Annotated in this window: 53 protein-coding genes, 1 rRNA gene and 2 pseudogenes (1 of these 56 running past the window's edge); 29 read left to right on the top strand and 27 right to left on the bottom strand. The window is 64.0% G+C overall.

All coding sequences use genetic code 11. The features are described from left to right. The 5 genes and pseudogenes from menB to PG892_RS08235 all read left to right on the top strand — a co-directional run. Positions 1-626 carry the 3' portion of a 1,4-dihydroxy-2-naphthoyl-CoA synthase gene (menB, locus tag PG892_RS08255; RefSeq protein ID WP_039039779.1) on the top strand. 235 nt of this gene lie to the left of the window's left edge, so the window shows 626 of its 861 coding nt (coding positions 236-861); its start codon lies beyond the left edge, outside the window; the stop codon is at positions 624-626. Next, positions 626-1,555 carry an o-succinylbenzoate synthase gene (gene menC / locus PG892_RS08250; RefSeq protein WP_223933268.1) on the top strand — a complete coding sequence of 310 codons (930 nt, stop codon included), beginning with the start codon at positions 626-628 and terminating at the stop codon, positions 1,553-1,555. The genes menB and menC overlap by 1 nt, the downstream gene beginning before the upstream one ends. 3 nt (positions 1,556-1,558) lie before the next feature. Next, positions 1,559-2,959, top strand: coding sequence for an o-succinylbenzoate--CoA ligase (gene menE / locus PG892_RS08245; RefSeq protein WP_223933270.1), 1,401 nt, complete (start codon positions 1,559-1,561; stop codon positions 2,957-2,959). A gap of 176 nt (positions 2,960-3,135) precedes the next feature. Next, positions 3,136-5,852, top strand: a pseudogene (locus PG892_RS08240) (collagenase). 156 nt (positions 5,853-6,008) lie between these two features. Continuing rightward, complete coding sequence (locus PG892_RS08235; protein WP_223933272.1) at positions 6,009-6,947, top strand: SanA/YdcF family protein; 939 nt, start codon at positions 6,009-6,011, stop codon at positions 6,945-6,947. Between the two features lie 53 nt (positions 6,948-7,000). On the opposite strand, the gene PG892_RS08230 is transcribed toward PG892_RS08235, so the two are convergent. After that, on the bottom strand, positions 7,001-7,615 hold the full coding sequence (locus PG892_RS08230) for a superoxide dismutase (RefSeq protein ID WP_223933274.1): 615 nt from the start codon (positions 7,613-7,615) through the stop codon (positions 7,001-7,003). A 21-nt stretch (positions 7,616-7,636) separates the two neighbouring features. Then, complete coding sequence (locus PG892_RS08225) at positions 7,637-8,062, bottom strand: hypothetical protein (RefSeq protein WP_223933292.1); 426 nt, start codon at positions 8,060-8,062, stop codon at positions 7,637-7,639. A gap of 306 nt (positions 8,063-8,368) precedes the next feature. Between PG892_RS08225 and PG892_RS08220 the strand changes: the two genes are divergently transcribed. Both PG892_RS08220 and PG892_RS08215 read left to right on the top strand, forming a co-directional pair. After that, complete coding sequence (locus PG892_RS08220; RefSeq protein ID WP_223933276.1) at positions 8,369-9,280, top strand: esterase/lipase family protein; 912 nt, start codon at positions 8,369-8,371, stop codon at positions 9,278-9,280. Then, complete coding sequence (locus PG892_RS08215; protein ID WP_223915356.1) at positions 9,277-10,017, top strand: lipase secretion chaperone; 741 nt, start codon at positions 9,277-9,279, stop codon at positions 10,015-10,017. The genes PG892_RS08220 and PG892_RS08215 overlap by 4 nt, the downstream gene beginning before the upstream one ends. 54 nt (positions 10,018-10,071) lie before the next feature. Here the strand turns inward: PG892_RS08215 and PG892_RS08210 are convergent, their stop codons facing one another. Genes PG892_RS08210 through sgrR form a run of 3 tightly spaced genes read right to left on the bottom strand, consistent with a single transcriptional unit; the run spans position 10,072 to position 13,001 of the window. Then, positions 10,072-10,785 (bottom strand): hypothetical protein, encoded by a 714-nt coding sequence (locus PG892_RS08210; protein WP_010672732.1) that lies wholly within the window; start codon positions 10,783-10,785, stop codon positions 10,072-10,074. A 30-nt stretch (positions 10,786-10,815) separates the two neighbouring features. After that, complete coding sequence (locus tag PG892_RS08205; protein ID WP_010672731.1) at positions 10,816-11,211, bottom strand: acyl-CoA thioesterase; 396 nt, start codon at positions 11,209-11,211, stop codon at positions 10,816-10,818. A gap of 35 nt (positions 11,212-11,246) precedes the next feature. Further along, positions 11,247-13,001: an HTH-type transcriptional regulator SgrR gene (gene sgrR / locus PG892_RS08200; protein WP_223915357.1), complete on the bottom strand. Its 1,755-nt coding sequence runs from the start codon at positions 12,999-13,001 to the stop codon at positions 11,247-11,249. Positions 13,002-13,101: 100 nt separating this feature from the next. On the opposite strand from sgrR, the gene PG892_RS08195 reads away from it, so the two are divergent. From PG892_RS08195 to PG892_RS08185, 3 genes are all read left to right on the top strand, one after another. Then, entirely contained in the window at positions 13,102-13,278 is a 177-nt protein-coding gene (locus PG892_RS08195) for a hypothetical protein (protein WP_080767934.1), read from the top strand. Positions 13,279-13,417: 139 nt separating this feature from the next. Continuing rightward, positions 13,418-14,686 carry an O-acetylhomoserine aminocarboxypropyltransferase/cysteine synthase family protein gene (locus tag PG892_RS08190; protein WP_223915358.1) on the top strand — a complete coding sequence of 423 codons (1,269 nt, stop codon included), beginning with the start codon at positions 13,418-13,420 and terminating at the stop codon, positions 14,684-14,686. A 108-nt stretch (positions 14,687-14,794) separates the two neighbouring features. Next, complete coding sequence (locus PG892_RS08185; protein ID WP_223915359.1) at positions 14,795-15,424, top strand: glutathione S-transferase family protein; 630 nt, start codon at positions 14,795-14,797, stop codon at positions 15,422-15,424. Positions 15,425-15,547: 123 nt separating this feature from the next. Here PG892_RS08185 and PG892_RS08180 read toward each other — a convergent pair whose 3' ends face one another. Beyond that, on the bottom strand, positions 15,548-16,723 hold the full coding sequence (locus PG892_RS08180) for an iron-containing alcohol dehydrogenase (RefSeq protein WP_160836807.1): 1,176 nt from the start codon (positions 16,721-16,723) through the stop codon (positions 15,548-15,550). Positions 16,724-16,908: 185 nt separating this feature from the next. Here PG892_RS08180 and PG892_RS08175 point away from each other — a divergent pair, with 185 nt between their 5' ends. Continuing rightward, positions 16,909-17,493: a hypothetical protein gene (locus PG892_RS08175; protein ID WP_041212267.1), complete on the top strand. Its 585-nt coding sequence runs from the start codon at positions 16,909-16,911 to the stop codon at positions 17,491-17,493. A gap of 100 nt (positions 17,494-17,593) precedes the next feature. On the opposite strand, the gene PG892_RS08170 is transcribed toward PG892_RS08175, so the two are convergent. The 4 genes from PG892_RS08170 to PG892_RS08155 all read right to left on the bottom strand — a co-directional run bounded on the left by PG892_RS08170 (position 17,594) and on the right by PG892_RS08155 (position 19,739). Then, entirely contained in the window at positions 17,594-18,019 is a 426-nt protein-coding gene (locus PG892_RS08170) for a hypothetical protein (protein WP_109112403.1), read from the bottom strand. Positions 18,020-18,243: 224 nt separating this feature from the next. Then, complete coding sequence (locus PG892_RS08165) at positions 18,244-18,990, bottom strand: SDR family oxidoreductase (RefSeq protein WP_042864524.1); 747 nt, start codon at positions 18,988-18,990, stop codon at positions 18,244-18,246. Positions 18,991-19,032: 42 nt separating this feature from the next. After that, positions 19,033-19,269 carry a DUF3624 domain-containing protein gene (locus PG892_RS08160; RefSeq protein WP_223915360.1) on the bottom strand — a complete coding sequence of 79 codons (237 nt, stop codon included), beginning with the start codon at positions 19,267-19,269 and terminating at the stop codon, positions 19,033-19,035. Next, on the bottom strand, positions 19,266-19,739 hold the full coding sequence (locus PG892_RS08155) for a GNAT family N-acetyltransferase (RefSeq protein WP_103259406.1): 474 nt from the start codon (positions 19,737-19,739) through the stop codon (positions 19,266-19,268). The genes PG892_RS08160 and PG892_RS08155 overlap by 4 nt, the downstream gene beginning before the upstream one ends. A 187-nt stretch (positions 19,740-19,926) precedes the next feature. Between PG892_RS08155 and PG892_RS08150 the strand changes: the two genes are divergently transcribed. Further along, positions 19,927-21,369, top strand: coding sequence for a RimK family alpha-L-glutamate ligase (locus PG892_RS08150; protein ID WP_010672720.1), 1,443 nt, complete (start codon positions 19,927-19,929; stop codon positions 21,367-21,369). 24 nt (positions 21,370-21,393) lie between these two features. Then, positions 21,394-21,924: an MgtC/SapB family protein gene (locus PG892_RS08145; RefSeq protein ID WP_039039793.1), complete on the top strand. Its 531-nt coding sequence runs from the start codon at positions 21,394-21,396 to the stop codon at positions 21,922-21,924. Positions 21,925-21,979: 55 nt separating this feature from the next. Here PG892_RS08145 and PG892_RS08140 read toward each other — a convergent pair whose 3' ends face one another. Together PG892_RS08140 and PG892_RS08135 are read right to left on the bottom strand one after the other, a co-directional pair. After that, the gene (locus PG892_RS08140; RefSeq protein ID WP_223915363.1) at positions 21,980-23,596 is read right to left on the bottom strand and encodes an alpha-amylase family protein; all 1,617 of its coding nucleotides are present in this window, start codon (positions 23,594-23,596) and stop codon (positions 21,980-21,982) included. A 117-nt stretch (positions 23,597-23,713) separates the two neighbouring features. Continuing rightward, positions 23,714-23,992 carry a DUF2442 domain-containing protein gene (locus PG892_RS08135; RefSeq protein WP_039039795.1) on the bottom strand — a complete coding sequence of 93 codons (279 nt, stop codon included), beginning with the start codon at positions 23,990-23,992 and terminating at the stop codon, positions 23,714-23,716. A 257-nt stretch (positions 23,993-24,249) separates the two neighbouring features. On the opposite strand from PG892_RS08135, the gene PG892_RS08130 reads away from it, so the two are divergent. Beyond that, a complete protein-coding gene (locus tag PG892_RS08130) occupies positions 24,250-26,214 on the top strand; it encodes an LTA synthase family protein (protein ID WP_223915366.1) in 1,965 nt (654 codons plus the stop codon). Between the two features lie 55 nt (positions 26,215-26,269). On the opposite strand, the gene PG892_RS08125 is transcribed toward PG892_RS08130, so the two are convergent. Beyond that, positions 26,270-26,740 carry an Lrp/AsnC family transcriptional regulator gene (locus tag PG892_RS08125; protein WP_010672715.1) on the bottom strand — a complete coding sequence of 157 codons (471 nt, stop codon included), beginning with the start codon at positions 26,738-26,740 and terminating at the stop codon, positions 26,270-26,272. A gap of 149 nt (positions 26,741-26,889) precedes the next feature. Here PG892_RS08125 and PG892_RS08120 point away from each other — a divergent pair, with 149 nt between their 5' ends. Further along, positions 26,890-27,408, top strand: a complete 519-nt coding sequence (locus PG892_RS08120) for a phosphatase domain-containing protein (protein ID WP_223915369.1) — start codon at positions 26,890-26,892, stop codon at positions 27,406-27,408. A 6-nt stretch (positions 27,409-27,414) separates the two neighbouring features. Here the strand turns inward: PG892_RS08120 and metA are convergent, their stop codons facing one another. Further along, positions 27,415-28,362, bottom strand: a complete 948-nt coding sequence (gene metA, locus PG892_RS08115) for a homoserine O-acetyltransferase MetA (protein WP_010672713.1) — start codon at positions 28,360-28,362, stop codon at positions 27,415-27,417. 144 nt (positions 28,363-28,506) lie between these two features. On the opposite strand from metA, the gene PG892_RS08110 reads away from it, so the two are divergent. Continuing rightward, entirely contained in the window at positions 28,507-29,751 is a 1,245-nt protein-coding gene (locus tag PG892_RS08110) for an HD-GYP domain-containing protein (RefSeq protein WP_223915372.1), read from the top strand. A gap of 28 nt (positions 29,752-29,779) precedes the next feature. Next, a complete protein-coding gene (locus PG892_RS08105; RefSeq protein WP_270825313.1) occupies positions 29,780-30,955 on the top strand; it encodes a competence/damage-inducible protein A in 1,176 nt (391 codons plus the stop codon). On the opposite strand, the gene PG892_RS08100 is transcribed toward PG892_RS08105, so the two are convergent. Beyond that, positions 30,952-31,467 (bottom strand): metal-dependent hydrolase, encoded by a 516-nt coding sequence (locus tag PG892_RS08100; protein WP_270825312.1) that lies wholly within the window; start codon positions 31,465-31,467, stop codon positions 30,952-30,954. The two genes, PG892_RS08105 and PG892_RS08100, sit on opposite strands and share 4 nt — an antisense overlap. 394 nt (positions 31,468-31,861) lie before the next feature. On the opposite strand from PG892_RS08100, the gene PG892_RS08095 reads away from it, so the two are divergent. The 3 genes from PG892_RS08095 to PG892_RS08085 all read left to right on the top strand — a co-directional run bounded on the left by PG892_RS08095 (position 31,862) and on the right by PG892_RS08085 (position 35,583). Next, on the top strand, positions 31,862-33,526 hold the full coding sequence (locus PG892_RS08095; RefSeq protein WP_323580637.1) for a DUF342 domain-containing protein: 1,665 nt from the start codon (positions 31,862-31,864) through the stop codon (positions 33,524-33,526). 113 nt (positions 33,527-33,639) lie between these two features. Then, complete coding sequence (gene yidA, locus PG892_RS08090) at positions 33,640-34,449, top strand: sugar-phosphatase (protein ID WP_041214347.1); 810 nt, start codon at positions 33,640-33,642, stop codon at positions 34,447-34,449. A 363-nt stretch (positions 34,450-34,812) separates the two neighbouring features. Continuing rightward, entirely contained in the window at positions 34,813-35,583 is a 771-nt protein-coding gene (locus PG892_RS08085; protein WP_043154048.1) for a gamma-glutamyl-gamma-aminobutyrate hydrolase family protein, read from the top strand. Positions 35,584-35,620: 37 nt separating this feature from the next. Here PG892_RS08085 and PG892_RS08080 read toward each other — a convergent pair whose 3' ends face one another. From PG892_RS08080 to lptM, 7 genes are all read right to left on the bottom strand, one after another. Further along, on the bottom strand, positions 35,621-36,025 hold the full coding sequence (locus tag PG892_RS08080) for a hypothetical protein (protein WP_010672705.1): 405 nt from the start codon (positions 36,023-36,025) through the stop codon (positions 35,621-35,623). A gap of 71 nt (positions 36,026-36,096) precedes the next feature. Then, complete coding sequence (locus PG892_RS08075) at positions 36,097-36,807, bottom strand: HAD-IA family hydrolase (protein WP_069652018.1); 711 nt, start codon at positions 36,805-36,807, stop codon at positions 36,097-36,099. 95 nt (positions 36,808-36,902) lie between these two features. Next, the gene (xerC, locus tag PG892_RS08070) at positions 36,903-37,880 is read right to left on the bottom strand and encodes a tyrosine recombinase XerC (protein WP_270825310.1); all 978 of its coding nucleotides are present in this window, start codon (positions 37,878-37,880) and stop codon (positions 36,903-36,905) included. After that, the gene (locus tag PG892_RS08065; RefSeq protein ID WP_010672702.1) at positions 37,873-38,553 is read right to left on the bottom strand and encodes a DUF484 family protein; all 681 of its coding nucleotides are present in this window, start codon (positions 38,551-38,553) and stop codon (positions 37,873-37,875) included. The genes xerC and PG892_RS08065 overlap by 8 nt, the downstream gene beginning before the upstream one ends. A gap of 79 nt (positions 38,554-38,632) precedes the next feature. Continuing rightward, positions 38,633-39,463, bottom strand: a complete 831-nt coding sequence (gene dapF, locus PG892_RS08060) for a diaminopimelate epimerase (RefSeq protein WP_029313578.1) — start codon at positions 39,461-39,463, stop codon at positions 38,633-38,635. A gap of 62 nt (positions 39,464-39,525) precedes the next feature. Then, positions 39,526-40,776, bottom strand: coding sequence for a diaminopimelate decarboxylase (lysA, locus tag PG892_RS08055; RefSeq protein WP_039039806.1), 1,251 nt, complete (start codon positions 40,774-40,776; stop codon positions 39,526-39,528). Positions 40,777-40,796: 20 nt separating this feature from the next. Beyond that, positions 40,797-40,997, bottom strand: coding sequence for an LPS translocon maturation chaperone LptM (lptM, locus tag PG892_RS08050; protein ID WP_082180910.1), 201 nt, complete (start codon positions 40,995-40,997; stop codon positions 40,797-40,799). Positions 40,998-41,070: 73 nt separating this feature from the next. Here lptM and cyaY point away from each other — a divergent pair, with 73 nt between their 5' ends. Together cyaY and PG892_RS08040 are read left to right on the top strand one after the other, a co-directional pair. Further along, positions 41,071-41,385, top strand: coding sequence for an iron donor protein CyaY (gene cyaY / locus PG892_RS08045; RefSeq protein WP_010672698.1), 315 nt, complete (start codon positions 41,071-41,073; stop codon positions 41,383-41,385). Beyond that, the gene (locus PG892_RS08040; protein ID WP_270825309.1) at positions 41,382-42,035 is read left to right on the top strand and encodes an alpha/beta hydrolase; all 654 of its coding nucleotides are present in this window, start codon (positions 41,382-41,384) and stop codon (positions 42,033-42,035) included. The genes cyaY and PG892_RS08040 overlap by 4 nt, the downstream gene beginning before the upstream one ends. Positions 42,036-42,222: 187 nt before the next feature. Here PG892_RS08040 and PG892_RS08035 read toward each other — a convergent pair whose 3' ends face one another. After that, positions 42,223-44,742, bottom strand: coding sequence for a class I adenylate cyclase (locus PG892_RS08035; protein ID WP_042879398.1), 2,520 nt, complete (start codon positions 44,740-44,742; stop codon positions 42,223-42,225). A 322-nt stretch (positions 44,743-45,064) separates the two neighbouring features. Between PG892_RS08035 and hemC the strand changes: the two genes are divergently transcribed. From hemC to PG892_RS08005, 6 genes and pseudogenes are all read left to right on the top strand, one after another. Beyond that, a complete protein-coding gene (gene hemC, locus PG892_RS08030) occupies positions 45,065-45,994 on the top strand; it encodes a hydroxymethylbilane synthase (RefSeq protein WP_270825315.1) in 930 nt (309 codons plus the stop codon). Positions 45,995-46,040: 46 nt separating this feature from the next. Next, entirely contained in the window at positions 46,041-46,775 is a 735-nt protein-coding gene (locus PG892_RS08025; protein ID WP_257707174.1) for a uroporphyrinogen-III synthase, read from the top strand. Next, positions 46,772-47,848: a uroporphyrinogen-III C-methyltransferase gene (locus PG892_RS08020; RefSeq protein ID WP_039039811.1), complete on the top strand. Its 1,077-nt coding sequence runs from the start codon at positions 46,772-46,774 to the stop codon at positions 47,846-47,848. Before PG892_RS08025 ends, PG892_RS08020 begins: the two co-directional genes overlap by 4 nt. Before the next feature lie 10 nt (positions 47,849-47,858). Beyond that, positions 47,859-49,022 (top strand): heme biosynthesis HemY N-terminal domain-containing protein, encoded by a 1,164-nt coding sequence (locus PG892_RS08015; protein WP_257707173.1) that lies wholly within the window; start codon positions 47,859-47,861, stop codon positions 49,020-49,022. A gap of 58 nt (positions 49,023-49,080) precedes the next feature. After that, positions 49,081-49,215, top strand: a complete 135-nt coding sequence (locus tag PG892_RS08010) for a hypothetical protein (RefSeq protein WP_010672691.1) — start codon at positions 49,081-49,083, stop codon at positions 49,213-49,215. Next, positions 49,197-49,591: pseudogene (locus PG892_RS08005) on the top strand (integrase core domain-containing protein); the annotation flags it as partial. The gene PG892_RS08010 and the pseudogene PG892_RS08005, both read left to right, overlap by 19 nt. Before the next feature lie 74 nt (positions 49,592-49,665). Here the strand turns inward: PG892_RS08005 and pmbA are convergent. Continuing rightward, positions 49,666-51,009 (bottom strand): metalloprotease PmbA, encoded by a 1,344-nt coding sequence (gene pmbA, locus PG892_RS08000; RefSeq protein ID WP_223915388.1) that lies wholly within the window; start codon positions 51,007-51,009, stop codon positions 49,666-49,668. A gap of 114 nt (positions 51,010-51,123) precedes the next feature. Here pmbA and yjgA point away from each other — a divergent pair, with 114 nt between their 5' ends. Next, positions 51,124-51,648, top strand: a complete 525-nt coding sequence (yjgA, locus tag PG892_RS07995) for a ribosome biogenesis factor YjgA (protein WP_010672689.1) — start codon at positions 51,124-51,126, stop codon at positions 51,646-51,648. 86 nt (positions 51,649-51,734) lie between these two features. Here yjgA and PG892_RS07990 read toward each other — a convergent pair whose 3' ends face one another. From PG892_RS07990 to rrf, 3 genes are all read right to left on the bottom strand, one after another. Next, positions 51,735-54,818 carry a transglycosylase domain-containing protein gene (locus PG892_RS07990; protein ID WP_223915389.1) on the bottom strand — a complete coding sequence of 1,028 codons (3,084 nt, stop codon included), beginning with the start codon at positions 54,816-54,818 and terminating at the stop codon, positions 51,735-51,737. Between the two features lie 213 nt (positions 54,819-55,031). Next, positions 55,032-55,349 (bottom strand): PTS system regulator TmaR, encoded by a 318-nt coding sequence (gene tmaR / locus PG892_RS07985; protein WP_010672687.1) that lies wholly within the window; start codon positions 55,347-55,349, stop codon positions 55,032-55,034. Positions 55,350-55,726: 377 nt separating this feature from the next. Continuing rightward, a 5S ribosomal RNA gene (gene rrf, locus PG892_RS07980) occupies positions 55,727-55,841 on the bottom strand. Positions 55,842-55,982: the final 141 nt, after the last annotated feature.

The raw sequence follows: 55,982 nt of genomic DNA, 5'->3' as shown, positions 1-55,982 counted from the left end.
GCGAGAAGGCCTTCTGCGCCGGCGGCGACCAGAAGATCCGCGGCGACTACGGTGGTTACAAGGACGATGAAGGCACCCATCACCTCAACGTGCTCGACTTCCAGCGTGACATCCGTACCTGCCCCAAACCCGTGGTGGCCATGGTGGCTGGCTACGCCGTCGGTGGCGGCCACGTGCTGCACATGATGTGCGACCTGACCATCGCCGCCGACAACGCCCAGTTCGGCCAGACCGGCCCCAAGGTGGGCTCCTTCGACGGCGGCTGGGGCGCCTCCTACATGGCCCGCATCGTCGGCCAGAAGAAGGCTCGGGAGATCTGGTTCCTCTGCCGCCTCTACGACGCCAAACAGGCCCTCGACATGGGGCTGGTCAACACCGTCGTGCCCCTGGCCGAGCTGGAGCGTGAAACCGTGCGCTGGTGCCGCGAGATGCTGCAACACAGCCCCATGGCCCTGCGCTGCCTGAAGGCGGCCCTCAACGCCGACTGCGACGGCCAGGCCGGTTTGCAGGAGCTGGCAGGCAATGCCACCATGCTGTTCTACATGACCGAAGAGGGTCAGGAAGGGCGCAACGCATTCAACGAGAAACGCCGTCCCGACTTCTCCAAATACAAGCGGAACCCCTGATGACACTCGCCCTCTACCGCTACCAACTGCCCTTTACCCAGCCCCTGGCCTTTCACGGTCAGTTGCAGGTAGCGCGCGAGGGCCTGCTGGTACGCATCGACGATGGCTGGGGGGAGATAGCCCCCCTGCCAGGATTTTCCAAAGAGACCCTGGCCGACGCCCAGGACGAGGCCCTCGACTGTCTGGCGCAGCTGGCGCGGGGACAGACCCCGACGCCACAGCTGCCCTCGGTGCAGTTCGGGCTCGACTGCGCCCGTCGTAGCTGGCCCGAGCAGGGTGCCCCCCTGCCCGAGCCCTATCCGCTGATCCAGGGCTCCCCCCAGGAGCTGCTCAAGAACTGGAAGCAGTGGCTGCACGAGACACCCCTCAAGGCCAAGCTGAAGGTAGCCCGCTACCCCATGCGCGACGAGCTGGCGCTGATCCGGCTGCTGCTCGATCGGCGCCCCAACCTCAAGCTGGTCCTGGACGCCAACCAGGGCTGGACCCGCGAGGAGGCCTGGGCCTTCTGCGGCCACCTGGATCCTAATCGCATCGAATACCTCGAAGATCTGTGCGCCGACTTCGAGGACATCGCCTTCGTCGCCAGCCACACCGGCATGCCGGTGGCGCTGGACGAACTGCTGGCTCAGGGCAAGCCCTGGGAGCCCATCCCGCAACTGCGCGCCCTGGTGCTCAAGCCGACCCTGCTCGGCGCCCTGGCCAACAGCGAGGCCCTGGTAGCCCGCGCTCGCGAACTGAAGCTCAAGGTGATCGTCTCTTCCTGTTTCGAGTCCGGTCTCGGCCTCGGCCAGCTCGCCCGCCTCGCAGGGGAGTGGGCGCCGGATCAGGCCCCTGGCCTCGATACCCGCCGCTGGCTGGCCAGGGATCTGCTGGACAAGCAAGGGCAACCCGATCCGGGCAGGATGGACCCCCTGTTTCACCGTGACTGACCCATGGTGACCCGTCAGATCCCACGGCAGGAAACCTGCCCGGTACGACGCTGGGCGACACTGGCCCCTCATCGCATTGCCATCCACAGCGGGGAGCCTCTTAGCTACCAGCGCCTCGACCTGCGCCTCAACAACCTGTGCAATCAGCTCGCCCGGGCCGGGCTGGAACGGGGAGATCATCTCGCCGCCGTGGTGCGCGGCGCCCTGGAGGATGTGTTGCTGGCCTGGGCCTGCGTGCGCAGCGGCATCGTCTTCTGCCCCCTCAATCCCGCCTTTCCGGCAACCAGACACAGCGAACTGGCGAGCCAGCTCGAGGCCCGGGCATTCTGGTCGGCAGGCGAGATCCCGGCGGGCGACTGGCAAGCCCTCAGCCTCGACTTCACGGGCGAGCTGGCCGCAGATGGGGAGTCCCCGCTGGTACCCGACCAGCCTAACAACATGATCCTCACCTCGGGATCCAGCGGTACCCCCAAGGCGGTGGTCCACCGCCTCGCCAACCACCTCGCCTCGGCCCGGGGTTCCGCCACCCTGATCCCCCTGGACGAAGCCTGTGGCTGGCTGCTCTCCCTGCCACTGTTTCACGTCGGCGGTTACGCTATCCTGTTTCGGGTCTTCCTGGCGGGAGCCGCCCTGATGCTGGACGATCGCACCCGGCCCCTCAAGGCGCGGCTCGAGGATCAGCCCATCACCCACCTCTCGCTGGTGCCGACCCAGCTCTGGCGCCTGCTGGCACAGGGGTTCGACCCATCCCGCACCCGAGTGCGAGAGCTGCTGCTCGGTGGCGCCGCCATCCCGGCGCCCCTGGTCAACCGGCTGACCGCTCTGGGGCTGGAGCCCAAGGTGAGCTATGGCCTCTCCGAGATGGGCAGCCAGGTCTGCACCGGGCAACCCTGCGCCGCCGGCGTGGTGGGTCGCCCGCTGCCGGGGCGGGAGGTCTGCATCCGCCAGGGGGAGATCTGCGTGCGCGGTGAGACCCTGTTTGCCGGCTATTTCAGGGAGGGCGAGCTGGTCCGCCCCCTCGATGAAGAGGGTTGGTTCCACACCCGGGACAAGGGCCGCCTCACTCCGGGGGGCGATCTGGTGGTGGAGGGGCGGCTCGACAACCTCTTCATCTCGGGAGGGGAGAACATCCAGCCCGAGACCATAGAGCAGCGGCTGGTGGATCACCCCGCCGTGGCCCAGGCCCTGGTGGTGCCGGTGCCGAGCGACGAGTGGGGGCATAGGCCCGCCGCCTTCATCGACTGGCATGGCGAACCGGCCTCCCCTGCCGAACTGGCCGCCTGGATCAGGGTGTCGTTACCCGGCTTCATGGTGCCGGACCAGTGGCATCCCTGGCCGGATCTCGGCGGCAATCTGAAACCCTCCCGCACCCTGCTCGCCCGCAGCTTGCGACAAGAGGAGTGACGCCTCCCCCATATGGGGCGGAGTCCTTGCTATCAACACAGCCCCTTTTGGGGCTGTTTTTGTGTTGTTTGCTCCCGAATGCATCATTCCGCTGCGCCATCTGGCCAATTGATATTCCTTTGGAGCCTAATACCCTCTCTGGTCCCCACGCCTCTCCATCCACCAAAGGGATCATGATGAAGCACCTCTCTCCCCGGCTGCTGCTCCTGGCAGCCCCAGGCCTGCTCGCCACCTCGGCGCTGGCTAACTACTCCCCCTCCGACTGGCAACAGTATCAACTCAAAGGCGAATCCAGCCGTCAGCTGGGGGATCGTCTCACCGAAGTGACCTTTGAACTGAGCGCCCGCAGCGGCGACGCCCCTTATCAGCAGTTGAGGGTGTATCGCCGCTTCGACTGGCGCGATGCCAACCTGGTGCGCTGGCAGAGCAGCAGTGCGGCGAGCCGCAACTCAAGATCGAGCAGGGCTGGCAGATCCGCTACCTCAGCTGTGAAGAGGTGGTACCGGCCGGCAAGACCATCCCGGCCAGCAGCTATGACTATGGTTACGGCATGAAGCAGGGCCGCTGGGAGCCGCTGGCGGGCACCCCGACCGCGCCGCGTCAGGATCGTCTGCCGCTGGCTGAGCGGGTCATTCTGGGTCACAGCGAGCAGGAGCTGGATCGCTGTGAGCTCAACGCCGAAGGTCGCTGCGCCGAGCAGGCATGGCAGTACCAGCCGCAAAACTGGCAGCAATTGAAGGTGCTGGAAGAGACCCCCAACGAACGGGATGGTCGCCTCGAGCAGATCTTCTTCCGCCTGCAGCCCATCGCGGGCAGCCAGGCCGCCAAACAGGTGAGCGAGCTGCACGTCTGGCGCCAGTACACCTGGCTGCTGGACGAGATCAAGGCCCAGCAGGGGTGCGATGAACCCCAGACCCGTCAGGAAGGGGACAAGACCATCAGCTACCGGGTATGCCGTCAGACCCTGCCTGCGGGCAGCGAAGTGCAGGTGGTCTTGAAGGACACCGGCTATCAATACCCGGTGGGGGGCAGCGAATGGCAGACCCTGCCGGAAACAACCGAGTGGCAGGAGAGCCGGGTGCTCAACCGCCCCATCGTGCTGGCCAGCAAGGAAGAGCAGCTCGACTGTCGCCGTGCCGACGGCCGCGCCTGCTCCGAGCCGGATCTGCCGGGCACCGAACTGCTGGACGCCGAAGCGGCCAAGATAGTGCAGGATGCCAGTGGCCAGCCCGCCCCGGTCTGGCAGGAGAACTATGGTCACGATGACACCAAGCTGCTGGCGGCCAATCAGCCGGCCCATCCGGCCATGAAGCTGCTGCTGGAATACGTGCGAGCCCACAACTACCACAACTACGGCAAGCACAAGGAAGACGGCCCGGCCGCCGCCGAGGCACTGGCCGAGGCGTTGACCGCGCTCGGCGCCCATCCGCTGCTCTACCCGGAGCAGGCCAGCGACGAGGTTGGTGCCATCATGGGCGCCTGGAGCATCGCCCTGCACGGCCAGTTCAAGAGCCCGGCAGTACAGAGCCGCTTTGGTACCATGCTCGGCGAGTTCAACCAGATGCTGGCCTACGCCACCCGCCATGCCAGCGAGATCAACGGCCAGCACGCCTGGGCGACAGGCCTGTTCGATCTGCTCAACTTCCTCGACTTCGCCAGCGACTACAGCGATCCCTTCGCCAACGACTTCCGCCAGCAGGATGGCGAGCTGCGCAAGCAGCTGCACGCCCTCGGCATGAGCGAACTCGCGTTGTGGAAAGGGCGGGATGGCGCCGATCTGTTCTTGCTCAACAACGTGCTGGATGCCTACACCCGCCTCTACCGGGTCGCCCGCTATACCCGCCCGGACGAGCTCGACGGCTACCGCAAGCTGCTGGATGACTCCGTCATCGCCCTTGTTCGCCACCACGACCTGATCCCCGGTGGCCAGCAGAGTCAGGACCTGCTGGAAGACATGTCGCTGACCCTCTCCACCTACTACCTGACCTACACGGACCGCACCAGCGAAGCCTGCATCAGCGGCGACTTCGCCGGGCTCTGCACCCCTGTCCGGGTGGAGGACGTGCTGCCGTTCGAGCACACCTGCTCGCCGACCCTGCGCCTGCGAGCCCAGGATCTGACCATGAGCCAGGCCGAGGGGATCTGCCGTGAACTGGGCGCCGAAGAGCAGCAGTTCCACCAGCAGATGGAAACTGGCTGGCAGCCGGTGGCGGACGATCACAACGAGGCGCTGGAACTGGTGCTCTTCAACTCCTCTGCCGACTGGAAACGCTACGGCAGTGCTCTGTTTGGCGGCGTCTCCACCGACAACGGCGGCATCTACCTCGAAGGGGATCCGGCTCGCCCCAGCAACCAGGCCCGCTTCTTCGCCTATGAGGCGGAGTGGAAGCGCCCTGCATTCCAGGTGTGGAACCTGCGCCACGAGTATGTGCACTACCTGGACGGCCGCTTCAACCAGTACGGCAGCTTCGGCCACTACCCGCTCAACCGCACCACCTGGTGGTCGGAAGGGCTGGCGGAGTTCGTCGCCCACGGCCAGTGCTTCGCCCGCGGTCTGGACAACGTCGCCGGCCGCCCGGCCAGCGATCGTCCGACCCTGGCCGACATCCTGCATCTGGATTACGACAAGGGCGGCGAGATGGTCTACTCCTGGTCCTACACGGTGCACCGCTTCCTGAACGAGACCGGTCGCGGCGCCAGCTGGCTGGCCATGGCCCAGGCCCTGCGAGGCCCGGATCGAGAGCAGGCCATGAGCGCCTTCGAAGCCGAGCTGGACCAGCTGATTGCCAATGGCAGCGAGGCCTACCAGCAGTGGCTCGGCCGCGAGCTGCTGCCCTGGTGGGAAGCCAACAAGGACTCCGACGAGTGCAAGGCCAACGACTCCTCCCACTGAGGACGAGACGACGATGACAAGGGGCGGCCATGGCCGCCCCTTGTTTATGGCGCCGTTTGATAAGCCCGGGATCCTGGCGCGCGCTGCGACAACCTCTGCCCGAGTGAGACCCTGCGCCGCCATCAAACCTGACGCGCCACAACAACTTGTAATAGAATGGCCCCCTGTCTTCTCTTACTTCAGACCCGAACCGCACTGCGCATGAAGAAGTTTGCCAAGATCCTGCTCGCCTGCCTCTGCCTGTTGCTGGCCTCCATCGCCGCCCTGCTTGGCTACAGCGAGTGGACCGTCTCGGACGCCCGTCACTACACCTACGACGACGTCAACGCGGTGCCCTATAACCGGGTCGCCCTGGTGCTCGGCACCTCCAAATACCTGATTGGCGGCAGCCCGAACCACTACTTCAAGTACCGGATCAAGGCCGCCGCCGAGCTCTACAACAACGGCAAGGTGGACTACATCCTGGTCTCCGGCGACAACGCCACCGTGCAGTACAACGAACCGCGCCAGATGCGGCGGGCCCTGATCCAGGCCGGCATTCCGGCCAGCGCCATCTACAGCGACTACGCCGGGTTTCGGACTCTGGACTCCATCGTGCGTGCCAAGGAGGTGTTCGGTCAGGCCCACTTCACCGTGGTCTCCCAGGCCTTTCACAACGAGCGTGCCATCTTCATCGCCCGCCATTTCGGCATCGAGGCGGTCGGCTTCAACGCCGTGGATCCCAGCGCCTATCAGGGCATCAAGACCCGGGTGCGCGAGGTGTTCGCCCGCCTGATGGGGCTGCTGGACCTCTACGTGCTGGACAAGGGTCCCAAGTTCCTCGGAGAGCCCATCGTCATCGGCGGCCCGGTCCCCTGCCAGGCGTTGAGCACCATAGGCGCGAGCCAGCCCTGCCTGCCCATTGCACCACCCCCTCATCAGCCGAAGGCCAAATCGGCAGCGGCAGTGAGCGCTGCAACAGCCACCCGTGCGGCGGCCGCAGCCAGCGGTGCACCAGCCACCAGCGCAGCCGTGCCGAGCGAAGCTACGCCCGTGGATAATCCGGCTGCCGCCAGCGCGGCGCCGGCCACTGGCAGCGCGCCGACCCCTCAATAGCAGAGACCCGCCAACAGGCGGGTCTCTTTTATTGGGCTCGGTATTTCCGGCGATCAGGCCCTTGCCGCCACGTAACGCCGTGCCACCTCATCCCAGTCGATCACGTTGTAAAACGCGGCTATGTAGTCGGGACGCTTGTTCTGGTACTTGAGGTAGTAGGCATGCTCCCACACATCCAGCCCGAGTATGGGGGTGAGCCCCTCCATCAGGGGGCTGTCCTGGTTCGCGCTGCTCACCACCTGCAACTTGCCGCGCCCATCGACCACCAGCCAGGCCCAGCCGCTGCCAAAACGGCTCAACGCCGCCTGGGTAAAGGCCTGCTTGAAGGCCTCCAGCCCACCCAGATCCCGCTCCATCACCGCGGCCAGCTCGCCGTCCGGCTCGCCGCCGCCCTGCGGACTCATCACCTGCCAGAACAGGCTGTGGTTGGCGTGGCCGCCGCCGTGATTGCGCACCGCCCCCAGAACCTGAGCCGGCAGGCTGTCGAAGCGGGTAAGCAGCTCCTCCACCGGCAGCACCGCCAGCTCGGGGAGATCGGCCAGGGCGGCATTGAGGTTGTTGATGTAGGCCTGATGGTGACGGCTGTGATGGATCTCCATGGTCAGCGCATCGATGTGGGGTTCCAGCGCGTCATAGGCATAGGCAAGGGCTGGCAGGGTATGGCTCATGGTCACCTCTGTTTATTGTGATTAATGCAGTTGGCGAGCGGACTCGGTCTGGCACAGGCACTGACCGAGGCAGCGGCGGATGCCGTCGTGGTTGCCGTGTTTGCCCAGAAAGGCGAGCAGCTCGGTACGGGTGCTGCGGGCGTGGCGAACAGCCGCCTCCCGCAGGGCAGCGGAACTGGTGGGGGACTGGCTGGTGGCCAGAAGGCAATCATGGATGTGACACAGCAGGTCGGCGGCCCGATCCGGCAGGGTCATGGCCACCAGCAGATCCGCCAGGTTGTGATGGGCCACCACCAGGGCCGCCACCGCTTCGTCGGCATCGTGCCAGTCGGCAAACTGCTGGCGGGCAAGCCACAGCGCCTGCTGATAGCAGTCGAGCGCCCTGGCGTACTCCCCCGCATCGAAATGGCGGTTGCCACTCAGGGTCTGCGCCTTCCAGTGCGCCATGCTGCTGTCCGCTCCGGTGGTACCGACCCACCCCTTCACCCAGGTTCCCGTCATGACTCGACCACTCAAATGATAACAATTATCATTTAACTTATTTGATGAGCAGACACAAGGAATAGTTGGTGCCGCCTTTTTTGCCCATATGGGTAGGGTTTTTCTGCAATCCCCGGTTTAGTGATCCCATCCACAGATACATTTGAGTTCAGCCACCATGCTGCCGGTACTGGCATGAGGCCAGTGGCTGCCCCGGTGACGACCTCCGGTGACGACCAGAATGCAGCCGGTTTTTTCGCAAGGACGGTGAAGATGAAAAGATGGCTATTGATGCTGTTGTGCGCCCTGCCCATGCTGGGTCAGGGGGCCGGTTATACCCAGACCCGCTACCCCATAGTGCTGGTGCACGGTCTGTTCGGTTTCGACAAGCTGCTCGGGGTCGATTACTTCTACGGCATCCCCCAGGCCCTGACCCGGGATGGCGCCAAGGTTTACGTGGCCCAGGTCTCCGCCACCCAGAGCTCGGAGCTGCGCGGTGAACAGCTGCTCAAGCAGGTGCAGCAGGTGCTCGCCATCACGGGGGCGGAGAAGGTGAACCTCATCGGCCACTCTCACGGTGGCCCCACCATTCGCTACGTCGCTTCGGTCGCCCCCGAGCTGGTCGCTTCCGCCACCAGCGTGGGCGGGGTCAACCATGGCTCTGAGATCGCCGACCTGGTGCGGGCCAAGGTGACGCCGGGCTCAGCGGCCGAAGGTCTGGCGGTGGCCGCCGCCTCGGCCCTGTCCGGGGTCATCTCGCTGCTCTCCGGGGGCAGCCAGCTGCCGCAGGATCCCCTCGCCGCCCTCGACGCCCTCACCAGCACCGGCGCCCAGCGCTTCAACCAGCGCTATCCGGAAGGGCTGCCGAGCCAGCATTGCGGCGAGGGGCCGCTCCTGGCCGACAACGGCGTCTACTACTTCTCCTGGAGCGGGCGCGGCAACATGACCAACATCCTGGATCCGGTGGATCCGGCGCTGGCGCTGACCGGCAGCTTCTTCAAGGAGCCCAGTGACGGCCTGGTCGGGGTGTGCAGCAGCCACCTCGGCAAGGTGATCGGCACCCACTACCGCATGAACCATCTGGACGAGGTGAACCAGTCGTTCGGCATTCGCCACCTGTTCGAGACAGACCCGGTCAACCTCTATCGCCAGCACGCCAACCGCCTGCAGAGGCTGGGACTATGAACAGGGCATGGCTGATGGCTGCTCCGCTGGCGGCGGCCCTGCTGCTGGGGGGCTGGCAGTATTGGCCCTCCGCTGACGCAACCGCCCCTTCGCCGCAACATGCCGGGCCCGCTTCCCCTCTGGTCAGGCAGGTCGCACCGCCGTCGGATAAGTCCTCGCTGCAGGCCCGCCATGAAGCCTTTCTCGCGGCTGAGGGCAGCCTGACGGTGCCGGCGGATCCGGGCCTCGCCAGCTTGCAGAAGCTGTTCGACGAGCGCGAGCAGTTGCGCAGGCAACGTTTCTCCCCGGCCGAGCAGGAGCAGCTGTTTGCCGAGGACAGGCTGATGGAGCAGTGGACCCTGCGCCGCAAGGCGCTGGTGGAGTCCAGCGATACCGACAAGCCGCTGCTGGCGAGTGAGCTGGAGCTCTGGCTGGCGGAGCAGCCCCAGTGGTTTCGGGAGGCGGAGGCCAACAGCCGCCTGCTCGGCGATCTGCAGGCTCTGGAACAACTCCCCGCAGCCGGGCGTGACGCCGCACTGCGCGAACAGTTGGGACCGGAGGCGGCAGACCGGTTGCTCCAGCTGGCAGAGAGCCAGCAGGGGTTCGAGCAGCAGCTGGCCGGCTATCTGGCCGAGATCAGGCCCCTGCCTGCCGAGGCCCGGGTCAGCCAGCAGCCAGAGATCCTGGCACGCTGGTTCGAGCCCGGTCAGTGGCGACGGGTGGAGGCCCTCACCCGGCTCACCCTGGGCGAGCAGTAACCGGCATGAAAAAGGGGCCCGCAAGTGGGCCCCCATTCTTTGACGCTGCCGCCCTTACTGCGGCTTGTTGGCACCCGGCAGCGGCTGCCAGGTGAGGCGAGTCACCCGGTTGCCCTGCACCTCGCAGGTGAGGCAGAGATCCTGCCACCCCTTCTCCTGGCGCAGGGAAACTTCTCCCTTGATGCCCTCTGCACTCCTCTTGAGTTTGGCCGGCTCGAAGGTCACCTTGTCACCTCCGGCAAGCGCCATCAGCTTGCCATTGCAGAGCCACTGGGCGAGCTCGGCCCCCTTGAGCTTGACGCCCCCCTTGTCAGCCTTCTCCTCGGCGGTGCTCGGCGCAAACAACCCGCCCAGCTCGGCCGCCCGTCTGGTCAGCCAGGCTTCCCGCTGCTGCATGCTCATCTTGCTGACAAACTCCGCAGGCTGCCCCTTGTCGTCCAGCCACTGGGTCAGCTTGCCACTGTCATCGAAGGCGAACTGGGCGGCGGGCTCCTTCACCCCGAACAGCTTGCCGCCCTTGAAGTAGTAACGGCTCTCCCCTTCCTGTTTGCCCTGCTCGTTCAGGATGGGCACGGCGATGATGACGGGCGTGCCGTCGACCCAGGCCTTGATGTCAACGCCATCGTGGCTGAACAAGCGGGTATCGAGGGCGCTGTCGGCCCCCTTCTCCATCAGGGTGAACTGCTCGGCCAGGGAGGCGGCGAATGAAGGCAGGGAGCAGAGTCCCAGTCCCAAGCCGAGGCTCAGGGCGATCGCGGTTGTGCGCATAAGTGTCCTGTGGTGGGCCCGAAGGCCGGATTAACTCTCTACCAGCCAGACCCTCAGTCCCTCCCGGTGAGCCTCGCTCAAAGGGATGGACTGCCGGGTCCGGTAGTCAAAATGGATCAGGGTCGTCTCGGCGGTCACCGCCAGCTCGCCGCCCTGCCAGGCTTCCTGCCAGAGCGTGAAGGAGCTGGTACCGATACGCCGCACGCCGGTCTTGATCGACACCATCTGGCCATAGAACAGCTCCCGTTTGAATTGCACCGTGTAGCCCGCGATGATCAGATGCCAGTCATGCACATCCAGCTCGGGCGAGAAGAGGCGAAACAGGGGATCACGGGCCGATTCAAACCAGACCGCCGGCACCGTGTTGTTGATGTGGCCGAGGGCGTCCGTCTCTTGAAAACGGGGTTGGATCTGCATTTCCAGCATGGAAGTCGACTCCTTGTCGTAGGACCGCGCACAGGCTAGCGCGCCAACCCGTCCGACTCAAGCGTCCCTGCCTGGGGGTGAGAGCCACCGCCGGTTTCCGGCCCCTGCGCCACCTGTTCGGGCTTTAACCAGGCGCTGCGAAAATCGAACCAGCCAAGGGCCGTCATGCGCACACCGTGCACGCCGACCCGGCTCTCCAGCTCCAGCCAGTGGTGAAACAGCGGCACGAACCAGCTCTGGCGCTGCACCTCGGCCAGCAGGGCGCGGGGGCCGGGCTCTTCACCATGGGCGCGCCACTGCGTCAATCCCTGCCACAGGGCCTGCTGGCCGCCCCACACCCGGCGCAGCAAGGGGGTGCCCTGAAGCCAGGCGTAAGGGGCGAAGGCGTGCTCATGCTCCAGGTTGAGGGTGCCGAACCAGAGATCCACATCTTCATCCTCCCCGCTCACCCAGCGGCCGTAGTCCAGGGTACGCACCTCGAGCTGGATCCCCTGCTCTGCCAGCAGGCTGCTCATGGCGCTGGCGCACTCGTTGAACTCCAGATGCTGGTTGAAGCAGGCCAGTACCAGCCGCGCTGGCAGGCTGACCGGGCCGGACTCGGGAAGAGGCAGGCTCTCGCGCCAGTGGGGCAGGAGACCCAGAGCGCTGGTCCAGCCCCGCTGCAGCTCGGGCGCCACCCGGGCCATCAGGGCGATGGGGTTGAGCAGCCGGGTCAGCCACTGGCGCAGGGCCGGGTCCTGCAGGGGGGCCGATCTGTCGTCCTGCAGCAGGAAGTAGCAGCCCGACTCGAGTTCGGACTCCCCGCGCATGGAACCAAGCTCCGGGGTGTCGCTGCCCAGCCTGACGTGGCTCTCCAGCCGTTCCGCCAGCTCCGGCAGCATCCAGATGTCGATCTCGTCGAGCAGGGCCCGCAGCCCGAAATAGTCGTCAAATGCTTCGAGGCACAGGTGCAGCGGGTCGTTGGTGCTCACCCGATAGGGGCCGGTGCCCACCGGCTGCAGGGCGAAATTCGCCTCCCCCTTGAGCTCCCGCGGCAGGATGGCCGCCACCGGCTCGGCCAGCAGGTGCGGCAGCAGAGGATCCGGGCTGTCGAGATGGATATCCAGGGTGCGCGGCCAGCGGCTCTCCAGCCGTGCCAGATGGGCGAACAGCGGGCGATCCCGCAAGGCCTGCAGGCTCTCCATCACATCCTCCACCACCAGTTCGCGGCCATGGTGAAAACGCACCACGGGGCGCAGATAGAAGCGCCAGTGACAGGGGGCCAGATACTCCCAGTAGTGGGCGAGATCCCCCTCGATTTCCCCATTTTCCTCGTTTCGCCGGGTCAGACCGTTGAAGATCTGGCGGCTCAGGTGAATTTCGGAGCGGCGCAAGGGCGCGGTGGGCAGCAGGCGCGGCAGCGGCCGGTAGTAGGGCACCCGCAGGATCTGGCGCCCCTCCCGGGTGGCCTGGCCGAGCTGCTCGATCAGCAGCGGAGTGAGCAGATCGAGGCGATCTTCGGCCAGCCGCACCGCCTGCGCCAGCTGGCCCTGACTCAGCAGATCCCGCAATCGGCGCCGGGTCAGGCTCTCCTGGTTGTCGAGCAGGGTGAGGCGGGAGCGCCGCCCCCGCCCTGCCTCCGCCGTCCAGCACAGCCAGCCCTGCCCTTCCATGCGGCGCAACAGCAGGCGGGCATTGCGGGGGGTGCAGCAGAGCAAGTCCGCCACCTCGGCGAGGCTGATTTCCCGCTCGTCGCAGCCAAGCTGCTGGGTGAGCCGTTGAAATTGCTGATAAAGGCGGCTGGTAGGCATAAAAGAGGAAATCCTGTCTCTGAAAGTCATCAGTTTTTACTTCCGCATTTTAGCTCAATACTGCTGGCGAACGTGAGAACCACAGCACAGGAGCACCATCATGAGCCATGCCACCCCCCTCAAACCGAACCGGATCCAGCAAACCCTCCGTCGCTACTTCCTGAGGATCCTGCCCCGCCCCCTGACGCTGGTCGAAGATCCCATGGTGCAGCTCAACCGCCTGATGCAGTGGGATATGCACCAGATAGACGACAGGGAGTATCGCCGCCGTCTCTGAGGTCGCCGTCACAGGCGCCATCCGGTCACCGCCATCCCCCGGCATTGCTTTGCCGGAATGGGTGGTTTACATCGGCGCCAGGACTGCTAGATTGGACGTCTATCCATCCATAATGGTGACATCCAACAAGGAGTGTGTGATGAAAGATGCGACCCTGGCCCTGCACCACGGCTTTTCCAGCGATCCCGCCACCAAGGCGGTGGCCGTGCCCATCTACCAGACGGTGGCCTACGAGTTCGAGAGCGCCCAGCACGGGGCGGATCTGTTCAATCTGGCGGTACCGGGGAACATCTACACCCGCATCATGAACCCCACCAACGATGTGCTGGAACAACGGATGGCCGCCCTTGAAGGGGGGATCGCCGGCTTGGTGGTCTCGGCGGGTTCCGCCTCCATCACCTACGCCATCCAGGCGCTGACCGCCGCCGGTGACAACATCGTCTCCACCCCCCAGCTCTATGGTGGCACCTACACCCTGTTCGCCCACATGCTGCCGAGCTTCGGGGTCGAGGTGCGCTTCGCCAAGGATGACAGCGCCGAGGCCATCGCCGCCCTCATCGACGACAAGACCAAGGCGGTCTATTGCGAGAGCATCGGCAACCCGGCGGGCAACATCGTCGACATCGCCGCCCTGGCCAAGGCCGCCCACGCCCGCGGCGTGCCGCTCATCGTCGACAACACGGTCGCCACTCCGGTCTTGTGCAAACCCATCGAACACGGCGCCGACATCGTGGTGCACAGCCTGACCAAATATGTCGGCGGCCACGGCAACTCCCTGGGGGGCGTCATCGTCGACTCGGGCAAGTTCCCCTGGGCGGATCACGCCGAGCGCTTCCCCCAACTGACCCAACCCGAGCCTTCTTATCACGGGGTGGTCTACACCGAGGCCTTCGGCCCGGCGGCCTTCATCGGCCGGGTGCGCACCGTGCCGCTGCGCAACACGGGCGCGGCCCTGGCTCCCATGAACGCCTTCCTGCTGCTGCAGGGGCTGGAGACCCTGAGCCTGCGCATGGAGCGCCACGTGGACAACGCCCTGCGGGTCGCCCATCACCTCAGGCATCACCCCAAGGTGGCCTGGGTCAGCTACGCCGGTCTGCCGGGTCACCCCCACTACCCGCTGGCGGAGAAGTACATGGCCGGTCGCCCCTCGGCCATCCTCTCCTTCGGCCTGAAGGGGGGCTACGAGGCGGGCGTGCGCTTCTACGATACCCTCAAGATCTTCAAGCGGCTGGTCAACATCGGCGACGCCAAGTCCCTGGCCTGCCACCCCGCCTCTACCACCCATCGCCAGTTGAGCGAAGAGGAGCAGGCCAAGGCTGGAGTGAAGCCTGAGATGATCCGGCTGTCAGTGGGAATCGAAGCCATCGAGGACATACTGGCGGATCTGGATCAGGCGCTAGAGGCCTGAGTCAATCGACGAAGGAGCGGGCACCACGCCCGCTCTTTTTCATCCATAAGTGAACCTGCTGCCGGGGCGCTGCGTATCACCGCCTTCCGTCACTGCGTCGAGGTTTCCATGATAGTCCTGCACCACCTGAACAAATCCCGCTCCCAGCGCATCATCTGGCTGCTTGAAGAGCTGGGCCTGCCCTATGAGATCAAGGCCTACCAGCGCGATGCCGCCACCTTCCTGGCGCCGCCCGAGCTCAAGGCCGTCCACCCCCTCGGCAAGTCGCCGGTCATCGAGTTTGACGGCCGGGTGCTGGCGGAATCCGGTGCCATCACCGAATACCTGATCGCCCGCCACGCTCCGGAACGGCTGGCACCGGCCACTGACAGCCCGGAGTATCCCGAATACCTGCAGTGGCTCCACTTCGCCGAGAGCTCCGGTATTCTGCCGCTGCTGCTCGATATGTTCGTGCGCAAGGATGGCAGCCCGATGCGCTTCCTGCCGGACTACGCCAAAGCCGAGTGTACCAAGGTGCTGGGCTACCTCGATGAGGTGCTGGCAAGCCGCCACTACCTGGTGGCCGATCGCCTCACCGGCGCCGACATCCTGAACTCCTTCCTGGTGGATCTGCTGGCCCAGAGCGGCCAGCTGGCCCAGTTCCCGCATCTGCAAGCCTACTGGCAGCGCCTCAATACCCATCCGGCCCGCCAGAAGGCGGCGGCGCTGGAGCGCGAGCTGGACCGCAGCGCCGAATAAACGGCAGTGCCCGGCGACACCACGCAAAACGCCCCGATGATCGGGGCGCTTTCTTTTCCGTTGGCCAGCCGGTGATCAGAGGGCGAGGGAAAGGATCCGCGCCACTATGGTTGCCAGGATGACTTACAGCGCGTGGGACAGGATCCTGGCTACCTTGTCGGGATCGATGTCCTGCTGCTCCCCGAGGGCGGTCAGCCCGAAACGCTTGAGGTTGGAGCAGATACCGGGGATGCAGCTCTCGCTCAGCCCGTAGTCGGCAAGCCGGGTACCCACCCCCATCTGCTGGAAGAACTGCTCGGTGCGGATGATGGCCTCCTCGATGCGCAGCGCCTTGTCCTCGCGGCTGGAGTGCCACACCCGCTCGGCGAACTGGGCCAGCTTCTCCTGCTTCTGGGCCGATTGCTCCCGCAGCAGGGAGGGCAACACCACAGCCAGGCTCTGGGCATGATCCAGCCCGTGCAGGGCGGTGAGCTGGTGACCGATGGCGTGGGTGGACCAGTCCTGGGGCACGCCGCGACCGATGAGGCCGTTGAGCGCCAGGCTGGCCGCCCACATCAGGTTGGCGCGCACCTGGTAGTTGGTGGGCTCCGCCAGCGCTCGCGGACCGTTGTCCACCAGCACCTGCAGCAGCCCCTCCGCCAGCCGGTCCTGCACCTCGCCCCCCACCGGGAAGGTGAGGTACTGCTCGAGGATGTGGACGAAGGCATCCACCACGCCATTGCCCACCTGGCGCGGCGGAAGGCTGTAGGTAGTGGCGGGATCCAGCACCGCAAACACCGGTTGCACCAGCGGATTGTAGAAGGAGAGCTTGGCCTCCCCCCGGCTCACCACGGCGGCGGGGTTGCTCTCCGAACCGGTGGCCGGCAGGGTCAGCACACAGCCGAGCGGCAGCGCCCCCTTGATGGAGGCCTTGTCCCGCAGGATCTCCCAGGGGTCGTCCCCCTCGAAGCAGGCCGCGGCGGCCACGAACTTGGTGCCATCCACCACGGAACCGCCACCCATCGCCAGCAGGAAGTCGATGCGCTCGCGCTTGACCAGGGCCACCGCCTCCATCAGCTGATCGTACTGGGGGTTGGCGCCGATGCCGGGAAACTCCAGCCACTCCCGGCCCGCCAGCGCCTGGGTCAACTGCTCATAGACCCCGTTCTGCTTGATGCTGCCACCCCCGTAGAGCACCAGCAGACGGCTGCCGGCCGGGATCAGCTCGGGCAGCCTGGCGATCTGGCCTTCACCAAAACAGATGCGGGTGGGATTGGCATATTGGAAGTTGTACACGGCAGAGCCCTCGGTTGATTGCATGCCGGGGAATTGTGCGCCTGCCGAGCCATCAGGTCAAAAACGGGAGCCTGTCGTCAAAAATACGATGCCAGCCTGCCGATGCCGGGCGCTCCTGCCCGGCTTTGCTATGGTGATAGCGGGAAGACGAGTTCGTCGCCCCCTCAAGCCCCTCCCGGGGTCCCTTTCCCACTCACAGGGTCTCTATCATGAAACTGAAGCACGCCTGGATTGCGGGTGCCCTCACCCTCTGTGCCCCTCCCCTGCTCTATGCCGCCGAGGTCACCACCCATGTGGCCGTGGCCCCCGGACAAGCCAGCCTGGCCGAAGAACTGACCGCCAGGGCAACCGTCACCGCCATCGACCTGGCCACCCGCAAGGTCAGCCTGAAAAATGCCGAAGGGCAGACCCTGGATCTGATCGCCGGGGAGGAGGTGACCAACCTTCCCCAGCTCAAGGTGGGAGATGTCGTGGCCCTGAGATATCTGCAACTGCTGGACCTGACCCTGCTCAAGGGCACCGCCGGGGTGAGAAAACGGGTGGTGGAAGTGGAAGGGGGCAAGGCGGCCGCCGGGGAGAAACCTGCTGCCGGCGCCGGCATGCAGGTAACCATCTATGCCGACGTCATCGACGTGGACAAGGCGCACCAGACCATCCGGGTCAAGGGGGTTGACCATACCCTGACCCTCAAGGTGCAGGATCCGGCCCAGTTCGCCCTCATCGCCAAGGGGGACCAGATCAAGGCCGTGCAGACCACCGCCATCGCCATCGGGATCGCCCCCCAGAGTCCCTGAGCCCTGACCACGGCAGGCCGTGCCTCCCACTGCCTGCCGGCCCCGTGGCAAGGGGGCAACCCCTTGCCTTTAACGCCCAAAGATTGCCGTTTGAATCACATCATGCCTGGGAGGCGGATTTGCCGGTGAGGCGATCCATGGCCTCCTTGAGCATGGCATCGCGCTGCGCGGACAGGTCCTTGCTCTGCGTTTCGCGCTCCTCGGCAGAGAGCGTCTTGTCATCCGCTATCCCCTTGAGCTGACGCTCGAGATCGTCAAATTTTTTGCGATCAAAGCCCAGGGCCTTGTCCACCATCTGCTGCACCCGCGCATCCTTGACGCCACCGGTCAGGACTGTGTTCTTGCCGTTTCTGGCCAGATGCTCGTAGGTCAGCGCCTGCTGCGCCTTGCCGGTCAGCACCTGACTGGAGAGGCTGACCTGCTGAGACCAGCCGCTCTGCTTGTCGTCGCTGTCGCTGAGGGTCGCCAGGGCACGGTTCTGGGACGCGCTCTGGGCGAGTTGATGACCATAGGGTTTGATATCCATGAAGGCTCCACGCTCACTGCCGGCCTCGCCAGCTCCGGGGATGGGTTCCCCGCCATGGGCCTAAGACAGCAAAATGCAGGCCAACTTGAGTACCCCACTCTTTCGACGGCTGAGCACGGGTCACAGCACGCCTCATTCTGCATTCCATGACGAGTGCGACCAGACCCATCAAAAAAAGGCGCCCGAAGGCGCCTCTTGTGGACAGAAGTCGGCTCGTCATGACATCAGCGACGGCTGATGTGGAGCGGACCGAAGGTCTGGGCCACCGGCATGATCTCGATGCTGTTGATGTTGACGTGGGCAGGCTGCTCGCTGATCCAGAGTACGGTATTGGCGATGTCTTCCGGCAGGATGGCCTGCACCCCCTGATAGACGGTGGCCGCCTTGGCGTCGTCGCCGTGGAAGCGCACGTTGGAGAACTCGGTGCCGCCACACAGGCCGGGCTCCACGTTGGTGACACGCACCGCCGTGCCCGCCAGATCGGCACGCAGGTTGAGGCTGAACTGCTTCACGAACGCCTTGGTCGCGCCGTAGACGTTGCCGCCCGGATAGGGATAGGTCCCTGCGATGGAGCCGATGTTGATGACGTGGCCGCGGTTGCGCGCCACCATGCCCGGCAGCAGCAACCGGGTGATCAGGGTCAAGCCGCTGATGTTGGTGGCGATCATCTGCTCCCAGTCCTCAAGGTCTGCCTTGTGGGCAGGCTCCAGCCCCAGTGCCAGGCCGGCGTTGTTGACCAGCAGGTCCACCTGTTGCCATTCGGTCGGCAGCCCCTCGATGGCGGCGCGGGTGGCAGCCTTGTCCTGGACGTCGAACACCAGGGGCAGGAACTGCTCGCCCAGCTCCTCGGCCAGGGCGGCCAGCCGTTCGGCGCGGCGCCCGGTGCCGATCACCCGGTGGCCAGCGCTCACCAGCAGGCGGCTGATGGCCTCACCAAAGCCGGACGAGGCGCCCGTTACCATTGCAATCATGTGAACCTCCATTGTTATTTGTCTTCTTGAAAAATCAGCACGTTATATGTCGCGTTTGCCCAGCTTTCGCCATGCGAACACCGCCAGATGCAGCAGGAAGAGACCCGAGCCCCCCAGCGCAAACAGCAGGCAGGTCAGGGCGTTGACCGAGGTATCGGCGCCGCACCACCACCAGACCAGCCAGCCGACGACCCCGATGAGAAAGGTCTGGGCGGCGCAGACCGGGCAGCGCCCAAGCTTGGCCCTGATGGCCGTGGCCAGGCAATCCTCGCAACTCATGATGGCGCCTGCCGCTCATCCCCCAGCGCCAGCACCAGGCGGTGGGCATGCTGGCCGGGCCCGTAATAATCGGGCAGCCGTACCCCGGGGCGAAACCCCAGCCCCTGATAGAGGGTCCTGGCTTCTGGGTTGGCGTCGGCGACCTCGAGGCGAATAGCCCCCCAGCCGGCCTCGCGCCCTTCCCGGATCACCTGCTCCAGCAGGCGGCGTGCCCACCCCTGACGGCGGACGGTCCAGCGGATGGCGAGGGTCTGGATGATGAGACGATCCCAGCCTTTGTGCTCCAGCACGCTCAAATAGCCCATCACCTGCGCCTTCTCGTCTTGCAGCAGCAGGGTGCGCCCCTTGGCCTGATTGAGCAGATAGTGCCAGCGGCTGCGGCCGAAGGCGACCTCGGGGGGAAAACAGTAGCGTTCCAGCTTCACGATGGCGCCCAAATCATCGGCTCGGGCGGCGCGCACGGTCAACACGGGGAGTCCTTGTTCGGTTATTTATCCTCAGCACCAGAAATGCGACTTGTATCACAAGTTACCAAGGCAGAATATTAGGCACTGTAACCTCTTGTTTCCCCTCGCGCCATTGTCGTGCTTGTCGGTGCATCGAAGCCCACTGGGGATCCTGCCGTTTCTGGCAGTCCTTTCTGTGGAGCCTGAAAATATGAGTACCTATGTCATCGTCGAGGAGCCGGGCGACTGGCCCTGCCATGCCGACTATCTGCTGACCGCCCGCACCTACCTGCAACACGGTCTGCCCACCACAGGGGGGCGTCCGCGCATCATCAACCTCTGCCGCAGCCTGGAACACCTGGGGGCCGGTTATTACTGCTCCCTGCTGGCCCAGGCCCGCGGCCACCACTGCCTGCCGGGATTGCAGGCCATCAGCCGGCTGCAACCCCAGCAGCCTCCCGCCAAGCTGTGGCGCAAATTGCAGGGCTGGCTGGCCCAGCAGAGCGAAGACAGGATCCGGGTGCGCGCCATCTTCGGCCAGTGCGAACAGAGCGAGCTGGCGGGGCTCGCCCGCTATTACTACGGCCTGAGCCAGTTGCCGCTGCAGGAGCTGACCCTCAAGCGCGGTCGCCACGGCTGGTCGGTGCGTCAGCAGGAGAGCCTGTCACCGCTGGCACTGAGCCCGAGCGAGAAGGCGCTGATGGTGCAGCACGCCCAGGCGCTGGTGGGCACGGGGGACGAGGAGCAGACGGCGCCACGCTACCAGCTCGCCATCCTGGTCGACCCCAACGACGGCCGCGCCAGCAGCGATGCCCTGGCGCTGGAGCGTTTCATCAAGGCGGCCGCTGCCCAGGGGATCCAGGCCGAGATCCTGCCTCCCTCGGCCATTGAGCGGTTGCCGGAGTTCGACACCCTCTGGCTGCGCGCCGAGACCGCGGTCGGCCACTACACCTTCGAATTTGCCCGCCGTGCCGAGCAGCTCAAGATGCCGGTCATCGACAGCTCCCGTGCCATCCTCGCCTGCAGCAACAAGCTCTATCTCTACGAGCTGATGGTGCGCAGCGGCGTGCCCATGCCCCCCACCACCGTCGTGACCCGCCGCGGCCGCCAGCATGTGGACGAACTGGTGCAGCGCCTCGGTCTGCCACTGATGGTGAAGATCCCCGACGGCGCCCAGGGGCGCGACCTCGCCATGGCCAGCGATGACATCCAGCTCGCCCGCCTGCTGGACGAGGGGCTGGCCCGCTCCGCCCTGCTGCTGGTCCAGAGCCGGATCCCTGCCGAGTTCGACTGGCGCATCGGCTTTCTCGACGGCTCGCCGCTGTTCGCCTGCCGCCGCTACCGACCCGAACCCGGCAACCGCATCCGTCGCCGCAAACACCCCCTCGACATGAGCCGCATCGAGGCGCTGCCCCTCAGCGACGTGCCGGAGCGGGTGCTGCAAACCGCCCGCCGCGCCGTGCACCAGCTCGGCAACGGCCTGTTCGGGGTGGATCTGCGCCAGCAGGGTCAGGGCTGCGTGTTGCTGGAAATCATCGACAACCCCTGGATACGTGGCGATATTGAAGACAGGGAGGCAAAGGACCTCTACGAGCGCCTCGCCCGGGCCTTCCGCCAGCGGCTGGAGAACCGGGGGCAGAGCGCGACAGGATAACAAGCATCGCGAACAGAGGTGGATATGATGACAATGCAGTGGTGGGACATCGCGCCCCTTGGCTGGGAGAACATCCTGGTCTGTCTGGTGTGTGGCACCCTGGTGGGGCTGGAGCGGCAGCTTCGCGGCAAACCGGTGGGGATCCGCACCTCTTCCCTCATCGTGCTCGGCACCTACTGTTTTCTCGCCATCGGCGCCGCCGTCAGTCCTCAGGGCGCCGATCAGGCGCGGGTGCTGGGTCAGCTCATCACCGGGGTCGGCTTTCTCGGGGCCGGGGTCATGATGACCCGGGATGGTCAGGTGCTGGGGGTGACCTCCGCCGCCGCCATCTGGATGCTGGCCGCCCTCGGCGCCCTCATCGGCATGGACATGCTGCATCAGGCGCTGCTGCTCACCGTCGTCACCCTCTCCATCCTGGTGGGGGTGGACTATCTGGAAGCCAGCTTCAAGAGCCTGCGCCGCGGGGTGCACAACCGGCTGGAACACTGGCGCCACGGGGCCGAGCCCTCGGTCTCTTCCCGCCGGGACGACCTTGGCAGCGGCATCGAGAAGTAAGCCGCCACCATGAAAAAGGGCTCCATGCTGGAGCCCTTTTTGTTGCCTGCCTCCCTCAGCGCACCAGCAGGAAGCGGCCGGTGAGGGGCGGCAAGTCCACCGTCACGCTGCTGCCACCGATGGCCAGGTTTTCGCCGCTCTGCAGATCCACCAGGGCGCTGCCGCTGCGCAGCTTGCCGACCGGCACGGCGTAGCTCTGGGGCGTGGTGGAGACGTTGAGCAGGTAGACTACTTGCTCACCCGCCGTCTGCTTGATGTCGCCATAGACGCTCCCCTCGGCCACCAGCTTGACCCGCTCCCCCTGATAGAGGGCCGGGTGCCCGGCGCGCAAGGCCAGCAGATCGCTCAGCCACTGCTTGAGCTCGGCCTGCTCGCTGCTCGGCACGAAGCCGGTGACACCGGGAACCTTGCCATCGCTGCGGGCCACGTGATCATCGCAGAGCCCCTGGGCCGCACAGTCGCCCCCCACCTGACTGGCAAAGCCAGGCACCTCGTCGCCAAACTCCTCGCCATAGTAGAAGGTAATGGGACCGGAGCGGGCGGCCATGAAGCTGAAGGCCGCCTTGTGGCGCTGCCAGTAGTCCGCCCCATTGAAGTTGCCCCGCTCCAGCAGATCGCCGAAGCGCACCAGATCGTGGTTGCCCAGCATCAGGTTGGGCATGGCGTGGTCCGGGTAGTTCTCCACCTTGTTCCAGCTGGCGTCGAGCACGCTGGCCCCCTGCCCGCCCTTGCCGGACTCTTCCACCGCCAGCGCCTGTACCAGACCGTAGCGCAGGGGGAAGTCGAACGCCGAAGAGAGCGCCGGGTTGTCGCTCGGGCCATAGGCCTGGGTGCGGATCTCGTCGGCGCCCTTCCACACTTCCCCCACCATGTAGCCGAGGGTGCCCCACTGCTGGCCGGCGGTCTTGCGCGCCGCGCTGGCCCGCTCCACTTCGCTGCGAATGGCACGCCAGTCATCCAGCCCCAACTGATAAGCCTGATCGAGGCGCCAGCCGTCGATGCCGTACTGCTCGACCCAGTAACGGGCCACCTCCTTGAAGTAGGCCAGACTCTCGGTCTGGCCGTAATCCACCAGTTGGCCCGGGTAGCCTGCGCCGCCGCTCTTGAGGGCAGGCAGCCGCCCCTCTGGTGAAGGCTTGCTCACCCCCACCTTGTTGACGTGGCCGAACACCCCGTCGAGGAAGACATAAAGCCCGCGCTGGTGCGCCCCGTCCACCAGTTGCTTGAGCTGGGCGTTGCTGCCGAAGTTGGGATCCACGTTGAAGAAGTCGCAGGCGAAGTAGCCGGTGGCATCCAGCCGGTCGTCCCCGGCCTGGCCGGCGCAGGAGTCAAACACCGGCGTGAGCCAGATGGCGTTGACGTTGAGGCTCTTGATGTGGTCGAGGCTGTCGATGATCCCCTGCAGATCGCCGTTGTGCCGGGAGGGGCCGTAACCGACGCCGTAGTTGGCGCTGCCGTCGCCGTCGACGAACGACTCCACCATCACCTGGTAGGTGCGCAGGTTGCAGGCTGGCTGATCATTGCCGTAGCAGGCGCGGCTGGCCGACGCGGGGGGTGGATTGACCACCGGAGGCTGGGGGTCACTGCTGCCACCGCCTCCCCCGCTGCCGCAAGCCGTCAGTAACAGGGTGGCCCCGATGAGGCCGCCACGACGCAACGTTCCTTGTTTCATTGTTATGTTCCCGCTGTGGTGGATGGGCGCCCAAAGCGCCGCACTGGGGTCATGATAACGACCTGACCGACGCGGGTCTGTGACTGAAAACGTTACCTGACTCAACGAGTTAGCATGTCAGAAGCGATGCATGTTGCGATCGGGGAAGGCGGCCCGCTCGTCGATGGGCAGGATCAGGTGGTAGACCTCGTGGGCCGCCAGGGTGAAGCCCGAGGGCCACGCCAGTTGATGGCGATCATCGATGAAGACACGGGCGAAGCGACGCTCGGTCTCCATGGCCGCAAACAGCGGCTGGCCGCGCCAGGGGGTGAGATCCAGCACGCCTGTGGTGCCGTCGGAGAGCACCACGAACAGAGACCAGCCCTGCATATATTCCACATCGATGAAGACCGGCATCCCTTCGGCTCCGATTGAGAAATCCGGCGCCATTATAGGCACGACCCTTGTCTCGATGTGCCAGCAGGATCACAGTTTCCCCAGCGTTTTATGCTCTCTTCAAACCCTGCATCCCGTCACAAAAAATCATAAAACGTGCCAGTTTCTCCATTTATACCTCACCCCCATGCAACCTTTGCCAGGCGCCACTGTCATACTCCTGCACCATAACAACAATGCGTCCGGGGACTGGGCGCAAACAGGTTTGCAGGAACAATATGACCACCATCAGACAATGGCTGGGACCGGTTTGGCCCATCGCCGTCTTTTCATTGATCGCGCTCATCTCCCTGACTGTCAGCCGCCTTGGCCTGGGGCTCTGGCAACTGGAACGGGTGGATGCCGTCTCTGGCTGGCAGGAGATGCTGCTGCAAGGCATTCGGGTCGACGTTGCCACCCTCTGCTGGGTCTGGGGCGTACCCGCCGTCTTGACCCAGTTGCTGGCCGGGCCCCACGCGCCCGGGCGGCTCTGGATGCAGCTTATCCGGATCTGGCTCACCCTGGGACTCTGGCTGATGCTCTTTCTCGAGATCTCCACTCCCGCCTTCGTCACCGAATACGGGGTGCGCCCCAACCGCCTCTATGTGGAGTACCTCATCTATCCGAAGGAGGTGCTCTCCATGCTGTGGGCTGGCCGCAAGGGCGAGCTGCTGCTGGCCGTGATCTTCAGCGGCGCCGTGCTGGGCGGTGGCTGGTGGCTGAGCGGCCGCCTGGTGCGTGACCTAAGCTTCCCCCGCTGGTACTGGCGCCCCGCCTTCGCCCTGCTGATCCTCGCCGTCGGCTTCCTCGGCGCCCGCTCCAGTCTCGGCCATCGCGCCCTGAATCCGGCCATGGTGGCCTTTGCCGACGATCCCCTGGTCAACGCCCTCACCGTCAACTCCGCCTACTCCCTCTTCTTTGCCATCAAGCAGATGGGGGCCGAGGAGGACGCCAGCCAGTTTTACGGCAAGATGGCTGACCATCAGGTACTCGACATAGTCCGCGAGGAGAGCGGTCGTCCTCTCGGCGATTTCACCTCTGCCGATCTGCCGAGCCAGACTTTCAACACGGCCAGCTACCAGGGCAAGCCCAAAAACCTGGTGATCCTGCTGCAAGAGAGCCTGGGGGCCCAGTTCGTCGGCTCCCTCGGCGGCCTGCCGCTCACCCCGAACATCGATGCCTTGTCGAAAGAGGGTTGGGCGTTCGAGCAGCTCTACGCCACCGGTACCCGTTCGGTACGCGGCATCGAGGCGGTGCTCACCGGCTTCACGCCGACCCCGGCCCAGGCCGTGGTCAAGCTCGGCAAGAGCCAGACCAACTTCTTCACCATCGCCGACCTGCTCAAGCAGCGAGGCTATGACACCAGCTTCATCTATGGCGGCGAGAGCCACTTCGACAACATGCGCAGCTTCTTCCTCGGCAACGGCTTCACCACCATCGTGGAGCAGAAGGACTTCAAGAACCCAGTGTTCGAGGGATCCTGGGGCGCCTCGGATGAAGATCTGATGGCCAAGGCCAACGAGACCTTCGCGGCGCTGCACAAGGAGGGCAAACCCTTCTTCAGCCTGGTGTTCAGCTCCAGCAACCACGATCCCTTCGAGTTCCCCGACAACCGCATCGCCCTGTACGAGCAGCCCAAGCAGACCCGCAACAACGCCGCCAAGTACGCGGACTACGCCGTCGGCGAGTTCTTCAAGAAGGCCAGGGCATCGGACTACTGGAAGGACACCCTGTTCCTGGTCATCGCCGATCACGACAGCCGGGTCGGGGGAGCCAGCCTGGTGCCCATCCCCCGCTTCCACATCCCGGGGGTCATCCTGGGGGACGGCATAACACCCAGAAAGGATCCCCGCATCGTCAGCCAGATCGACATGGCCCCGACCCTGCTCTCCCTCATGGGCATAAGTGCCGACTACCCCATGCTGGGCAAGGATCTCACCCGCATGCCCGCCGACTGGCCGGGACGCGCCATCATGCAGTACGACAAGAACTTCGCCCTGATGCGTGGCAAGGATGTGGTGATCCTGCAGCCCGAGCGGGCGCCGGAAGGCTTCATCTACGAGGATGCGACCGAAACGCTCACCCCGGCGCCGCAGCCGGACACCATGAAGGATGCCGCCCTGGGGCTGGTCCTGTGGGGCAGCCTAGCCTATCAGCAGGGGCTCTACCGGACGGCGCAGGACAGCCGGCTGGCTCTCAACTGAGGAACCGCCCACAAAAAAACCGCCCTCGGGCGGTTTTTTCTTGCGGCTCACCCCATCAGGGGTGGGGGAAGCAGGGGAGCGAGCGGCTGAACCTGTGCTCGAACACCAGGGAGGTCTCGAGGTGCACCACTTCTTCCCGGGAGGTGAAGTGATCGAAGACGAAATTGCGCAGGTGTTCGGTATCGGAGACGCACAGGTGCACCAGGAAATCATCCTTGCCGCCCATGTGGAACAGGCTGATCACCTCGGGCAGGGCCAGGATGGCGTCGCGAAACGCATCGATGATCTGGCGGCTGTGACGGGCCAGTTGCAAGGAGACCATGGCCTGGATGTGACCGCCCAGGGCCTGGTAATCCACCTCGCAGTGCGCCCCCTTGAGCACGCCATCCTGCTGCAGCTTGCGCACCCGCTCCAGGCAGGTGGACGGCGCCACCCCGACCAGGGCAGCCAAATCCTTGTTGGTCATGCCCGCATCGCGAAACAGATGGGCCAGGATGTCCAAGTCCAGTTGATCCAGGTTTCTCATCTTTACTCCTTGCATCGCTCGATTTTTTTAGACTCTGCCCGTAAACCGGGCCGAACACAACGCAGATTGACATCGCCTCCGGCCCCTCTATGCTGTGCCGCACCCGCGGGATGCCGATCCCGTTGATCCCGACCACCACGAGGAACCCCATGCTCAGTGCCCATCCCTTCTGGAGCCTGGACGTTCCACGGCTCGACGGCCAGCTCCTGCTCACCCCCTGCCCCGGCAGCCAGCAAGTCCCCATGGTCCACGCCCTTGCCCAGTTGCAGCTGGCCGGTGCCGGCGGGGTGCTGACCCTGATGACGGAGGAGGAGCTGGCCCTGTGCGGGCCCCTCTCTCTCGGGCAGCTGGTGCAGGCCAGAGGCATGAGCTGGTTCCATCTGCCCATTGCGGATGACGAGGCACCGGATGCCGCCTTCGAACAGGCCTGGCCCGGGGTGCAACCCCGACTGCTCGCCCTGCTGCGCGAGGGACGGCACCTTGCCATTCACTGCCACGGCGGAAGCGGGCGTACCGGGCTGGCGGCCGCCCTGGTGCTGATGACCCAGGGGCTGCCCCAGCAGGAGGCCATGACCCTCATCCGGGCCAGACGGCCACGGGCCTTCACCCTGGCCTGCCACCGTCACTGGCTCGATACCCGTGGGCGGCGGCTGGCCGGGGCGGACTGATGGGCTCTATCCCTTGGGCTGCTGGTAGGTAAACACCTTGCCGATGTCTTCCACCTTGTAGCTGGTCAACTGGTAGACGTAATAGTTGAGCCAGTTGGAAAACAGCAGGTGACCGTGGCTTCGCCAGGTGGCGCGCGGGGTCTGGCTTGGATCGTTGTTCGGGTAATAGTTGACCGGAATGACGGGGGTGAGCCCGGCCGCCAGATCCCGCCGGTATTCCCCATCCAGGGTCAGGGCGTCATATTCCGGGTGGCCGGTGACGAACACCTGGCGACAATCCTTGGTGGCGGCCAGATAGACGCCCGCCTCTTCCGACTCGGCGAAGATCTGCAGATCGGTGTGAGCGCGGATGAGATCCCCGTCGAAGGCCGCATAGCGGGAGTGGGGCGCCACGAATTCGTCATCGAAGCCGCGCAGCAGCGCCTCGTGCTCGTCGAGGCGGTGGTGGCGATAGACCCCGGAGAGCTTCTCGCCGTGGGTCTGCTTCTCCATGCCGTACAAGGCTTTCAGCGCCGCCTGCACCGCCCAGCAGAGGAAGAGGGTGGAGGTGACATGCTGATGGGACCACTCGATGATCTCGACGATGCGGGGCCAATAGACCACCTCCTCGAACTCCACCAGTCCGAGCGGCGCCCCCGTGATGATCATGCCGTCGTAGTTGTTGCCTCTCACCTGCTCGAAGTCGTGATAGAAGTTCTCCAGGTGCGCCTGGGGCGTGTTTTTCGACTCCCGATCGTCGATGCGCAACAGATCTACGTCCACCTGCAAGGGCGAGTTGGAGAGCATCCGCATCAGCTGGATCTCGGTTTCTATCTTCTTGGGCATCAGATTGAGGATGAGCACCCGCAGCGGGCGGATGTTCTGGGTGACGGCCCGGGATTCCGTCATCACGAAGATGTTCTCCTGCCCCAGCACTTCGGCGGCGGGCAACTGGTCCGGGATCTTGATCGGCATGCTGACTCCCTGTACTGCATCGGTAAATATGTCTGGACATCTAGAAGCCTATAATAAAGCGCTCCCGCTGTCATCAGATACCTTTTGTATTCACCCCGCCCTTTGACTAGCATACGGCTCAGTGTGTCCCTCGTGCCCAACCCCATGACAGGAATCAAGATCTCCGTAGAACGGCTGCAAGTCGGCAATTATGTCTCCCTGCCTTTGGGATGGCGTGAGCACCCGTTTCTGTTCTCCAGCTTCAAGCTCAAGAGCGAGGAGGAGATCGAGCTTATTCGTCGCCTTGGCCTCAAGCTGGTGACCATCATTCCCGACAAGAGCGACACGCCGCCCAAGCCCCTCGGCCAGACCCAGTCCCAGGCAGATGAGGTTGAGGGAGAGGGTCTCGTCGCCCGCCAGGAGGAGATGCAGCAGGAGAAACTGCGGCGCATCGAGCAGTTGCAGCGCTATCGCCGCGACCTGCAGCAGTGCGAGAAACAGTTCCGCCAATCCCTGGCCCAGGTGCGCAACCTCATGGGCAAGATCCAGTCCCGCCCCCTCAACGCCATCAGCGAGGCCCAGGAGCTGATCAACGCCATGACGGAGCAGCTCCTCTCGGTGGACGAGATGGTGCTGCACCTGGTCTCTGACAGCGATGATGGCAACAGCCTGCAGTTTCACTCCCTCAACGTCAGCGTGCTGAGCATGCTGCTCGCCCGGGAGTGCAAGTTGCCGGCCGAGGCAATCCGCCAGGTCGGCATGGGGGCCCTGTTCCACGACATCGGCAAGCTGAGGATCCCGAGCCAGATCCTGCGCAAGACGGAGCCGCTGACCAAGCCGGAGCAGAACCTGATGGCCCAGCATCCCCGCTACGGCCTGGAACTGCTGGGGCTGGTCAGCGATTTTCCGGAAGCGGCCAAGCAGATAGTGCAGAACCACCACGAGTACCTGGACGGCACCGGCCCCCAGGGGCTCAAGGGGGATCAGCTCGATCCCCTCACCCAGATCGTCTCCCTCATCAACGAGTACGACAACCTCTGCCACCTGGAGGCCAAGGTGCCCTACGCGGCCCTCGGCAGCCTCTACAAGCAGCGCAAGTCCCAGTTCAACGTCGATCACCTCGGCATGCTGATCCGGCTGATGGGGGTCTACCCCCCGGGCAGCGTGGTGCAGCTCTCCAACGGCCAGGTGGGGCTGGTGATGTCGGTCAACGCCTCCCGCCTGCTCTACCCCGCCGTGCTGGTATACGACCCCCGCATTCCGCGCCAGGAGGCGGCCATCATCGACCTCGACGCGGCCGGGCTGACCATCGCCAAGGTGATCCAGCCCAAACGCCTGCCCCCGGCGGTGTTCGAATACCTCAACCCCCGCACCCGGATCAGCTACTACTTCGAACACGGCAAGCCCTGAGAGGGCTGGCCCCACCCAAGGAGTCCCCATGCGCATCGAGATCATCAGCACAGGCGACGAGATAGTGACCGGCCTGGTGGTGGACACCAATGCCGCCTGGCTCAGCGCCCTCTTGCTGGAGCAGGGCTGGCAGGTGCGCCGCCGCGCCACCGTGGGGGACAACCTCGCGGATCTGACGGCCGTGCTGCAGGAGAGCGCCAACCGCGCCGAGGTGGTACTGGTGTGCGGGGGGCTCGGCCCCACGGCGGACGACCTCACCGCCCAGGCCGCAGCCGAGGCGTTTGACCAGCCCCTGACCCTGTTCCCGGACTGGCTCGCCACCATGGCCGAACGCTATGCCAGCCGGGGCCGCACCATGGCCCGGAGCAACACCAAGCAGGCCTGGCTGCCCCGGGACTGCGAGATCCTCGACAACCCGGTGGGCACCGCCTGCGGCTTTGTGGTCCGCCACCCGGCCAGCCACGGCCAGAGCCGGCTCTTCTTCACCCCGGGCGTGCCGTTCGAGTTCAAGCAGATGGTGCGCGAACAGATCATGCCCCGCCTCAAGGCGCTGGCCGGGGAAGAGACCGACACCGAGCTGCGCCGTTTTTACACCTTCGGCGTCTCGGAGTCCGCCCTCAGCGACATGCTGGATGCGGCCCCCTGGCCTGCCGGCATCGAGCTGGGTTACCGCTCCTCCATGCCCCTCATCGAGCTCAAGCTCATCGGCCACGGTGCCAGCACCGCCGACATGGACGCCGCCGAGGCGAGGCTGCTTGCGGCCATCGCCCCCTGGCTGGTGGGGCGTGGCAACGAGGCGCCTGCCAACCAGATCCTGGCCCTGCTGGGAGAGCGGTCGCTGCACTTGCAGGAAGGGGAGAGCCGGGGCGCCCTGCTGACCATGTGTCACGGGCACCCGGCCCTGACCGCCGGCTTCAGCCACACCCTGAGCGACGATCTGACTCAACTGGCGGTGCCCGCCGCCCCCCTGAGCCTCACCATAGGCCGTGCCGGTCCGGACGGCGTGCCGCTGCTGCTCTGCGCCGACGGGCAACTGCACGGCCAGACGCTCAAGGTCAGCCACCCGGATCCCGCGAGCGGTCGCCGGATCCTCGCCTTCGCCGCCCTCGACATGCTGCGCCGCCACCTGCTGGGGCTGCCGGTGCTCGCCGATTACCTCACCCTGACCCGAACGGCCAGGGGCCAGGAGGGCGCCCGGGGCTAGAAGTGAGCCAAACCTGCGCCACCATGGACCCAGTACCCGGCGAGCGCCAGGGTCAGCAGGCAGAAGGCCCTCTCGTAACCCCCGCCGCTCTTGAGGGGCAGGCCGGGCAGGCGAAAGCGCCGACGCCAGGGCCAGAGCAGGGGAATGCCCATGGGGGTGAGCCAGTCCCCCAGCAGATGGCTGAGATAGCCCACGATGAGGGCATCCCTCACCGCCCCCGACAGCAACCAGGGGGCTTCCACCTGGGCCAGCCCCCAGACCCCCATCCCCACCGCCAGCAGGCTGTGGGTGAAGCCACGATGGCCGAACAGCCGGGAGAGCGGCCCCGAGATCCAGGGCAGTTGCCGCCCGAGCAGGGAGCGGGGGTGATCGAGATCCGGCAGCAGGGCGCTCGCCAGGGCCATGGGAACGATATGCCACAGGCTGGCATCGGCCAGGGCCGGAGTCAGTTCGACCTTGTGGGCAAGCAGGACGCAGGTGACGGAAAACAGCAGGTGGCCTTGGGCTGTCATGGGGCTCGTTCGGTTGGACAGAAAAAGGGGCTGATCGGTGGCGACCAGGGTCCTCGCCCTGGGGCGGCGGCAGATTAAAATCCTTCTCTTCCTGTCTGGCAAGGTGATTTGCATCGCCTCCCTCAACGTGATGGACACTCTGGATAGCGAAAGCATAAAACGTCAGCATATTGCGCTAAAAAACTGCAATGGAGCCCATGACATGGCCGGCTCTGCCCCTCTCCCGTCAGCCGAAATTTCCTCAACCCGGCTCACCCATTTGCATTCAGATCGTTGACCCGGAAGGAAAAATACCCGAATACTGCGCGTTGGATCCGCCCCGGCGGCATTGGATGCCGGCAAGGAGAGGCCCCGGCATGGGGCAAACCGGACAGGGACAACGAAGGAGGGCCCGGTGTTAAGCAAAGCGTGGTTTCAGCTGTCGGCCGACATGAGCTATGTCTGCCTGCGCATCACCCCGGGCCTCACCGAGCCCATCCAGGAAAGCGACGTCCTGGCCCTGCTGCGACTCTCCAACTGTCGGCGCTACGAACCCCTCGGCGAGGGGATCCGCGAAGCCGTCACCCTGCTCAACGCCCTCATCGCAGAGCCGGATGCCCCCGCGCATCCGCCAGTCCCCATTGCCCGGCGCCAGGATGCCAGGCTGCTCATCCAGGTGGACAAGGACCAGATGAGCGCCAGGGCGCAGATCACCGCGGACTGGGGCGGCCAGCCCCTGACCCTGGCCCGGTTGCAGGAGGCCCTGGCGGCCAGCACGGTCAAGCAGGGGGTGAGCGAGCGACTGCTTGCCGCCGCCATCCAGGCAGCGGGTGAGGCGGCCCCCGGTGCCCAGCTCAATCCCGTCATCGCCCTCGGCAAGGCCGCCAGGCACGGCCTGGATACCCGCCTGGAGCGGCTGGTGGAGACCGCAGCCGAGCGGATCCTCAAACCCCAGGAGCGGGATCACGGCAAGGTGGACATGCGCGACCTCGGCACCCTGCTCACCGTCAAGGCAGGGGCGTTGCTGATGCGCAGGCACCCCGCCACCCAGGGCATCGACGGCTTCACCGTGACGGGCCAGACCCTGACCGCCCGCCACGGCAAGGAGAGCGCCATGACGCCGGGTGAGGGCACCTGCCTCTCCCCCGAGGACCCGGACCTGCTGCTGGCGACCCGCCCGGGGCTCCCCTGTCAGGAGCGTGCCGGGATGCGGGTCGACGAGGTGCTCAACGTCAAGCAGGTCGACATCCGCCACGGTCACGTCGAGTTCGAGGGATCCCTGCTGGTCACCGGGGACGTCATGCCCGGCATGCGCGTCAAGACCAGCGGTGACGTGGTGATCGGCGGCTTCGTCGAGGGCGGCTACATCGAATCCGGCGGCACCATCACGGTGCGCAACGGCATCATAGGGCGCAAGCTGGCGGACGACGAATACCTCTGCCACCTCAACGCCGGGGGGGAGATCCACGCCAGCTATGCCCAGTACGCCAGGCTGGAGGCCGATGGCGACATCCATATCCTGAGCCAGCTCAGTCACTGCTATTGCCGCAGCGGCCAGGATCTCAAGGTGGGGGACAGCGCCATGCGCAAGGGGCACCTCATCGGCGGCATCAACATCGCCAATCGGCTCATCATGGCCCCGGTGCTCGGAGCCTCGGCGGCCAACCGGACCCGGTTGCAGATCCTCGGTGGCTATTTCAGCCAGAAGGAGCAGGAGCTGGCGCTGCGCCAGCGCAAACAGACCTGCGCCGAGCAGATAGACAAGCTGCAGGATCTCATCCTGCGGCTGCTGCAACTGCCCCGTGACAAGCGCAATCCCGAGACCCTGCAGAAGATCAAGGCGCTGCGCACCCGCCAGTTCGACGAGAGCAAGAGCCTGGACGAGCAGCTCGCCGAGGCGCAGCGGGAGCTGCAGGCGCTCATGGCCAACATGGACATCATCGCCACCCAGCGCCTCTTCCCCGGCGTCGAGGTGGAGATGGCCCACCACCACAACAGGGTCGACATCGAGCACGGCCCCATCCACTTCGCCATCCGGGAAGATCAGCTGCAACTGACCCCCTACCAGGGCCAGCGCTGAGGGGCAACGTGCCCCCGCGTCGGCAGGCGGCGTGATCCCGGCGGCGATTTTCGCTACACTCGGCCTCCCCATGGCCCCATCGGGCGGGCCGGCCAGACTCAGGTAGTGAGAAGATGTACAAGCTGATCGCATTGGATATGGATGGCACCCTGCTGACCCCAGAGGGCCGAATCTCCCCCCGCACCCAGGCCGCCATCGCGGCAGCCCGCGCCAGGGGCGTGACCGTGGTGCTGGCCTCCGGCCGCCCGCTGGAAGGCATGACCGCCGCCCTGACCGAGCTGGGCCTCACCGGCCAGGATGACTACGTCATCTGCTACAACGGCGCCCTGGTGCAGCAGGTGTCCGAGCAACGCATCATCCGCAGCCAGTTGCTGACCGGCAGCGATGCCCGTGCCATCGCCCACCTGGCCTGTGAGCTGGGGGTGAACATCCACGGCTTCTCCGTCCGCCAGGGGCTCATCAGCCCAAGGATCAGCCCCTATACCGAGCACGAATCCCGCCTCATCGGTCAACCCATCAACCTGGTGGACTTCGCCACCCTGCCCGACGACGAGCAGATCATGAAGGTGATGATGATTGACCCAGAGCCCCTGCTCTCCCGTGCCATCGCCCAGCTGCCCGCCGAACTCCACGAGCGCTATACCGTGGTGCGCAGCGCCCCCTACTTCCTCGAGTTCATGAACAAGCGCAGCAACAAGGGCACCGGCGTCGCCGCCCTGGCCGAGCACCTGGGGCTGGATGCCTCCCAGGTGATCGCGGTGGGGGATGCGGGCAACGATCACCACATGATCGCCTACGCCGGACTCGGGGTCGCCATGGGCAACGCCACCGACGAGATCAAGGCGCTGGCACAGCACACCACGGGGCGCAACGATGAAGACGGGGTCGCCCAGGTGATCGAGCGTTTCATCCTGAACGCCTGAGTCGACAAGGGGCCCTGTGGGCCCCTTCTGCTATCCGGCCGCCCGGCCAGATGTTTAATATATCCACCATCAAATCTCTCGCCGCACCAGGCATCCCTCCTCAAGCCCCTTTAAATGGGACTCAGAGCCGTATCCCGGCATCAACGGTTAACATAATTGCATCATTTTGTTTGACATATTGAACGGCCTTGGCAGACTGGAGGCAGGATCCAGGCTGTCGTTGCCAAGGCTGACCGACGATTCTGGCACGCTGGCGCGACCCTGATCCCACGACCATGCCTTGAGGCATGCCCTTGCGAGCCGAGGCGGCAAGGGCCTTCCCAAGGCGCAGGATGAGACCGCCAAGGATAGCCAAGGTGACCTATGCCCAACCCCAGTTCCCATAACAAACCCGTCGTGCTGATGACCATGGGGGCCCAGGCCCGCAGTGGCCACGCCTACCAGGTCATGACCCACAAATACATCAAGCCTCTGGTGGAGATCAGCGGCTGCGTGCCGCTGCTGGTGCCCACCTGCTGTGGCACTGAGGATCTGGAGCAGTATCTGGACCTCGCCGACGGGGTCTATCTGAGCGGTGCCGGATCCAACATCGATCCTGCCCTCTATGGCCAGGAGAACCTCACCCCGGAGAAGCCCCAGGACAGGGACAGGGATCTGTTCGATATTCCCCTGGTGCGCGCCGCCCTCGACCGTGGCCTGCCGATCCTCGGGATCTGCCGCGGCATGCAGGAGATCAACGTGGCCCTGGGAGGCGACATTCACCAGAAGGTCTATTGCGAGCCGGGTTATGACGATCATCGGGAGGATGCGGATGACCCGGTGGACGAGCAGTATGGCGAGAGCCATCAGGTCGAGCTGGTACCCGGTACCTGGCTGGCCGAGCTGATGGGACAGCCGTCGATTCCGGTCAACTCCCTCCATGGGCAGGGGATCAAGACGCTGGCCAAGGGGCTGGCCCCCCTGGCCCATGCCGAAGACGGGCTGATCGAGGCGATCCACGCTCCCGCCCTCTCCCCCTTCCTGCTGGCGGTGCAGTGGCACCCGGAGTGGAAGGCCAGCGAGAACCCCCACTCCATCAAGCTCTTCACCGCCTTTGGCGACGCCTGCCGCCGGTTCAGGCAGCAGGTCGGCTAGTCGGCGACGCCTCCTGCCCGCTCAGACAGCAGACGGGCTAGTCGCCAAATCCCTTGCCCTTGAGCTTGGGCAGGGCCCCGCGATCAGGGCGCAGGGTTCGGCAGACATCCAGCCCCTTGAGACCCCGCTGGATATGGTCCGGGGCCTGCCCGAGCACCATGCCGTTGCCGCGATAGAGACGGGCATCCTCCAGCTCGAACAGCTCGCCGCCGATGAGCAGTTGCTCCCGACCATTCACCACCTTGCCCCGTTTCAGGGGTAGGGTCATGTCCACCTGGATCTCGCCGGTGGCACACCCCTCGCGCCAGCGCGCCTCGTCGGAAAACGGGGAGATGGCGATCTCCCGCCAGGATCCGTCCCTGAACTCCATCCGGTAACGGTCTTGCACCAGATCGCATCCCGCCAGCATCACGGGGATCGCCAGCCAGATGACACCCTTCATTCCCTTCACACCCTTGCTCCCTTGTTGTTATTGCCAGATATAGATCACGGAATCTGTCCCTCATCCCCAGCTCAGAGCAGCAGGGTGGCCAGATCCTGCAGCTGCCCCAGCTCCACATCCGGCAGCAGCGACAACGACTGCCAGGACTGACCGCTCTCGTTGAGCCAGGCGGCCCGAAAGCCGTGCAGCCTGGCCCCCAGCACGTCGGTCACCGGGTGATCCCCCACATGGAGGATGCGGCCGGGGGTCAGCCCCAGGGCCTCTTGCACCTGCACGAACATGTCGGGCGCCGGTTTCATTCTGGCTCCCGCTCCCGCCTTGCAGACCAGGGTGAAGTAGCCAGCCAGACCCGCCTGCTCCAGATCCAGGTTGCCGTTGGTGATCACCGCCAGCGGGTAGCGCGCCGCCAGACGAGCCAGCAGGGCGTGAGTCGCCTCGCTCACCTCTATCTTCGAGCGCTCGGTCATGAAGCCGGTGAACACCGCCCGTGCCTGCTGCTCCGCCAGCCCGGGCTCCATGCCCCCCTGCACCAGGGCCTCGCGAATGCCACGCTGGCGCGCTAGGCTGACGTCGTGGCTAAGCGCCGGGTGGTCCAGCAGCAACTGGCGCTTGAGCGCGAGCCAGCGCGGCTTGTCCAGCATGGCGGTAGCCAGGTATTCGCTGCGCAGGTGGTCCAGCATCCACTGTTCCGCCCGCGCGATGGCGGGGCCGTTGTCATAGAGGGTGTCGTCCAGATCGAACGAGATGGCGGCCACCGGCTGCCAGCGACGGTAAAACTGCATGGCTGTTCCTCTTTACTCCTCATCCTCTGGCGTTGCGAGCTCCCGCCTGACCCGGGCGACGTGGAGATTGTCATCCCCGCAGATCGCACACCACATCACTCATCCTCCGGCGTTTCCGGATCCCGCTTCGCCCGCGGGTGGGCACTGTCATATACCTTGGCCAGATGCTGGAAGTCGAGGTGGGTATAGATCTGGGTGGTGGAGAGATCCGCATGCCCCAGCAGCTCCTGCACCGCCCGCAGATCGCCGGAGGATTCCAGCATGTGGGTGGCGAAGCTGTGGCGCAGCTTGTGGGGATGCACGTGGGCATTGAGCGCCTGCTTGTTGCCCCAGCCGTCGAGCCGCTCCTGTACAGAGCGGGCCGAGAGCCGCTGCCTGCGCTTGGAGACGAACAATGCCTCCCCCTCGTCACCGGCCAGCAGGGGGCGTACCTTGAGCCACTTGTGCAACCACTCCACTGCCATCCGCCCGATGGGCAGCACCCGCTCCCGCGAGCCCTTGCCGATCACCCTGAGCTGGCGCTCGTCGAGCTTCACGTCCGCGAGGTTGAGCCCCACCAGCTCGGCAAGGCGCAGGCCGGAGGAGTACATCAACTCCATGATGGCGCGATCCCGCACCGCCAGCGGATCCTGCTCGTCGGTGATGTTGAGCAGCTGGTACATCTCGTCCACGTCCAGGTTCTTGGGCAGGGGCCGCCCCTGCTTGGGGGTGACGATGCCACGCGCCGGGTTGGCGGTGAGCCGCCCCTGGCGCACCTGCCAGTCGCAGAAGCTGCGCAGGGCCGACACCTTGGTGGCAAGGGAACGGGGCGCCAGCCCCCCCTTGTGCATCCGGGTCACCAGGCTGCGCACCTGGCTCGCCTCGAGCCGGGCCCAGTCGTCGACCCCGAGCTTCACCAGCTCGGCGGTCATGGATTCCAGATGAGCCTGATAGTTGCTGCGGGTGTGGGGGCTGAGCTGGCGCTCGACCCTCAGGTATTCGATAAAGGCGTCCAGCTCCCCCGCCAGTGCGACCGGCAGAGGGTCGGCGGCAGGGGGCGTCCTGGCAGGGGATCGGGTCGTTGCCTTAGCCACGGGCCAGCTCGGGCAGACGCAGCTGCAGCAGACGCCCCAGCTGACCCAGCAGCAGGGTGTCGTTGTGGGGGGTGAAGTGGCTGGGATCCGAGCTCGCGAAGGCCAGCACGCCGAGCTCCCCGAGCCGCATCAGGGCCACCGAGTTGACCAGCACATCATTGCCAAACAGCGCCTGCTTCTCGCTCTGGTTGAGGCGACCGAAATAGTAGTCCGTGCCGGGCAGGCGCTGCCCCAGCAGTTGTTCGAGCTGTTTGCCCTGCGCCAGGAAACGCTGCTCGGGGCCGCTCAGCTGGAAATGCCTGGGATTGAGCCAGAGCCGCAGGCCGGTGAGTCGCAGCCGCTGGACGAAGGCCTTGCCCATCACGGCGCTCAGCTCGAACAGGGTCTGGCAGCCGTAGATCTCCCCGTAGAGATCCGCATAGACCCGGAAGATCCGCTCGTTCTCGCTGGCGACCCCCATCAGTTCGGTGATCTCCTGCTCCAGCTGCTCGATGCGCTCCCGCTGTCTGTCCAGCTGGCGCTCCACCAGGGAGATGGTGCCCTTTTGCGCATGGGGAATGCGGATCTTGTCCAGCATGGCCCCGTGACGCAGGAAAAACTCGGGATAACGGGCCAGGTACTCCAGCACTGTGGCTTCATCCACCAGTGATTCCTGCCGTTTGAGTTCGCTCATAACTTGGTTGATCCATCCGAAAAAGGGGCCAAGGGCCCCGATATGATCCGTTGATGGAGCGGGATCACCCGCTCCTTGTCTACAACTCTATCTGGCCGTCAAAGACGTGCTCGGCCGGCCCCGTCATGTAGACGGGCTGACCCGGTCCCTTCCAGGCGATGGTCAGCTTGCCACCCGGCAGGGTGACGGTGACCCGCTCCTTGAGCTTGCCCTGGCTGATGCCTATCACCACGGCCGCACAGGCCCCGGTCCCGCAGGCCAGGGTCTCCCCCACCCCGCGCTCGAAGACCCGCAGCTTGATCTCGCTGGCGTTGACCATCTCCATGAAGCCGACGTTGACCCGCTCGGGGAAGCGCTCGTGGCGCTCCATGATGGGTCCCAGGGTCTCCACCGGCGCATCGGCCACCGAGGGCACCTCGATGACGCAGTGAGGGTTGCCCATGGAGACGGCACCGCACATCACGGTGTGATCCTGGGCCCGCAGCAGATACGTCTTCTCCGCCTTCTGGGCACGGAACGGGATCTTGCCCGGCTCGAACTGGGGCACCCCCATGTTGACCGTGACCTGGTTCTCCCCTTCCAGCTGCAGGGTGATGCGGCCCCGGGCGGTACTGACCGCGATGCGATCCCGGTTGACCAGCCCCTTGAGACGCACGAAACGGGCGAAGCAACGGGCCCCGTTGCCGCACTGTTCCACCTCGCTGCCGTCGGCATTGAAGATGCGGTAATGGAAGTCGAGCTCGGGGTCATAGGGCGGCTCCACCAGCAACAGCTGGTCGAAGCCGATACCGAAGTGACGATCCGCCAGCTTCTTGATGATGTCGTTGCTGAAGAACACCTTCTGGGTGACGCCATCCACCACCATGAAGTCGTTACCGAGGCCGTGCATTTTGGAAAACTCAATCAACATCGCGCGTTCCTGTCTCACCGTTAATCACGCTCTCACATGGAGGAACGCTGAAAATCCATCCATCACGGCAGCAGGTGCTCGCCACGCCAGAGATCCGCCAACTGCTCCCGCTCACGGATGAGGTGCGCCTGGTCACCGTCCACCAGCACCTCGGCCGCACGGGGTCGGGTGTTGTAGTTGGAGGACATGGTAAAGCCGTAGGCGCCAGCGGAACGCACCGCCAGCAGGGAGCCCTCGGCAATCGCCAGGGTACGCTCCTTGCCGAGGAAGTCGCCGGTCTCGCACACCGGGCCCACCACGTCATAGAGTGCCTTCTCGTGGGTCGCGCGGCTGTCCACCTCGATGATGTTCATCCAGGCGCCGTAGAGGGAGGGGCGCAGCAGATCGTTCATGCCGGCGTCGATCAGGGCGAAGTTGCGGGTCTCGCCGGGTTTGAGGAACTCGACCCGGGTCAGCAGCACACCGGCGTTGGCGACGATGGCGCGGCCCGGTTCGAACAAGAGGGTCAGATCCCGGCCCGCCAGCTTCTGCTTGAGCGCCTCGGCATACTCGGTGGGGTGCGGCGGCTGCTCGGCGCCGTAGTTGACCCCCAGACCGCCGCCCACGTCCAGGTGATGGATGTGGATGCCTTCCGCCGCCAGCTCGTCGATGAGCTTGAGCAGCTTGTCCGCCGCCTCCATAAAGGGATTCAATTCAGTGAGTTGCGAGCCGATATGGCAATCCACCCCCTTGATCTCGATGTGGGCCATGGCCGCCGCCTTGCGGTAGATGGCGGGAGCCTGTTCGATGGGGATGCCGAACTTGTTCTGCTTGAGGCCGGTGGAGATATAGGGGTGCGTGCCTGCGTCGATGTCCGGGTTGACCCGCACCGAGACCCGCGCCTTCTTGCCCATGCTGCCTGCGACCCGGTTCAGGCGCTCCAGCTCGGCTTCGGACTCCAGGTTGAAGCAGAGGATCTCTTTTTCCAGCGCAAGGCGCATCTCGGCTTCGCTCTTGGCGACGCCGGAGAAGACCACCTTGGCCGGATCACCGCCCGCCGCCAGCACCCGGGACAGCTCGCCGCCGGAGACGATGTCAAAGCCCGAACCGAGGCGTGCCAGCAGATTGAGCAGGGCCAGGTTGGAGTTGGCCTTGACCGCGTAGCAGATCAGGTGGGGAATGTCGCCAGCCGCCTGGTCGAAGGCATGCCAGTGGCGTTCCAGGGTGGCGCGGGAGTAGACATAGAGCGGAGTGCCGTACTGGTCGGCAAGCTGTTGCAGGGGAAGCTGTTCGGCCTGAAGCTGACCGTCTGCGTCGTAGTTAAAGTGATCCAAGGGGGCGGTTCCTTCCTAGATTATTGCGGCGCGGCCTCTGAGGCCGGTGTAGCGGTCGCAGGCGAGGCGGCTTGCGGTGTACTCTCTGTCTTGGGCGGTGTCTGCTCTGCAGGTGCGGGCTGTTCGGCCGGCGGCATGTAGAGCGGCCCCGTCAGGCCACAGGCGGCCAACCCGAGCGACAGCGACGCGGCAAACAGGCACTTGGTGAACTGGGTAATCATAATGGTTCGCTGCGAAAAAATTTTTGGCCCTCTATAATCGCACTCACATTGTTAAAAGCAACAGGATAAACCGATGAAGGATCACGAGTATCACGCCCTGACCGACGCCTTTTTCCAGTATGTGGAAGACACCATCGACGAGGGGTATCCGGATATCGACTGCGAACGCGCCGGCGGGGTGCTGACCTTGAGCTTCGAGAACAAGACCAAGGTCATCATCAACAAGCAGGAGCCCCTGCACCAGATCTGGGTCGCTACCCGGGAGAACGGCTTCCACTTCGAGCTGCGCGGTGACAGCTGGATCGACAACCGCTTCGGCGACGAGCTCAAGGCCCTGCTGACCCGGGCCTGCACCACCCAGGCCGGCGAGCCCGTGGTCTTCTCATGACGGATCTGCATCCCGAAGGTGCCCGCCATGCGGTGATCTGGCTGCACGGGCTGGGGGACTCCGGCGCCGGCCTCGCCCCCCTGGTGGAGGCGCTGGCCCTGCCCGCCGACCTGCCCGTCCGCCATCTGCTGCCGGATGCTCCCGAGCGCCCCATCACCATCAACATGGGCTACAGGATGCGCGGCTGGTACGACATCAAGAGCTTCGAGGATCCGGCGGATCGCGCCGTGGAGTCCCATGTCAGGGAGTCAGCGGCCCGTATCGCCGCGCTGATCGAACAGTTGGTGGCCGAGGGTTTCGCCCCCGAGCGCATCGTGCTGGCCGGCTTCTCCCAGGGGGGCGTCATCGCCTCCTTCACCGCCCTGCGCCATCCGGTGCCACTGGCAGGCCTGCTCTGCATGTCCACCTATCTGGCGGTACCCGATGCCCTGCCCGGCGAAATGAGCGAGGCGGCCCGCACCCTGCCCATCTGCTACATGCACGGCATCTATGACGACGTGGTGAACCTCTCCATGGGCTGGGACGCCAAGAACCGGCTGGAAGCGGCCGGCCTCAGCCCCGAGTGGCACGAATACCCCATGCGCCACGAGATCTACCGCCCCCAGCTGGGCGACATTCGCAGCTGGTTGCTGGCCCGCCTCGGCGCCTGATTGTCGGCTCACGGGTAAGACAACGGCCTGCATCAGCAGGCCGTTTGCTTTCATCCCTGACGGCGATGCTCGACGGCATCCCCCACTGGCCGCGGCCCCCTCCACGCCTGATTCCCGCACCACGGATACGACAACGGCCTGCATCATGCAGGCCGTTTGCCATCTTGCCGGTGCTGTTATCAGCGCATCATCCTACTTCCCGCGCAGCTCCTGGGGTGTCCCGCTGCGGGCTCTGGCTGCGGTAGGGGATCACATCGAGTTTGTCACCCACCTGCACGATTTCGTAGTACTGGGGCAGGTTGAAGTTGCTGAACTGACCCGCATTGCTGAATCGCTCGTGACCCGAGGTGTAGAACCGGTTCACCCCCTGTACCAGTTCGTCCTTGTTGCCGGCGAAGTGCTGGTAGATCTCCACCCGATTCGCCTCGTCCAGGATATAGATGTTGGTGCCTGCATCCCGGGTATCGAAGAAGAACTGCACCAGCCCTTCGCTGGCGTAGGCGTCGACGATACCGGGCAGGTGCTGGCTGTGAGTCTTGTCGAGGCGCAGCGGCAGGTGATCCAGCTTGTTGTGGGAGATGTGGCGGTAGAAGTCGATGGCGTTTTCCAGCTTCTTGACCGACACCCCGCGCCGCTCGAAGAAGATGCCGTACTTCTCCTTGCCGAGCGCCAGCGTCTTGACCAGCTGCTGCTTGTCCCGGGCCAGACGCAACTCGATGCATTCAGCCACAAGCTGCTGGAAGCGGGTGCGCACCAGGGAGCGGAAGTGCTGGCTGTAGCAGAACACCTCGATCATCTCGGGGGCCGCGGCGTCCTGGTGCATCTTGCCGAGGATGGTGGTGAGGGCGTCCACCACGGCTTCCTCTCCCTCGAAGTGCAGGGTGCGGATCTCGCTCCAGGAGTTGCGATAGACGAGATCCACGGATCCCACCAGACACTCCTGGTTGCGACCGAACGAGAAGACGTCCGCGGCGTTGGCATCGAACTCGATCACCTGCCCCACCCAGTGGCTGGACGGGTCCGTCTCCAGGTTCAGGAAGATGGAGAGCTGGCGGATCTCGCACGGCCGGCTCAGGGCCAGGTTGGTCGCGCGGGGATACTTGACCGGGAAGGTCCCGGAGAGATCGCGACAGAACTGATGCAGGTTGTCGATGTGCAGATCCGAGCCCTGGTTGAACAGGTGTACCCGGGACTGGGGCGTCAGCAGGCCGTTGAAATAGGCCCAGGCCACCAGCTTGCTGATGTAGCCGTTATATTCGAGCGGCGCCCGGCCAATGATGTCGGCGGGTTCGAGGGAATGCTTGTAGAGATACCAGCCTGCGCGATTCAGGCGGCCGTGGGGCACCTGTACCAGGCTGAGATCCGGCTCGCCGAGATCCGGTGCAATCTTGAGGTTGATGCGCTGCACCTTGCCCGGCAGGCTCTCGAATGCGGCATAGAGCTTGCGCGACAGGATGCCGATGTCTTCCGGGTTGATGGACTCGCTGATGTTGTTGCGCCGGGCGAACTGGATGAGATTGCGGTAGCTCTGCATCAGGGCCTCCAGCAACTCGGCGTAGGCCACCTTGACGTCCTCGACCTTCCACTCCTGGCGGTGATCAAGGTGGTAAAGGCGCTCCGGACTCCAGCCCCAGTAGGCTACCAGCTGGGCCATCTGCTCCCGGCGCCAGTCCGGGGAGTGATCTTCCTTGGGATGGCTCAGCCCGTCGCACACCTTCAGATAGAAGCAGCGACGCACCAGATCGAGGCGCTGCATGTCGCCGATGGACTTGAGGTAGTTGGTCACCTTGTCCAGCATCAGACAGTAGTTGTCGAGGCGGTAGTGCATCCCCTCGTTGTGCTGGAACCAGTCGCGACTGGTCACCGACAGCAGCCGGGTGTTGGGATACTCGTGGGAGTAGGCCTCCATCAGCACCGACTTGAGCACCGCCTTGTAGGGGGAGTCGATCCCCTTGTAGAGCTGCCACAGGGCGGAGCCGAAATACTCCTCGGCAGGAATGCGATCAAAGCCCCCCAGATCGAGCCAGTCATCCTGGCTCAACTTGCCGTGGGCAAACAGGCCGTTGACGTAGTCGTCGTAGTGATCGTCATATTCGGCAGGCACCAGATACCAGAGCAGCCGCTTGCCGGCGATGTGCATGGCGCTGCGGTAGAACTCGTCGAGCAGCAGCAGGTGCTGGGCGCTGCCGCAGCTCTCCCCCTGCATCTGGGCATCGTTGCGCTGACGGAACTTGTCTTCGGGGATCAGGAAGAAGTTGAGATCGACCCCCCGCTGCTCCGCCCACATGGAGAGGTGCTGGCACTTCTGTTCCAGCAGGGCGAGGCGCTCGCTCGACAGACCGGCCACGTGACAGACCCAGATGTCGAGATCCGAGTGGCAGCACTGCCCGATGGAGGAGGTGCTCCCCATGGAGTAGAGGCCCTGGATGGACTTGTCGTGGGTACTGAGACCGCCCTGGCAGTTGGCGTTCTGGCAGAGATCCTGGATGAAGGCCTGCTGGGCCTCGTTGGCGACAAAACTCCAGATACCATGAGGCACATCCCCTGCCACATAACCGGGCAACAGGGGGTGATTGAAGTGCAGCATGACAGGCAACAAGTGGAAAACCTGCTGCCCGTAGCGACTCATGAGATCCAGCGCTCGTTGCGTCTTGAGACGATTGAGTTCGTCGTAGCGCGCCACCAGCGTGTCGAGTTTAACCAGCAATGCCCTACCTATGGGGAAGAGAAATGACGCACCAAAACGGGGAGACGTCAAAAAAGTGTGATCATGTTAACAATGCAAACAGCAGTGGTAAACAAGCCCGCACACAATCACCGGATTATTTCTGACCCCGTTCGTAACGGTATCAGAGGAAAGCAATAAAGTTGCTGACTTTCAATAACTTAAAATCAATTATTGGCTGAATGAAAATAATTTTCAGCCCCTGTTTTTGAGCTTGGCCCCGCTTTTGCGGGCTGCGCCATGAAAGCCCCTGCAAAGGGTGGTAAGATCGTTTTCCTCTCAAAAGATGAAACAACTGATTGATATGGCAGCCCGAACCCTGAGAATTGCCACTCGAAAGAGTCCACTGGCCCTGTGGCAGGCCAATTTTGTGAAAGATCGGCTGGAGGCACTCCATCCGGATCTGCAGGTCGAACTGGTGCCCATGAGCACCCAGGGTGACAAGATCCTCGACACCCCCCTTGCCAAGGTCGGCGGCAAGGGGTTGTTCGTCAAGGAGCTGGAGACTGCCATGCTGGAAGGGCGTGCCGACATCGCTGTCCACTCCATGAAAGACGTACCTGTGGAGTTCCCCGACGGACTCGGCCTGCACACCATCTGTGAGCGCGAAGACCCGCGTGATGCCTTTGTTTCCAATCATTTCAACCAGATAGGCGAGCTGCCTCAAGGGGCCGTGGTCGGCACCTCCAGCCTGCGCCGTCAGTGCCAGCTGCGCGCTGCCCGCCCTGATCTCGTGATCCGCGACCTGAGGGGCAACGTCAACACCCGCCTCGCCAAGCTGGATGCCGGTGAGTACGACGCCATCATCCTGGCCGCCGCCGGCCTGAAACGACTGGAGATGACCCATCGCATTGCCGCCCTCATCGAGCCCGAGCAGAGCCTGCCCGCCAACGGTCAGGGGGCGGTCGGCATCGAATGCCACCTCGACGATCACGAGCTGCACGCCCTGCTGGCGCCGCTCGAGCACGCCGAAACCCGCATCCGGGTGCTGACCGAGCGCGCCATGAACCGCGCCCTGCAAGGGGGCTGTCAGGTGCCTATCGGGGCCTACGCCCTGGTACAGGGAGAAGAGGTATGGCTGCGCGGCCTGGTGGGCAGCCCGGACGGTGCCCGCGTCATTCGCGACGAGATCCGCGGCCCCCTGGCAGAGGGCGAGGCACTGGGCCACACCCTGGCCCAGCGCCTGCTGGCCGCCGGTGCCGACGTTATCCTGGCCGAGGTCTACCGGGCATGAGTGCAGCACAGCCAGGTTCGCTGTCATCTGCCCGGAGCGCCCCCTGATGGTCCCCCTGGTGGTGCGCCCGGCCGCCCAGGCCAACCAGCTGGTGCAGATGCTGCACCAGCTGGGTCATGCACCGCTCTGCTGTCCGTTGCTGGAAACCCGGCCGGGATGCGACCTCCCTCACCTGGGTGACATGCTGCAAGAGGCGGACCTCGTTATCGCCGTCAGCATGCATGCCGTTCATTTTGCACATTATTTTCTGTTGCAAACTGGTCAGACCTGGCCACATATTGATTACTTTGCAGTCGGCCAGGCGAGTGCGGATGCCTTTGCCGAGGTTGGCATCCAGGCCCTGTGCCCGGCCGATCCCCGCAGCGAAGGGCTGCTGGCCCTGCCGGCACTGCAAGGGGTGAGTGGCCGCCGGGTGCTGATCCTGCGCGGCAACGACGGGCGGGATCTCATCGCCCGGACGCTGGCCTCACGGGGCGCACTGGTGCACTATTGTGCCACCTATGAGCGCCACTACCCCGATCTTGACGGGGACGCATTGACCCGCCACTGGCAGGCAGCCGGGCTCGACAGCCTGCTCATCACCAGTGGCGAACTGTTGCAGCGGTTGCTGGCCCTGGTGCCCGGCCCGCAGCACCCCTGGCTTTATGACCGCCTGCTGGTGGTGCCCAGTCCCCGGGTGGCCGAGATGGCAGAAGGGGCTGGTTTTACCCGTATCGTGATTGCCCAAGGTGCATCCAACCAGGCTCTGGTGGCCGCCCTGGAACTGAGGAAGATGGAATGACTGAACAGCAAGAAGTCCAGCCGAGTGCCGCGGCCACCGTGGCCGACAACAACAAGCCCGCGCCCGGAACGACAGGGAGCAAGAAGGGCAGCTCTGGCACCGTGCTTGGCGGCATCGCCATCCTGCTGGCCCTGGGGCTGGCCGGTGGTCTCTATGTGCACGGACACCAGAACGCCGTTGCCCAGCAGGCCGAACTGGTAGCCCTCAAGCAGCAACTGGCCGACGCCATGACCAGAATTGATCAGGGCAGCAGCAAGGATGCCGAACAGATCGGTGCCCTCGGCAAGAGCCAGCAGCAGTTGCAGGAGGCTCTGGACGCCTTGCAGACCAAGGTGCTGGATCTGGACGACAAGCGCCCCAATGACTGGATGCTGGCCGAATCCGAATACCTGGTGCGCATGGCGGGCCGCAAGCTGTGGCTCGAACACGACATCGTCTCCGCCATCACATTGCTCGGCAACGCCGACGAGCGCATCAAGGCGCTCAACGACCCCAGCCTGATGCCCATTCGCAAGGCGCTGGCGGAAGACATCGCCAAGCTCAAGGGGATGCCGCGGGTCGATCGCGAGGGGTTGACCCTGAAGCTGGCCGCCCTCTCGGACCAGATCGAGCTGCTGCCCCTCTCCACCGTCAGCATGCCGGAAGCCAAGAGCGAGCCCGACCAGACCGTCAGCACCAACCCGGACGAGTGGCAGAGCAACCTGAAGAAGAACTGGGTCAAGTTCACCGAAAACTTCATTACCATCCGTCGCCGCGATGGCGCCGTGGAAGCCCTGCTCTCCCCGCAGCAGGAGATCTTCCTGCGAGAGAACCTCAAGACCAAGCTGCTGCAGGCCCAGCTCGCCGTCTATCGCGAACAGCAGTCCCTCTATGTCGACAGCCTGGAGAAGGCCCAGCGCTGGCTGACCCAGTATTTCGATGCCGACAACAGCGCCACCCAGTACATGCAGTCCGAGCTCGACAAGCTCAAAGGCGAGCAGATCCAGTTTGACTACCCGGATCAGTTCAAGACCCAGACCATGCTGGAACAGGTGCTGACCGAACGCCTGCAACGCATCCTGGCCGGCAACTGAGGAGGAGACCATGATTCGTCTGATCGTCATAGTCGCCGTGATGGTGGCGGGCCTCATCTTCGGTCCCGAAGCCTCCGGCAACAAGGGCTATGTGCTCATCTCGCTGGGCAACTACACGGTGGAATCCTCGGTCACCAGCGCGGTGATCCTGGCGGTGCTGTTCTACGGTGCCCTGCTCATCGTGGAATGGGTGCTGGCCCGCCTGTTCGGCCTGCGCCGCAAGACCCAGGGCTGGTTCGGCTCGCACCGCCGCCGCAAGGCCAACCTGCAAACCGTCAATGCCACCCTGGCCATGGCCGAGGGGCACTACAACCAGGCCGAGAAGCTCCTCATCAAGGGCGCAGACAACAGCGACACCCCGCTGCTCAACTACCTGAGCGCCGCCCGGGTGGCCCAGGCCCGGGGCGATGACGTGCGCCGGGATCACTACCTGCAGAAAGCTCAGGAAGAGAACCCCAAGGCAGAGCTGGCACTGACCCTGATCCAGACCCAGTTGCAGATTGAGCAGGGCCAGTACGACAGCGCCCTCGGTCGCCTCGAGTCCATCTATGCCCTCAACCCGCGCCACCCCATGGTGCTGGATCAGCTGCGTCAGGTGTATCTGGCCCGTGAAGACTGGGCGGCCCTCATCGATCTCGCCCCTGCCCTGCGCAAGGTGGGCAAGCTGACCGCTCAGCAGGAAGAGACCCTGCTGCACCAGGCGTGGTGCGGTCGTCTGGAGGCCGCCAGCGGCTCCCTCGACACCCTGCGCACGGTCTGGCAGGGTCTGCCCCGCAAACAGCGCCAGGATCCCGTGCTGCTGGCCAGTTACGGGGATCGCCTGCGCCGATTGGGGGCCGATGCCGAAGCCGCCGATCTCTGGCTGGAGGCCCTGCGCAAGGATCCCTCCCCCGAGCTGTTCGCCCGTCTGCCCAAGCTCAAACTGGACGACTACCAGCCCATGCTGACCCTGCTCAGAAAGATCCAGGATCAACCGGGCGCCGAAGCGGCGCTGGCCCGGGTCTGCCTGCTGGCCGGTCAGCTGGACGACGCCCAGCGGCTGCTGGAGCAGGAAGTGGCGAAGGCGCCTGATGCCGCCCTCTACCACGCCCTCGGCCAGGTGATGGACAAGCGCCGCCTGACCAACAAGGCCAACGAGTACTACCGCCAGGCATTGCAGCTGGCCGACGTCTGATCGGCGCATCTGCCTGAATATGGTTTGCATCTTCTCCTCCGAATAGATGGAGATCTCGATGGGACAGGGCGTAAACGAACACAACACAATTACTCTGATTTTTAAACTGGCCCTGGTCGAGCAGATTGAAGAAGGCAAGCTCACCTATAAACAGACGCAGACGCGTTATGACACTCAGGGCCGCTCTACCTGAGCTAGGTGACGCACACCTTCTCACGCAAAATAGTGGCAACTAAGAGATGAATGCCGAGTCGATGGTGATCGAGAAAACACTGAAGCAACAACGTGACCACGGAGAGCTTATTCATCATTCGGACCACCAGGTGCAGTATTGTTCGGGGTTGTATCAGTCATTGCATGAACAACACGGGGTCAAATGCTTGATGACAGATACTCATAACTGTCACCAAAATGCACTGAGATCTTGAAAAGAGAGTCACTGCTGCAAAGCCTGCAGAGGCTGGCGCAGGCGGGGAAAAGTGCGAAAGGCAGTGGATACTTATAACCTGGAGCAACCGCATCAGGCATTGAAATACAGAACCCCTGATGTGACGCATCGGGGGTTCTGAGTGCTAAAAGCTAGCTGAAAATGTGTAGACCTATCTCAGGACTAGACACCATAGTCCAGATCGGACGGAGGGGATCAGTGCCCCGCCAGTTTCATCTGCTCGACCAGTACGGAGCCGGTCTTGAGGCTGGAACGCTCATCCTCATCACTGCCCACCGCCACGATATGGCTGAACATGTCGGCTAGATTGCCTGCAATGGTGATCTCCTCCACAGGATAGAGGATCTCGCCATTTTCAACCCAGAAACCGGCTGCGCCGCGGGAGTAATCACCATTGACGATGTTGACCCCCTGCCCCATCAGCTCGGTCACCAGCAGCCCGGTACCCATCTCCTTGAGCATGCCCTGGAAGTCCTGGCCGGTATTGGAGACCTGCCAGTTATGGATGCCCCCAGCGTGGCCCGTGGTGGTCAGGCCCAGTTTGCGGGCGGAGTAGGAGGTGAGCAGCCAGCTCATCAGCTCGCCGTTGCGGATGATGTCCATGTCGCGGGTGCGAACCCCTTCCCCGTCGAACGGGGTGCTGGCAAGTCCTCCCGGCAAGTGGGGGAACTCCTGGATGGTGAGCCACTCGGGCAGGATCTGCTTGCCCAGTTTGTCCAGCAGGAAGCTCGACTTGCGATAGAGGTTCCCCCCACTGATGGCCATCACCAGATGGCCCCACAGACCGGCAGCGGTATCGGGGTGGAATAGCACAGGGGCATGGCGGGTGCTGATCTTGCGAGCCCCCAGGCGGGAAACAGTGCGCTCCACCGCCTCGTCAGCGATGCGCTGGGGGCTCCACAGCCCGTCCAGGGAGCGGCTGGAGGAGTAGCCGTAGTCGCGCTGCATGTCGCCACCCTGCTCGCCGATCAGTACGCAGCTCAGGGAGTTGCGCGATGCAGCATAGCCTTTGACGAAGCCGTGGCTGTTGCCATAAACCTTGACGCCCAGGTGGCTGGAGAAACTGGCTCCATCGGAGTGCTTGATGCGGGCATCCCGTCCCAAGGCCAGCCGCTCGCACTCGATGGCCAGCGCGATGCCACGCTGGGGATCCAGCTCGATTTGGTGGCACAGTTGCAGGTCCGGGGCATCCCAGGCCAGCAGATCCGCATCCGCAAGACCGGCGCAGTCATCGGGAGAGGTGTGGCGGGCGATCTCCATGGCCGCTTCCACGGCGGCGCGAATGGCCGGCTTGGTCAGATCCGTGGTGGAGGAGGACCCCTTGCAACCGTCGCGATAGACGGCGATGCCGAGTGCGCCATCCTTGTTGAATTCGATGCTTTCCAGCTCGCAGCCCCGGGTGTTCACCGAGAGGCCGGTCTGTTTGCTGATGGAGACTTCGGCAAGCCCGGCGCCCAGCCCTTTCGCTATCTCAAGGGCCTCGGCGACCACGGCCTCGAGATGGGATTGATCCTGGCGGATTTGATCTTGCTGGTCCATAACTCACATCTGTATGAAGGGAAGGAAAGGGGCTAAGCATATCAGACCCCTGCGCCCAGCGGGAGAAGCTGGTAACATATCCGCCAAACGTGAATGACAGGAATACAGAGACCGATGAGTCAATATCAAGACGACAACGAGTGGGAAGACTGGGGCCCTAGCAAGAGCCAACTCAAGCGTGATGCCGAGGCATTGCAGAAGATGGGGGAAGAGATCGTCTCCCTGAGTCACAGCGAGCTGGAGAAGATCCCCCTGGATGAAGAGCTTGCCGAAGCGGTCGAGCTGGGCCGCAAGCTCAAGCCGAAGAAGGATGAGTCCTTCCGCCGCCATCTCCAGTTCATCGGCCGTCTGATGCGTAGCCGCGATGTCGCCCCCATCGAAGAGGCCCTCTCCATCATCAAGATGCGTCACTCCACCGTGAACGCCCGCCTGCACCGCCTCGAACAGTGGCGTGAGCGGCTGATCACCGAAGGTGACAGCGCCCTTAACGAGCTGATGTCCCAGTTCCACGAGCTGGATCGCCAGAAGCTGCGCCAGTTGATCCGCACCGCCAACAAGGAGCGGGAGCTGAACAAGCCGCCGGTAGCCTATCGCGAGATGTACCAGTACCTGCGCGGTGAAATTGAAGATCTGTTGTAAGTGATGACTCACGTCCACCTCATGGCGGCGTGCAGTACACAATCAAACGGGGCCGAAATGGCCCCGTTTTTTCATGCGATGTCCGCTCAGCTGCCCGCCATGCACTGGGTGTGAGTAGCGGGTTGCAGATAGGGTACCAGCAGGGGGGCCATCCCCTTGAGCACCTGTACAGGCAGCGCCGACGTGAAGCGGAACTTGTCGGACTGGCTGCCGGGTACATAGGCCGTCAGCGTGCCGAAGTGATCATCCCCGATGTAGAAGACGAAAGTCGCAGTCCGGTTGCGAGCCAGTGAACTGGTCACATTGCCGTAGCGACCAACCGTCTCGATCCGGTTGTCCCCGGTCCCCGTCTTGCCCCCCAGGGCCAGGACAGTACCATCCTGCAAGGCGAAGGCCCCGGCGATACGCCGCGCCGTCCCCCCTTCCACCACCTTGGAGAGTGCATTGCGCAAGGCGTTGGCCACCTCGGCAGGCATCACCCGCTCCCCCTGGGTGTTCGCCGGCTCAAAGACGGTGGCGAAGGGGGTCCCCTTGGCAAAGGAGAGGTGCTCGATGCGCAAAGTCGGTGCACGAATGCCGCCGTTCTGGATGATCCCCATCAGCTCGGCCAACGCTGCAGGACGATCGCCCGAGCTGCCCAGTGCGGTCGCCAGGGACGGAACCAGGTGATCGAACGGGTAGCCCAGGCGAGCCCAGCGCTGATGGATGTCGAGGAAGGCCTCAACCTCCAGCATGGTGCGGATCCGGCTATCCCGGGCACTGCGATGACGGGTCTTGAACAGCCAGCTGTAGACCTCCTGACGCTCGTCACGGCTGGCGGTTACCGCATCGGTAAAGGTGGCCTTGTCAAACTCCTTGAGATAGGCAAGCAACCACAGCTCAAGTGGATGCACCCGTGCGATATAACCTTGATCCGGCAGAGAATATTTGCCAGGGCCGTAATTGGTATAGAGCTGCTCGATGCGCTTCTCGGTCAATTTCTCCCGCGGCAGGCGCTTGGCCAGGAAAGCGGCAAAGTCGGCCTGGGAGGCTTCCGGCATCAGATAGCGATGCACGGCGGCGAGACGCACCGCGCTGGGTTTGAGACCATCGAGGAAGGTATCGAGCTGCTCTTCTGCACTCTTGCCACGATATTTGCGCCAGAACCTCAGCAGGTAGGTCTGGCCCTCCTTGTCAGCAAACTTGGCCAGGTACTCGGTACGGCGCGGATCCCTGTCATCTTTCAACAACTGGGCACGATTGCCCTCCTTGTAGAGGCTGTAGCGGACGATGTCCCGCATCAAGCGCACGAAGGGCAGGTTGATGGATTCCCGCAGCGCATCGCGAATGGGCGGGATGCGACCGTTGTCTTCCTTGCGGAAGTTGTTGAAGGTGTGCATGCCACCGCCGGTAAAGAAGCCTTCATAGGGACTTGCGGAATACTTGCGGTCCAGTGCGGCCTCCAGCATCACCGGCAGGCTTCTGTCCTTGGCACTCATCAGATAGGCGATGGCCCAGCGGCTGATGTTGTCCTGATCGGACACTTCGATCTTTCGCAGGCTCTCCACCGGCATATTGCCGTAGCTGTCATGCAACTCGGTGACAATCTCGAGATAGGTGGTCAGCACCCGCAACTTGGCGGTGGATCCCAGTTCAAGCTTGCTGCCCTCGTTGATATCGAACGGCTGGTCCGTGTTGTCGGTCTGCACCCTCACCTTGACCCCTTCCGGCGTCTTCTCGAACAGGGTAAAGCTGTACTTCACATCACCCGTCTTCTCCGGCGAGAGCAGGCGCTCACCGAACAGGCCCACCTGGGCTGCGAATGCAGGGTCTGCCAGTTGCTGCAGATACCGTGACACCTCGTTCTGCAGCGGCATATTGAGGGTGGTGTTGGCCATCAGATCCATGCGATCCAGGTCATAAAGCTGCACCCCGAGCTGACGACTGAGACGAGTGCGAGCCACCTGCAGCCCCTTGTTGTTGTTGACTCGAGTGATGGCAGGTGCCTGCAGGAAATCGCGGAAGACCAGCTTGGCCTTGAGAGCCGACTCCATCAGGGGGGGGGTGATCATTCCCTCCTGCACGAAGAGTCGCAGATAGCTGTCTGTCAGGGTAGACAGTGCCTCTCTCCCCTGCGCCAGGTAATAGGAAGGACGGCGGTGGGCGATCATCAGAGAGACAACCTGGCGCAAGGCAAGGCCCTGCTCGGCCAGGGTAGAATCCTGGTTGCGAGCGGGATCCAGCAGTCGATTCACCTCATCGACATTGGCGCCAAACCAGACCCAGAGGCCATCACCGAGACCGTGCACCTCGCCATAACCGGGCGCCGCAGAGAGCGGGACCGAGTTGAGGTAGGCCCAGGCAACCAGCTTGCGGGCCTCCAGGGTCTCGGGCCCCAGCCGATAGGCACGAACGCTGGCCGAGACCATCTGGCGGATCTTCTCGGTCGGCGAAACGGTCAGTCCATCGGGAGAATGACGATACTTTTCCACCTGGGTCGCCAGGGTGCTGCCGCCAGCAGATTGATCCTGCATATCCAGCGCCTTGCCCACCTGAGACAGCGCCGCCTTGGCAAAGCGCGGCCAGTCTACGGCCGGGTTGGCCAGCGGTTCCTTGTTGCTCAGGAGGTCACGGTTCTCGATAAACAGCAGAGACTGGATGACCAAGGGCGGTATGGCATTGAAATCCGGATAGTAATGAGTCGGATACTTGTACTGGTAGAAAGGCTCAGCACGGCAGTCATAGAGTGTCAATCCTGCCTGGACCTTCTCGGTATAAGGCACGAAGAAACCGTGGCTGGCGTAGTTGTAGAGCGCATCGGAAAAACGGACCTGCTCGCTCACCTGGTAGCCACGCTGAACGAGACGTTCCTGGATCATGGGCATCAGCACATAACCGAGTCGCTTGTCGAACGGGCCGTCGTCGGGGAAGGCTATCTGCTTGCTGGGGCCGGGTTCGAGCTGATAGGTCAGGGTGGCCGCATAGAGGGAGATCTCCTGTGACTGCAGTCGGGAGGTCTTCATTTCATAACCCACCAGGGCGATCACGGCAGCCAGGCAAAGCAAGAAGATAAAACAGAACAACCAGCGCCACCAAGGTCGGCGTTTACGCTGTTGTTGTCCGTCCGCGTTAGGTACGGATGAATCCTGAGATGCCACTTTATTTGAATCCGTCTGTTTTGATGCGCCCATATCAGCCCCACCATGGTTGCGCAATTTATTGTCTTTCAATCAAGCTTAGTCGTTTCAAGTCAAGGGCTTGAAATCTATTGACCGCTTTGCAGCGATGTTAACAGGGCGATTGTGAAAATGGGAGCCGATTGTTGCAACGCGGCAAGAGATCCGAGCTGCGGCATGAAAATGAAACACCGGCCAGAGGCCGGTGTTGACGAGAGCGGGGCGGGATTATTTGCTGGTGCTCATGCTCTTCAGCTTGGTACTCAGCTCCTTGCGCTCCTTGGAAAGCTCGGCATTTTTGATGATATGGTCATCTACGCGCTCTTCATAATCGGTCCGCATGTTGGCGATGATGGCCTGAACCTCGTCAATGCTCATACCGGGCTTGATATAGTCACTCAGGTTGTCGAGCAACAGTACCCGCTTCTGGTTGTCACGGATCTTTTTCTCGTTGTCCGCGATTTCACGCTTGAGCTTGTTCTGACGACGGGACATACGCACATATTCCAGCACATCGTTGAAGGTTGACTTGTTTACTTGTTCCATATCGGTACCACTGAGTGAAGGTGAATGAAAACAGGCGGAGAGTCCCATACCAGAAAAAGAAACCGAGACCATGGCACGGGCAAACCCGGAATGCCCCTTACTCTACCGAGTTATGATTCAGATACAACCCCAATCGCAGCGCGGGCGGCGGGTTTAGACAGAACGGCTTCGACTGGGTTATTACGCTAGAAATGATGAAAACGGAGAGAGCCAACATGTGGGTTCAATGCGGCCAGAGCAGCCGCAACTTTTTCCGGTACAGGCAGGCAACAAGTGAACGACGAACAGCACCATAGTGCCCGCTTGCCCTCCAGTGAGTGCTGAATTTCAGGCAATAAAAAACCCCGCTCGAGTGAGCGGGGTTTCTTGTATTGGGTGCCTGGCAGTGTCCTACTCTCGCATGGCGAATGCCACACTACCATCGGCGCTACAGCGTTTCACTTCTGAGTTCGGCATGGGGTCAGGTGGTTCCACTGCGCTATTGCCGCCAGGCAAAATCTTCAATCTGAAAAAGCTGATTTAGTTATTCGTTCTCGGTATCTGCTACAAGTCTCTGAACACTTCTTGGGTGTTGTATGGTTAAGCCTCACGGGTAATTAGTATGGGTTAGCTCAACGTATCGCTACGCTTACA

Origin of the sequence: Aeromonas sp. QDB68 (assembly GCF_027707405.1) — a bacterium.
Classification (GTDB): Bacteria; Pseudomonadota; Gammaproteobacteria; order Enterobacterales; family Aeromonadaceae; genus Aeromonas; species Aeromonas caviae.
The sequence above is the reverse complement of the archived record's forward strand: the minus strand, read 5'-3'. Positions and strand labels throughout refer to the sequence as shown.

Coding starts and splice junctions, on each gene's coding strand:
- PG892_RS08220 (WP_223933276.1), top strand. CDS start 8,369: ATGAAAAGATGGCTATTGATGCTGTTGTGCGCCCTGCCCATGCTGGGT.
- PG892_RS08015 (WP_257707173.1), top strand. CDS start 47,859: ATGATTCGTCTGATCGTCATAGTCGCCGTGATGGTGGCGGGCCTCATC.
- PG892_RS08135 (WP_039039795.1), bottom strand. CDS start 23,992: ATGCCGGTCTTCATCGATGTGGAATATATGCAGGGCTGGTCTCTGTTC.
- PG892_RS08170 (WP_109112403.1), bottom strand. CDS start 18,019: ATGGATATCAAACCCTATGGTCATCAACTCGCCCAGAGCGCGTCCCAG.
- PG892_RS08160 (WP_223915360.1), bottom strand. CDS start 19,269: ATGAGTTGCGAGGATTGCCTGGCCACGGCCATCAGGGCCAAGCTTGGG.
- PG892_RS08195 (WP_080767934.1), top strand. CDS start 13,102: ATGAGCCATGCCACCCCCCTCAAACCGAACCGGATCCAGCAAACCCTC.
- PG892_RS08165 (WP_042864524.1), bottom strand. CDS start 18,990: ATGATTGCAATGGTAACGGGCGCCTCGTCCGGCTTTGGTGAGGCCATC.
- dapF (WP_029313578.1), bottom strand. CDS start 39,463: ATGTTGATTGAGTTTTCCAAAATGCACGGCCTCGGTAACGACTTCATG.
- PG892_RS08130 (WP_223915366.1), top strand. CDS start 24,250: ATGACCACCATCAGACAATGGCTGGGACCGGTTTGGCCCATCGCCGTC.
- PG892_RS08140 (WP_223915363.1), bottom strand. CDS start 23,596: ATGAAACAAGGAACGTTGCGTCGTGGCGGCCTCATCGGGGCCACCCTG.
- menE (WP_223933270.1), top strand. CDS start 1,559: ATGGTGACCCGTCAGATCCCACGGCAGGAAACCTGCCCGGTACGACGC.
- PG892_RS08235 (WP_223933272.1), top strand. CDS start 6,009: ATGGCCCCCTGTCTTCTCTTACTTCAGACCCGAACCGCACTGCGCATG.
- PG892_RS08010 (WP_010672691.1), top strand. CDS start 49,081: ATGGGACAGGGCGTAAACGAACACAACACAATTACTCTGATTTTTAAA.
- PG892_RS08100 (WP_270825312.1), bottom strand. CDS start 31,467: ATGACAGCCCAAGGCCACCTGCTGTTTTCCGTCACCTGCGTCCTGCTT.
- cyaY (WP_010672698.1), top strand. CDS start 41,071: ATGAAGGATCACGAGTATCACGCCCTGACCGACGCCTTTTTCCAGTAT.
- metA (WP_010672713.1), bottom strand. CDS start 28,362: ATGCCGATCAAGATCCCGGACCAGTTGCCCGCCGCCGAAGTGCTGGGG.
- PG892_RS08080 (WP_010672705.1), bottom strand. CDS start 36,025: ATGAAGGGTGTCATCTGGCTGGCGATCCCCGTGATGCTGGCGGGATGC.
- yjgA (WP_010672689.1), top strand. CDS start 51,124: ATGAGTCAATATCAAGACGACAACGAGTGGGAAGACTGGGGCCCTAGC.
- PG892_RS08065 (WP_010672702.1), bottom strand. CDS start 38,553: ATGAGCGAACTCAAACGGCAGGAATCACTGGTGGATGAAGCCACAGTG.
- PG892_RS08105 (WP_270825313.1), top strand. CDS start 29,780: ATGCGCATCGAGATCATCAGCACAGGCGACGAGATAGTGACCGGCCTG.
- PG892_RS08025 (WP_257707174.1), top strand. CDS start 46,041: ATGGTCCCCCTGGTGGTGCGCCCGGCCGCCCAGGCCAACCAGCTGGTG.
- PG892_RS08210 (WP_010672732.1), bottom strand. CDS start 10,785: ATGCGCACAACCGCGATCGCCCTGAGCCTCGGCTTGGGACTGGGACTC.
- PG892_RS08075 (WP_069652018.1), bottom strand. CDS start 36,807: ATGCAGTTTTACCGTCGCTGGCAGCCGGTGGCCGCCATCTCGTTCGAT.
- PG892_RS08020 (WP_039039811.1), top strand. CDS start 46,772: ATGACTGAACAGCAAGAAGTCCAGCCGAGTGCCGCGGCCACCGTGGCC.
- PG892_RS07990 (WP_223915389.1), bottom strand. CDS start 54,818: ATGGGCGCATCAAAACAGACGGATTCAAATAAAGTGGCATCTCAGGAT.
- pmbA (WP_223915388.1), bottom strand. CDS start 51,009: ATGGACCAGCAAGATCAAATCCGCCAGGATCAATCCCATCTCGAGGCC.
- PG892_RS08190 (WP_223915358.1), top strand. CDS start 13,418: ATGAAAGATGCGACCCTGGCCCTGCACCACGGCTTTTCCAGCGATCCC.
- PG892_RS08215 (WP_223915356.1), top strand. CDS start 9,277: ATGAACAGGGCATGGCTGATGGCTGCTCCGCTGGCGGCGGCCCTGCTG.
- PG892_RS08185 (WP_223915359.1), top strand. CDS start 14,795: ATGATAGTCCTGCACCACCTGAACAAATCCCGCTCCCAGCGCATCATC.
- PG892_RS08205 (WP_010672731.1), bottom strand. CDS start 11,211: ATGCTGGAAATGCAGATCCAACCCCGTTTTCAAGAGACGGACGCCCTC.
- PG892_RS08150 (WP_010672720.1), top strand. CDS start 19,927: ATGAGTACCTATGTCATCGTCGAGGAGCCGGGCGACTGGCCCTGCCAT.
- PG892_RS08145 (WP_039039793.1), top strand. CDS start 21,394: ATGATGACAATGCAGTGGTGGGACATCGCGCCCCTTGGCTGGGAGAAC.
- yidA (WP_041214347.1), top strand. CDS start 33,640: ATGTACAAGCTGATCGCATTGGATATGGATGGCACCCTGCTGACCCCA.
- hemC (WP_270825315.1), top strand. CDS start 45,065: ATGGCAGCCCGAACCCTGAGAATTGCCACTCGAAAGAGTCCACTGGCC.
- lptM (WP_082180910.1), bottom strand. CDS start 40,997: ATGATTACCCAGTTCACCAAGTGCCTGTTTGCCGCGTCGCTGTCGCTC.
- PG892_RS08120 (WP_223915369.1), top strand. CDS start 26,890: ATGCTCAGTGCCCATCCCTTCTGGAGCCTGGACGTTCCACGGCTCGAC.
- PG892_RS08225 (WP_223933292.1), bottom strand. CDS start 8,062: ATGGCGCACTGGAAGGCGCAGACCCTGAGTGGCAACCGCCATTTCGAT.
- PG892_RS08175 (WP_041212267.1), top strand. CDS start 16,909: ATGAAACTGAAGCACGCCTGGATTGCGGGTGCCCTCACCCTCTGTGCC.
- PG892_RS08180 (WP_160836807.1), bottom strand. CDS start 16,723: ATGCAATCAACCGAGGGCTCTGCCGTGTACAACTTCCAATATGCCAAT.
- menC (WP_223933268.1), top strand. CDS start 626: ATGACACTCGCCCTCTACCGCTACCAACTGCCCTTTACCCAGCCCCTG.
- PG892_RS08230 (WP_223933274.1), bottom strand. CDS start 7,615: ATGAGCCATACCCTGCCAGCCCTTGCCTATGCCTATGACGCGCTGGAA.
- PG892_RS08110 (WP_223915372.1), top strand. CDS start 28,507: ATGACAGGAATCAAGATCTCCGTAGAACGGCTGCAAGTCGGCAATTAT.
- PG892_RS08085 (WP_043154048.1), top strand. CDS start 34,813: ATGCCCAACCCCAGTTCCCATAACAAACCCGTCGTGCTGATGACCATG.
- PG892_RS08125 (WP_010672715.1), bottom strand. CDS start 26,740: ATGAGAAACCTGGATCAACTGGACTTGGACATCCTGGCCCATCTGTTT.
- PG892_RS08040 (WP_270825309.1), top strand. CDS start 41,382: ATGACGGATCTGCATCCCGAAGGTGCCCGCCATGCGGTGATCTGGCTG.
- sgrR (WP_223915357.1), bottom strand. CDS start 13,001: ATGCCTACCAGCCGCCTTTATCAGCAATTTCAACGGCTCACCCAGCAG.
- tmaR (WP_010672687.1), bottom strand. CDS start 55,349: ATGGAACAAGTAAACAAGTCAACCTTCAACGATGTGCTGGAATATGTG.